The following is a 57,671-nucleotide window of genomic DNA, read 5'->3' as shown; positions in this document are numbered from 1 at the left end:
CCGCTGCCCCTGGTCTCCGCGGGCGGTTCCGCGCTGATCATGACCATGGCCGCGCTCGGCGTGGTCATCGCGTTCGCGCGTGACGAACCGGGGGCGGCCGACGCCCTCGCGGCGCGTGCGGGCGTCGTGCGGCGCTCGCTCGCCGTCGTCGGTCTCGGCCGCGTGGCCACCGCCCGCAGCTCGCGCAGCGCACGTGACGCTGCTCCACGGTCCTCGAGAGGTGGTGGCCGTGCCTGACGCACGCCCCGTGTCGGTCCTCCTGGCGGGCGGCGGCACCGCCGGCCACGTCAACCCCCTGCTCGCGGTCGCTGACGAGCTGCGCCGGCGGTACCCGGACGCGACGCTCACGGTGCTCGGCACGGCCGAGGGGCTCGAGGCGCGGCTCGTCCCGCTCGCGGGGCTGCCGCTCGCGGTCGTGCCGCGCGTCCCGCTGCCGCGCCGCCCCTCGCTCGACCTGCTGCGCCTGCCCGCCCGTCTGCGTGCGGCGGTCACGGCAGCGGGTCGCGCGATCGACGAGAGCGACGCCCAGGTCGTCGTCGGGTTCGGCGGCTACGTCGCGACGCCCGCGTACCTCGCCGCGCGCCGGCGTGGCGTCCCGGTCGTGATCCACGAGCAGAACGCCCGGCCCGGCCTGGCCAACCGCCTCGGTGCGCGGTGGGCGCGTGCTGTCGCGGTGACGTTCCCCGCGACGAACCTGCGTGGCGCGGTCGTCACCGGGTTGCCGTTGCGGGCCCCCGTCGCGGCGCTCGTCGCGCACCGGGCGAAGGACGCCGCCGGGACCCGTGCGCGAGCGGCCGAGGCGCTCGGGCTCGACCCCGCGCTGCCGACCCTGCTCGTGACCGGCGGCTCGCTGGGTGCCGCGAGCATCAACGCGGCGCTCGCGGGTGCCGCGGGCGACCTGCTCGCGGCCGGGGTGCAGGTGCTGCACCTGACGGGTCGCGACAAGTCCGGGCCCGTCGTGGCCGCACGCGACGCGCTCGAGCTCGACCGCGAGGTGGTCTCGCGCTACCACGTGCGCGAGTACCTCGACGAGATGCACCTCGGCCTCGCGTGCGCCGACCTCGTGCTGGGCCGTGCCGGCGCGGGCACGGTCTGCGAGGTCGCTGCGCTCGGCCTGCCGGCCGTCTACGTCCCGCTGCCCATCGGCAACGGCGAGCAGCGGCGCAACGCCGAGCCCGTCGTGGCCGCGGGCGGAGCGCTGCTCGTCGACGACGCCGACCTGGACGCCGCGTGGGTCGCGGCGCACCTGCCCGCGCTGCTCGTCGGGTCGCAGTCGGCGCAGGCGCGTGCCCGGATGGCCGCCGCGGCGGCGTCCGTGGGTGTGCCTGACGCGTCCGGGCGCGTGGTGCGTCTCATCGAGGCCCAGCTGCCGCAGCGTGAGCCCGCTGCGCCGGCCACGCACGCTGCACCCGCCCCGGCCAGCACGTCCGCCGTGTCCCCGAGGCCCGCCGTGTCCCCGAGCCCCGTCGAGCCCGTGGAGCCCGCCGAGCAGCCGGCCGTCGCCGGCCCGGTGCCCGTGACCGAGCTCGGTCGCGTGCACCTCGTGGGCGTGGGCGGCGCGGGCATGTCCGCGGTCGCGCTCCTGCTGGCGGCGCGCGGTCTCGTCGTGAGCGGTTCGGACGCGTCCGACGGTCCCGCGCTGCCCGGGCTGCGGGATGCGGGTGTGACCGTCTCGGTCGGCCACGACGCCGCGCTCGTCGACGGCGTCGACACGCTCGTCGTCTCGTCCGCGGTGCGCGAGTCGAACCCGGAGCTGGCCGCCGCGCGGGCCGCCGGTCTGCGCGTGCTGCACCGGTCCGAGGCGCTCGCGTCCCTGATGGCCGACCGTGAGGGTGTCGCCGTCGCCGGTGCGCACGGCAAGACGACGACGTCGGCGATGATCGCGACCGGGCTCCTGGCCGCAGGCGCGGACCCGTCGTTCGCGATCGGTGGCACGGTCCTGACGGCGGACGGGCCCGTGGGTGGCGGCCGCCAGGGTGACGGCCCGGCGTTCGTCGCGGAGGCCGACGAGTCGGACGGCTCGTTCCTCGCCTACGGCCCGCTCGTGTCCGTCGTGACCAACGTCGAGCCCGACCACCTGGACCACTACGGCACGCGCGAGGCGTTCGAGGCGGCGTTCGTCGAGTTCGCCGGTCGCATCCGCACCGGCGGCCTGCTCGTCGCGTGCGTCGACGACGACGGTGCACGACGCCTCGTCGAGCGCGTGCGTGCCGGCCTCGAGGCGCGCGGCGTGGAGGTGCGCACCTACGGCCGGTCGGCGCAGGCCGACGTGCGCGTGGGGGAGAGCGCGCCGCGGGACGGTGGCTGGGCCTTCGACCTCACCGCGCTGGGCGCTGCCGAGACGCCGGACGGCGCCGCCGCACAGGTCGGGACGACGACGATCACGTTGGCCCTGCCCGGTGCGCACAACGCGCTCAACGCCGCGGCGGCGTGGGCGGTGCTCGTCCGGCTGGGCGTGCCCGGACCCGAGGCCGCCGCCGCGCTCGGGCACTTCCGCGGTACCGGGCGCCGGTTCGAGGAGCGCGGCACGGCCGGCGGCGTGCGCGTGGTCGACGACTACGCGCACCACCCGACCGAGGTGGCCGCCCTGCTGCGCGCGGCGCGCAGCGTCGCGGGCGAGGGTCGCGTCCTCGCGCTGTTCCAGCCGCACCTGTTCTCGCGGACCCGCACCTTCGCGGACGAGTTCGGCGCGGCGTTCGACCTCGCCGACGTCGTCGTCGTGACCGACGTGTACGCCGCGCGCGAGGACCCGGACCCGGCGGTCACCGGTGCGCTCGTCGTGGACCGCGTGCCGACGCCGGGCCGTGCGACGTTCGTGCCCGACCGCATCGACGCGGCGCGCGCGATCGCCGACGCGGCGCGTCCGGGCGACCTGCTGCTCACGATCGGAGCGGGCGACGTGACGGCGCTCGCTCCGACGATCCTCGAGCGGCTCGCCTCGCGCGCCGACGACGGGGGCGTCTCGTCGTGAGCCCGTCGCGCCCGCCGCGTCCGCCGGCTCCGCGCCCCGCGCCGCGTCCGCGCTCGGCCGCGCGCGGAGGTGGTGCGCGCCCCGTGCCGACCCCCGAGCCGGGGAAGGACGTGCGGCAGAGCGAGACGCCCGCACAGCGCGAGGCCCGCACTCCTCGCACGGTGTCGTCTCGTCCCGTCGAGACGAGCGCGGACGAGCCCGCCACCGGCCCGACGCAGCGCGCCGTCGCGCGGGTCGACCCGGACGCGCTGCGGCCGGTCCCGCCGCCCCCCGCGGTGTCGATCCGGGTGCCGCCGGTGGTCTCGACCACGTCGGCAGCACGCTTCGCCGAGCGGGCCAAGGTCCGCCGGACGATCGCGCGCCGGCAGGCGATCGGGATCCTCGGCGCCTGCGTCGCGCTGGCCGCGCTCGCGTGGCTGCTGCTGTGGTCGCCCGTGCTCGCGCTCGACACGAGCGAGCTCGTGGTCGACATCGAGGGCGCCGGGTCGGTGGTCGCGAGCGACAAGGTCAGCGACGTCGTCGCCGCGCACGCGGGAACGCCGCTGCCGCGCCTGGACACCGGCGCGATCCGGCAGGACGTGCTCGACGTGCCGGGTGTGCGCGAGGCGTCGGTGTCGCGCGACTGGCCGCACGGGCTGACGGTCACGATCGTCGCGCGCGAGCCCGTCGCGGCCGTGCCGGCGCAGGGCCGCTCGGGGTTCACGCTGCTCGACGAGGAGGGCGTGCAGGTCGGCCACGTGCGCAAGGCACCCGCCGAGCTGCCGGTCGTGGACGTGCCCGCGGGCGACAAGCGGACGCTTCGGGCCGTGCTCGACGTGGTCCACGAGCTGCCCGTCGAGCTGTCGCCGCAGGTCGGGTCGATCTCGGCGCGCACGCAGGACACGGTCTCGATGGAGCTGCGCGGGGGGCTGCGCGTGGACTGGGGGAGCTCGGCGGACACGACGCTCAAGATCGCGGTGCTGACGACCCTGCTCGGCTCCGACGCGGTGAAGTCGGCCACGGTCGTCGACGTCTCGGCCCCTCGCATGCCGATCATCAAGTGAGCCGTCCGCACCCCGGCGCGGGGGCCACCGGGTGAGGTCGCCATGGTGTGGGGAATCCGTCGGCCGACACGCGCGCGCGGTCGTTGATCCACGACTGGACCCGACCTACCGTCACGCCCTGACAGCACACCTGACATAACTATAACCCTCAAGTAGAGGGTGAAGGTTTGAGCTCGTCCTCGCGGCGTGTCGCGGGGCGGACGTCGGACCGCAGGGGCCGGAGCGCGACCGACCGGACCCACCGCAGCACGACACACGCCGGGCCCGCGCCCGACAGGCTCGCACGATCGGCACGAACGAGAGGCACCCACCGTGGCAGCTCCGCAGAACTACCTGGCGGTCATCAAGGTCGTCGGCATCGGCGGCGGCGGCGTGAACGCCGTGAACCGCATGATCGAGGTCGGCCTCAAGGGTGTCGAGTTCATCGCGGTCAACACCGACGCGCAGGCCCTGCTCATGTCCGACGCCGACGTCAAGCTCGACGTCGGCCGTGAGCTCACGCGTGGGCTCGGCGCGGGCGCCGACCCCGAGGTCGGCAAGAAGGCCGCCGAGGACCACGCGGAGGAGATCGAGGACGTCCTGCGGGGTGCGGACATGGTCTTCGTCACCGCGGGCGAGGGCGGCGGCACGGGCACGGGTGGCGCTCCGGTCGTCGCGCGCATCGCGCGCTCGCTCGGTGCGCTGACGATCGGTGTCGTCACGCGCCCGTTCACGTTCGAGGGCCGCCGCCGTTCGGTGCAGGCGGACGCGGGCATCGACGCGCTGCGTGCCGAGGTCGACACGCTCATCGTCATCCCCAACGACCGCCTGCTGCAGATCTCGGACCGCTCGGTCTCCGTGCTGGACGCGTTCCACTCGGCCGACCAGGTGCTGCTGTCCGGTGTCCAGGGCATCACCGACCTGATCACGACGCCCGGCCTGATCAACCTCGACTTCGCTGACGTGAAGTCCGTCATGCAGGGCGCCGGCTCGGCGCTCATGGGCATCGGCTTCGCGCGGGGCGACGACCGCGCCGTGCAGGCCGCGGAGATGGCGATCAGCTCGCCGCTCCTCGAGGCCAGCATCGACGGCGCGCACGGCGTGCTGCTGTCGATCCAGGGTGGATCCGACCTCGGCCTGTTCGAGATCAACGAGGCGGCCCGGCTGGTCCAGGAGGCCGCGCACCCCGAGGCGAACATCATCTTCGGTGCGGTCATCGACGACGCGCTGGGCGACGAGGTGCGCGTGACGGTCATCGCGGCCGGGTTCGACGGCGGCTCGCCGACCGTGCGACGCGACGCGCGTGCGCTCGGCCAGGTCAGCGGGCAGGCGCCGCGCCAGGTGCCGCACGTCCCCGCGCCGCGGCCCAACGCGTCCGAGCCCGTCCCCGCGTTCACGCCCGCACCGGCCACGACTGCGGCGGTCCCGGAGGTCCCGGCGTTCCTGTCCACGCAGGCCGAGCCCACGCCCATCACGGGTGCGCTCGAGGTCCCGCGGATCTTCTCGGAGGGTGAGCCGCGTCGCGAGCGCGAGCGCGAGGAGCTCGACGTCCCCGACTTCCTCAAGTGACGTCCCGCGCCGGGGCCGAGATCCACCTCGACGAGGTCGATCTCGGCCCCGGCGTCGTCGCGGGATTCACCGACCGCCGCGGCGGGGTGAGCCGGGCTCCGTTCGAGAGCCTCGACCTCGGCGCGCACGTGGGCGACGATCCGCGCGCAGTCGCGGCGAACCGGGAACGGCTCGCCGCGCGCCTGGGCTGCCGCGTCGCGTTCGTCGACCAGGTGCACGGCGCGGACGTCGTCGAGGTCAGCGGCGCGCACGCGCTGCCCGACGACGTGCTCGCGCCTGTCGGCACGGCGGACGCGCTCGTGACGCGCGCGGACGACGTCGCGCTGGCCGTGCTCGTCGCCGACTGCGTCCCCGTGCTCCTCGCGGACCCGGTCGCGCGGGTCGTCGCCGCCGCGCACGCGGGACGGCGCGGTCTGCTCGACGGCGTGGTCCAGGCGGCGCTCGACGCGCTCGTGGCCCGTGGCGGCGACATCACCCGGGTCCGTGCCGCGATCGGGCCGTCGGTCGCCGGCTCGTCGTACGAGGTCCCCGCCGAGCTGCGCGACGAGGTCGCGGCGGTGCTCCCGCCGACCGCGGCGACCACGGCCTGGGGGACGCCCGCGCTCGACCTGCCTGCGGGCGTCGAGGCGGTCCTGCGCGCGGCCGGCGTGCCGCACGTGAGCCGGTCGGCGCGCGACACGTGGGGCGACGCGGAGCTGTTCTCCTACCGCCGGTCGGGGCGCACCGGTCGGTTCGCGGGCGTGGTCCGCCTCGTCTGACACCGGATCGCCCTGCCGCCTGTGCACATCTGCTCTTGACACGGAGGCATGTCGGCGTGTCGCGCCGGGAGGCACAGGGACGGCGTTGCTAGCGTGACCAGCGGAGAAGACGGGCCTGCGACACGCGGCCGCAGTGACGGGCTGCGGCGTCGAGGGTCCGACGAGCTGGTCCGGACGATGTCCGGGGGAGGAGCGGGGCCATGGCCGGAGCGCTGCGCAAGACGATGCTGTACCTGGGCCTGGCCGACGACCACGCCGAGAACGGTGAGTACCTCGACGAGTACGAGGGGACGGACGCGCCCATGGAGCACGAGGAGCACGAGGCCCAGGTCACGCCGTTCCGCCCGACCCGCGTCGCGGCCGTCGAGCACGCGGCCCCGGCGGCCGAGCTGCGTCGCATCACGACGATCCACCCGCGGTCCTACAACGACGCGCGCAAGATCGGCGAGGCGTTCCGCGAGGGCACCCCGGTGATCATGAACCTCACCGACATGGACGACGCGGACGCCAAGCGGCTCGTCGACTTCTCGGCCGGCCTCATCTTCGGGCTGCACGGAGCGATCGAGCGCGTGACCAACAAGGTCTTCCTGCTCTCGCCGGCGCACGTCGAGGTCTCGGGCGGCGAGGCGCCCGCGACCGGCAACGGTCGTCCGGGCTTCTACAACCAGAGCTGACGCGTGGCCCTCGTCCTGCAGCTGCTGACGTTCGTCGTCTTCGTCTTCTTCCTGTTCCTGCTCGTCCGGCTGATCCTGGACTGGGTCATGTTCTTCGCGCGCGAGTGGCGGCCCCGTGGGGCGGTGCTGGTGATCGCGGAGGCCACCTACACGGTGACGGATCCGCCGCTGCGTGCGCTGCGGCGGATCCTGCCGCCCGTGACCATCGGTCCGGTCCGCCTCGACCTGGCGTTCCTGGTGCTGTTCATCGGCTGCAGCTTCCTGCTGTCGCTGCTGCCCAGCATCGCCGCGCAGCTCTAGGTTCCCGCCAGACGCGTGACGTCTACCGTCGACGTCGGGCGTTGTCCGCTACGGTGGCCGAGGTGGGCGAGTGAGCGCCGACCGCAGCTATACCTACCCCGCACTACCCGAACGAGGTGACGACGATGGCACTGCTGACCGCAGACGACGTCCTGAACAAGAAGTTCCAGGCGACGAAGTTCCGTGAGGGATACGACCAGGACGAGGTCGACGACTTCCTCGACGAGGTGGTCAACACCCTGCGTGACCTCCAGGGCGAGAACGAGGACCTCAAGACCAAGCTCGCGGCGGCCGAGCGCCGCATCGCCGAGCTGAGCCGCGCCGGCGCCCAGCAGTCGGTGGCCGCGCCCGTCGCGCCGCCGAAGCCCGAGCCCGCTCCCGAGCCCGCCCCTGTCGTGGCGGCGCCCGCGCCCGTCCCCGCCGCCGTCTCGGCCGGCCCGGTGCGCACGAGCGAGCCCGAGTCCGCGACCGGCATGCTCCAGCTCGCGCAGAAGCTGCACGACGACTACGTCCGCAGCGGCCAGGAGGAGTCCGAGCGCCTCGTCGGCGAGGCGAAGAGCCAGGCGAACCGGATCGTCCGCGAGGCGGAGGAGACGTCGCAGCGCACGCTCGGCCAGCTCGAGCAGGAGCGGTCGCTCCTCGAGCGCAAGATCGACGAGCTGCGCGTGTTCGAGCGCGACTACCGGACGCGCCTCAAGAGCTACCTCGAGAACCTGCTCGGTGACCTCGACAACCGCGGCAACGCGCTCCCGCCGCGCTCGTCGGCGGCCCAGCCGGTCGGCGAGGGCCACAACCTGTAGTCCATCGTTCGCACTCGCCCGCACGAGCGGGCGACTCGCTGGCACGCGGACGGCAGCCGGGGTACTGCCGTCGTTCGCGCTGGTCAGCGCCACGACACGCCGGGTCTTCACCCGGCGTGTCGTGTTGTGCGGCGCCGTATGCACGTCTACAGTCACGTGACTTCACTGACAGGGGGCCCAGCCGTGGCGAACGACTCGCTCAGCACCGTCGTCGTTCCGGACGACGCCAAGGAGCTCGCGCGTCTCGCGAAGCTCTTCCCCGTCCGCGAGGGCGAGAAGCCGTGGACCGCGCGCGAGGTGCGCGACGTCGCCGACGAGCTCGCGTCCGACGTGGACCGGCTCTCGAGCGAGCTCGCGTCCGCGGACGCCGAGCTCTCGGACCTGCTGCGCAACTCGGGCGACGGCGCGGGCGACGACCAGGCCGACTCCGGCTCGTCGGCGCTCGAGCGCGAGCAGGAGCTCACGCTCGTGAACAACACGCGCGACATGCTCAGCCAGACGCAGCACGCGCTGGCCCGGATCAGCGCCGGCACGTTCGCGACCTGCGAGTCGTGCGGCAAGGCGATCGGCAAGGCACGCCTGCAGGCGTTCCCGCGCGCGACCCTGTGCGTCGAGTGCAAGCAGCGCGAAGAGCGTCGCTGACGGACCTCGGCGTCCCGCCGCGTGCCGCGACCGTAGACTCCTGCGGTGCCTTCCACCCTCCCCGACGGGGACGAGACGACCGACGTCGCCCCGGCGACGCCGACCGAGCCCACGACCGACCGGGCGGTGCCGACGAGCGACCCGCTGGACGCTGACGTGGCGGGCGACGCGGACGTCGCCGACGACGCCGGCGCCGAGCGCGCGGCGCACGGACGTCCCGCCGACGAGCGTCGCCGTCGGCGCCTGGTCGCGCTGCTCGTGTCCATCGCCGGGGGTGTCCTCGTCCTCGACCAGCTCAGCAAGGCCTGGGCGATCGCGACGCTCGACGGCGAGCGGCGCGAGCTGATCGGGGACCTGCTCGGTCTCCAGCTCGTGTTCAACCCCGGTGCGGCGCTCTCGATCGCGACCGGGATGACCTGGGTCCTCACGCTCGTCGCCGTGGCGGTCGTCGTGGTGCTCGTGCGGGTCGCTCGCCGGCTCGGGTCCACGACCTGGGCGGTCGCGCTCGGCCTGCTGCTCGGCGGCGCGCTCGGCAACCTCGTCGACCGGCTCGTGCGTGAGCCCGGGTTCGCGCGCGGGCACGTGATCGACTTCATCGCGTACGTGGACTGGTTCGTGGGCAACGTCGCGGACATCGCGATCGTCGTGGCCGCGGGTCTCGTCGTGCTGCTCGTCGCGCGCGGCGTGGGTGTCGACGGGACGCGCGACCACGATCTCGCGGACGATGCGGACGGCGAGTCCGACGGCGAGCCCGGTGCCGGGCACGCCGACGACGCGGACGCGGACGGCAGCGCTCGTGGCTGACGTGCGCAGCCTCCCGGTGCCGGACGGCCTCGCGGGAGAGCGGGTCGACGCGGGTCTGTCCCGACTGCTGGGCGTGTCCCGCACCCGCGCGGCCGAGATCGCCGAGGCGGGCGGCGTGCTGCTCGATGGCAAGCCCGTGGGCAAGTCGGACCGGCTGCCGGCCGGTGCGTGGCTCCAGGTCGAGATCCCGTCGGTGGCGTCGCCTGCGGTCGAGGTCGTGGCTGAGCCGGTGCCGGGCATGGGGATCGTGTACGACGACGACGACGTCGTGGTGATCGACAAGCCGGTGGGCGTGGCCGCCCACCCGTCACCGGGCTGGACGGGGCCGACCGTCGTCGGCGCGCTGGCCGCGGCGGGCTACCGGATCTCGACGTCGGGCGCCGCCGAGCGGCAGGGCGTCGTGCACCGGCTGGACGTCGGCACGAGCGGTCTCATGGTCGTCGCGAAGAGCGAGCACGCGTACACCGTGCTCAAGCGCGCGTTCAAGGAGCGCACGGTCGAGAAGGTCTACCACGCGCTCGTGCAGGGCCACCCCGAGCCGACGACGGGCACGATCGACGCGCCCATCGGGCGGCACCCCAGCCAGGACTGGAAGTTCGCCGTCACGGCGAGCGGCAAGCCGTCGGTCACGCACTACGAGCTGCTCGAGGCGTTCCCGGCGGCGTCGCTCGTCGAGGTGCACCTCGAGACGGGCCGCACGCACCAGATCCGCGTGCACTTCTCGGCGCTGCGGCACCCGTGCGTGGGCGATCTCACGTACGGCGCCGACCCGGCGCTCGCGCAGCGCGCGGGGCTCGAGCGGCAATGGCTGCACGCCGTCCGCCTGGGGTTCGAGCACCCCGGCACCGGGGAGTGGCTCGAGGTCGAGAGCGGGTACCCGCAGGACCTGCAGCACGCGCTCGACGTGATCTCCGCCGGCTACCGCTGAGCCTGGGCGGGACTGTCCCCGGGGCGACCTAGACTCGCTGCGTGGCAGCCGGATCAGCAGTGCAGGACTCGTCGTTCGTCCACCTCCACGTGCACACCGAGTACTCGATGCTCGACGGTGCCGCTCGGCTGTCGCCGCTGTTCGCCGAGGTCGGACGCCTCGGCCAGACCGCGATCGCCACCACGGACCACGGGTACCTGTTCGGGGCGTTCGACTTCTGGTCGAAGGCCACGTCCGCCGGCATCAAGCCGATCATCGGCATCGAGGCGTACGTCACCCCCGGCACGAGCCGGTTCGACCAGACGCGCGTGCGGTTCGGTCAGCAGGGCCAGGAGAGCGACGACGTCTCGGCCCGCGGCTCGTACACGCACATGACGCTGCTGGCCCGGAACAACGAGGGTCTGCTGAACCTGTTCCGGGCAAGCTCGCTCGCGTCGCTCGACGGCCAGATGGGCAAGTGGCCCCGCATGGACCGCGACCTGCTGCAGACGTACGGCAAGGGGCTGATCGCGACCACGGGGTGCCCGTCGGGCGAGGTGCAGACGCGTCTGCGCCTCGGGCAGTGGGACGAGGCGGTGCAGGCCGCGGGCGAGCTGCAGGACATCTTCGGCAAGGAGTACTTCTACGTCGAGCTGATGGACCACGGTCTCGACATCGAGACCCGCGTCTTCAAGGACCTGCTGCGGCTGGCCGAGACGATCGGCGCGCCGCTCGTGGCGACCAACGACCTGCACTACGTGCGGGAGGAGGACGCGTCCTCGCAGGAGGCGCTCCTGGCGATCAACTCGGGCTCGGCGCTCACCGAGCCCACCTACGAGCAGGGCGGCAACCGGTTCGCCTTCGAGGGTTCCGGCTACTACGTGAAGTCGGCGCAGGAGATGCGCCGCATCTGGGCCGAGCTGCCGGAGGCGTGCGACAACACGCTGCGCATCGCCGAGCAGTGCGAGGTGTCGTTCAACACCAAGGCCAACTACATGCCGAACTACCCCTGCCCGCCGGGGGAGGACGAGACGAGCTGGTTCGTCAAGGAGGTCGAGACCGGGCTGCACGAGCGGTACCCGGGCGGCATCCCCGACGACGTGCGCAAGCAGGCGGACTACGAGACCGGCGTCATCACGCAGATGGGCTTCCCGGGGTACTTCCTCGTGGTCGCCGACTTCATCAACTGGGCCAAGAACAACGGGATCCGCGTCGGCCCGGGCCGTGGCTCGGGCGCCGGGTCGATGGCCGCGTACGCGATGCGGATCACCGACCTCGACCCGCTGCGGCACGGACTGATCTTCGAGCGGTTCCTCAACCCGGACCGCGTCTCGATGCCCGACTTCGACGTCGACTTCGACGAGCGTCGGCGTGGCGAGGTCATCCGGTACGTGACCGAGAAGTACGGCGAGGACCGCGTCGCGCAGATCGTCACCTACGGCACCATCAAGGCCAAGCAGGCGCTCAAGGACTCCTCGCGGCTCCTGGGCTTCCCGTTCGCGATGGGGGAGAAGCTCACCAAGGCGATGCCGCCCGCGATCATGGGCAAGGACATCAGCCTCACGGGCATCTTCGATCCGGCCGACCCGCGGTACAACGAAGCCGAGGAGTTCCGCCAGGTCCACGCGGCGGACCCCGACGCGCAGCGCGTCGTCGAGCTCGCCAAGGGCATCGAGGGCCTGAAGCGGCAGTGGGGCGTGCACGCCGCCGGCGTGATCATGTCGAGCGACCCGCTCATCGACATCATCCCGATCATGCGCCGCCCGCAGGACGGCGCGGTCATCACGCAGTTCGACTACCCCACCTGTGAGGGCCTCGGCCTGATCAAGATGGACTTCCTCGGGCTGCGGAACCTGACGATCCTCGACGACGCGCTCGAGAACATCGAGATGAACGGCAAGGACCCGCTGGTCCTCGAGGAGCTCGAGCTCGACGACCCCGAGAGCTACCAGCTCCTGTCGCGCGGCGACACGCTCGGGGTGTTCCAGCTCGACGGCGGCCCGATGCGCTCGCTCCTGCGCCTGATGAAGCCGGACAACTTCGAGGACATCTCCGCGGTCCTGGCGCTGTACCGCCCCGGCCCGATGGGCGTGAACTCGCACACGAACTACGCGCTGCGCAAGAACGGGCAGCAGGAGATCACGCCGATCCATCCCGAGCTCGAGGAGCCGCTCTCGGAGATCCTGGGCTCGACGTACGGCCTGATCGTGTACCAGGAGCAGGTCATGGCCACGGCCCAGAAGGTCGCCGGCTTCACGCTCGGCCAGGCCGACGTGCTGCGGCGCGCCATGGGCAAGAAGAAGAAGTCGGAGCTCGACAAGCAGCAGGCCGACTTCTTCGGCGGGATGACCGAGCGCGGGTTCTCGAAGGCCGCGCAGCAGGCGTTGTGGAACGTCCTCGAGTCGTTCGCCGACTACGCGTTCAACAAGGCCCACACCGCGGCGTACGGCCTCGTCTCGTACTGGACGGCCTTCCTCAAGGCCCACTACCCGGGCGAGTACATGGCCGCGCTGCTCACGAGCGTGCGCGACGACAAGGACAAGTCGGCGCTGTACCTGGGCGAGTGCCGCCGCATGGGCATCACCGTGCTGCCGCCCGACGTGAACTCGTCGGCGGCGAACTTCACCGCGGTCGGGGTCGACATCCGGTTCGGCCTCACGGCGATCCGCAACGTCGGCGCGAACGTGGTCGACGCGATCGTGCGCACGCGTGAGGAGAAGGGCCCGTACGCGTCGTTCACCGACTTCCTGGACAAGGTGCCGGCGGTCGTGTGCAACAAGCGGACGATCGAGTCGCTCATCAAGGCCGGCGCGTTCGACTCGCTGGGCCACCCGCGCAAGGCGCTGCTGCTGATCCACGAGCAGGCCGTGGACGCGGTCATCGGCGTCAAGCGCAAGGAAGCCGAGGGCCAGTTCGACCTGTTCGCCGACGTGTTCGGCGGGGACGACGACCCCGGGTTCCAGATCGCGATCCCCGACCTGCCGGACTGGGACAAGAAGCAGCGCCTCGCGTTCGAGCGCGAGATGCTCGGCCTGTACGTCTCGGACCACCCGTTGTCCGGCCTCGAGCACGTGCTCGCGCAGGCGGCGGACGTCTCGATCGCGACGCTCAACGCCGACGAGCTGCGCCCCGACGGCTCGACGGTCGTGGTCGCCGGCCTCATCACGAGCCTGCAGCGCAAGATGTCCAAGCAGGGCAACGCGTGGGCCGCGGTCACGCTCGAGGACATGGAGGGCTCGGTCGAGGTCATGTTCTTCGGCGAGACCTACGTCGCCTACTCGACCGTGCTCGCCGAGGACGCGGTCGTCGTGCTCAAGGGCCGCGTGCGGCGCCGCGACGAGACCATGCAGCTGCAGGCCATGGAGGTCACGCTGCCGGACGTCAACGTCGCGGCCGACGCGCCCGTGGTCGTGACGCTGCCCGTCGCGCGGTGCACCGTGCCGGTGGTGGAGCGCCTCAAGGAGGTGCTCGGGACCCACCCCGGGGTCACCGAGGTGCACCTGAGGCTCACGCAGCCGGGGCGCGCCACGGTGATGCGTCTCGACGACGGCCTGCGCGTCACGCGCAACCCCTCGCTGTTCGGTGACCTCAAGGCGCTGCTCGGTCCCGGCTGCCTGAACGGCTGACCGCGCGCCGTCGTCGAGCGGTGCCTCAGCCGACGACGGCGCTCTCGACGCCCTGGGGGAGCGAGACCGCCACGACGTCGCCCCGCACGAGCTGGCGGCCACGACGGTCCTCGGGCTCGCCGTTGACGGTCACGGCGCCGTCGTCGAGCAGCGCGCGGGCGTCGGCGCCGGAGTCGGCGATCCCGGCGAGCTTGAGGAACTGACCCAGGCGGATCACGTCGTCGCGGATCGGGACCTCGGGCGCGGAGGGCGTGGGCATGTGCCCAGTGTCCCGCATGGCGGTAAAGGTCGGGGGCGACGCCCGGGCCGAGACCTAGACTCGGACCATGATCTCCCGCATCGACCTGCGTGGTCGCACGCTGTCCCGTCGTGAGCTCCTCGCCGAGCTGCCTCGCGCCGAGGTCGACGTGGAGCACGCGGGCGCGACGGTCGCCCCGATCCTCGAAGCGGTGCGCGAGCACGGTGCGGCGGCGCTGCGTGACCTCGCGGAGAAGTTCGACGGAGTGCGCCCCGAGCACCTGCGGGTGCCGGCCGAGGCGCTGCAGCGGGCCGTCTCGACGCTCGACCCCGCCGTGCGGGCCGCGCTCGAGGAGACGATCGCGCGCGTCCGCCGGGTGCACGCGGCGCAGCGCCCCGCCGACTTCACGGTCGAGCTCGCGCCCGGCGCGCAGGTGCGCCAGCGCTGGATCCCGGTGCGGCGCGTGGGGCTCTACGTCCCGGGCGGCCTGGCGGTGTACCCGTCGTCGGTGATCATGAACGTCGTCGCCGCCCAGGAGGCCGGAGTCGGGGCGCTCGCGGTCGCGAGCCCGCCCCAGAAGGACCGTGACGGGCTGCCCGACGCCACGGTGATGGCCACGTGCGCGCTGCTCGGGGTCGACGAGGTCTATGCGGTCGGCGGAGCCCAGGCCGTCGGGATGTTCGCCTACGGCGCGGCGGGTCAGACGGACGCGGACGGCGAGACGCTGTGCGAGCCGGTCGACGTCGTGACGGGCCCGGGCAACGTGTACGTCGCGGCGGCCAAGAGGCTCGTGCGCGGCGTCGTCGGGATCGACGCCGAGGCCGGGCCGACCGAGATCGCGATCCTCGCGGACGGCACCGCGGACCCCGTGCACGTCGCCGCCGACCTCATCAGCCAGGCCGAGCACGACCCGCTGGCCGCCTCGGTCCTGGTGACGCCGAGCGTCGAGCTCGCGGGCGCGGTCGAGGCCAAGCTCGTCGACCTGGTCGACTCGACGTTCCACCGGTCGCGCGTCGCGACGTCGCTGTCGGGGTCGCAGTCGGCGATCGTGCTGGTCGACGACCTCGACGCCGGCCTCGAGGTCGTCAACGCCTACGGCGCCGAGCACCTCGAGATCCAGACGGTCGACGCCGCCGCGCTCGCGCAGCGCGTCACGAGCGCCGGGGCGATCTTCGTCGGGGCGTTCTCCCCGGTGTCGCTCGGCGACTACATGGCGGGCTCGAACCACGTCCTGCCGACGGGCGGCTGCGCGCACTTCACGAGCGGACTGGGCGTGCACTCGTTCGTGCGCGCGGTGCAGGTGATCGAGTACGACGCCGACGCGCTCGCGACGGTCGCGGACCGGATCGTCGCGTTCGCGGACGCCGAGGGTCTGCCCGCGCACGGTGACGCCGTGCGGGCCCGGTTCTGAGCGCGTGGCCGTGGACGAGGGGGACGCCCGCGCGGGCGGGCTCCCTACAATCGCCGGCGTGACCGCCGACCTCGACACCACCCCGGAGGCGACCGTGACCGGCCCGACGAGCCTGCCCGTCCGGCCGGAGCTCGCGGGCCTCGAGCCGTACGGCGCCCCCCAGATCGACGTGCCCGTGGCGCTCAACGTCAACGAGAACCCGTATGCACCCTCGGAGCAGGTCGTCGCGGACGTCGCGGCCGCCGTGGCGGACGCCGCGCGTGGTCTGAACCGGTACCCGGACCGCGACTTCGAGGCGCTGCGTGCCGACCTGGCGGCGTACCTGCTGGCCGAGTCGGGCGTCGGGCTCGGGGCGGAGCAGCTCTGGGCCGCGAACGGCTCGAACGAGGTCATGCTGCACCTGCTGCAGGCGTTCGGCGGCCCGGGTCGCACCGCGCTGTCGTTCGCGCCGACGTACTCGATGTATCCCGAGTACGCGCGTGACACGAGCACCGCGTGGGTGGCGGGCAGGCGCGAGGAGGACTTCAGCCTCGACCCCGACGTCGCGCGCGCGACGATCGCGGAGCACGCGCCCTCGGTGGTGCTGCTCGCGAGCCCCAACAACCCGACGGGCACGGCTCTGCCGACCGCGACGATCCTCGCGGTGCTCGACGCGGCCGCGCAGGTCCCGGGCGGGTGCGTCGTGGTCGTCGACGAGGCGTACGGCGAGTTCCGGCGTCGCGGCACGCCGAGCGCGCTCGAGCTGCTGGCCGACCACCCGCACCTCGCGGTGAGCCGGACGATGTCCAAGGCGTTCGGCCTCGCGGGTGCGCGGGTCGGCTACCTCGCCGCGTCGCGCGAGCTCGTCGACACCCTGCGCGTCGTGCGCCTGCCGTACCACCTGTCGGCGGTCACGCAGGCGGTGGCCCGCGCCGCGCTCGCGCACTCCGCCGAGCTCATGGCGCAGGTCGGCGCGCTGCGCGACGAGCGGGACGCGCTCGTCGTCTGGCTGCGCGCGCGGGGCCTGCAGGTCGCGGACTCCGACGCGAACTTCGTGCTGTTCGGCCTCTTCGAGGACCGGCATGCGGTGTGGCAGGGTCTGCTGGACCGTGGCGTGCTCATCCGCGAGGTGGGTCCGCCCGGATGGCTGCGGGTGTCGGTCGGCACCCCGCGCGAGACGGAGGCGTTCAAGGACGCCCTGGTGGAGGTGGCAGGACTGTGAGCCGATCGACGAACGCGGCGCCGGGGGCGCGCACGGCGCGCATCGAGCGCACGACGAGCGAGTCGAGCGTCGTGGTCGAGGTGGACCTGGACGGCACCGGGAAGACGGACATCTCGACGACCGTCCCGTTCTACGACCACATGCTCACGGCCCTCGGCAAGCACTCGCTGATCGACCTGACGGTCAAGGCCACGGGTGACACGCACATCGACGCGCACCACACGGTCGAGGACGTCGCGATCTGCCTCGGTGAGGCGCTCAAGGAGGCCCTCGGCGACAAGCGGGGGATCTCGCGGTACGGCGACGCGCTCGTCCCGCTCGACGAGGCGCTCGCGCAGGCCGTGGTCGACGTGTCCGGCCGCCCGTACCTCGTGCACACGGGGGAGCCCGCCGGGCAGGAGTACCACCTCATCGGCGGGCACTTCACGGGTTCGCTGACCCGGCACGTGCTCGAGTCGATCGCGCACCACGCCGCGTTCTCGATCCACGTGCGCGTGCTCGAGGGCCGCGACCCGCACCACATCGTCGAGGCGCAGTTCAAGGCGCTGGCCCGGGCGCTGCGGTTCGCGGTCGAGCTCGACCCGCGCGTGGAGGGCATCCCGTCGACCAAGGGCGCGCTGTGAGCACCCCCGACGGCACGACCCCGGAGCGCCACGACGACGACCGCGACCTCACCGTCCCGGACGACCTCAGCGCCCTGACGGAGGCGGACGGGGCGGGCGACGTCGTCGTCCCCGACGACCTGTCCGGCCTGCTCGACGGCGCGGCCGAGACCCCGAGCATCGCGCTCGTCGTCACGCAGGTCGCCGCGCCCGAGCCGCTCGCGGCGGCCTGCGCGATCGCGAACGTCGAGGTCGACGCCGTGCCGACGTCTGTCGGCGCCGTCGCCGTCCTGCGCGACCCGGCGGCCGCGGAGGCGGGAGCCGCCGCGATCTCGCAGCTCCTGCGCCAGCTCCCGGTCGTCCTGCTGACCCGGCGCGAGGGGCAGATCGCCGCGGTCCGCTGGGTCAACGGCCGGCACGACGACGACCTGCCCGCGGGCCTCGTGCTCGCGGACGCTCCCGCCGTGCTCGAGGACCTGCTCCTGGGGTCGGCGGACGTCGCGGACGTGCCGGGCGTCGTCACGAGCGTGGGCATGTCCCGCTGGCAGGCGATGCGCGCGCTCGCGCGCGGCCGCAAGCGCTGACGGAGCACCTCGAGCGTCGTCGTCCCCTGCGCCTCGACCGAGGCCGGGCAGGACGCGGGAGCTAATCGATTCCGCGCACGCGCGCCTGACGTGGCGGTGCTTGTCTCGACTGGCTCGAGGTTCGAGCCGTCCGCCGCGCCCGACGACGTCGTCGGGCGCCGGAACCCCCGGGGCGGACGTCGACACGTCAGGGAGCGTCATGAGTCGCCATCACCGTCTCTGGGCCTTGCCGTTCGCGCTGAGCCTGCTGCTCGGCCTGGTCGCCATCGCCACCGCGCAGTCCGCAGCCGCGGACACCGAGATCTGCGCCCAGTACGGCAGCACGACGATCGCCGGCGGCCGCTACGTCGTCGCGAACAACCGCTGGGGCACGTCCGAGACGCAGTGCATCTCGGTGAACGACAGGGGCTTTCGCGTGACCCGCGCCGACGGCCAGAGCTCGACGAGTGGGGCGCCGAAGTCCTACCCGTCGGTCTACGCGGGCTGCCACTACGGGAACTGCTCGAGCAGCGACGTGATCGGCCCGAACGGCGTGCAGGTCTCCGACCCGCGGTTCGCCACCATCCAGACGAGCGTCTCGATGACGTACCCGTCGAGCGGGACGTACGACGCGGCGTACGACATCTGGTTCCACAAGTCACGGCCGAGCGCCACGACGCAGCAGAACGACGGCGCGGAGCTGATGATCTGGCTCAACCGGGCCGGCCCGATCCAGCCGATCGGCTCGCGGGTCGCCACCGTCAACCTCGCGGGCAGCACCTGGGACGTCTGGTTCGGCAACACCGGCTGGAACGTCGTGTCCTACGTCCGCACGTCGGCCACGGGGTCGCTGAGCTTCGCGGTCAAGGCCTTCTTCGACGACATGGTCGCGCGCGGCTACGGGTCCACGTCCTGGTACCTCACGAGCGTGCAGGCGGGCTTCGAGCCGTGGATCGGTGGTACGGGCCTCGCCGTGACCGACTTCTCGGTGACGGCCGGGTCGCAGCCGACTCAGCAGCCCACGAGCCAGCCGACCCAGCAGCCCACGCAGCAGCCGACGACGAACCCGTCGGGCACGTGCTCGGCCACGTACCGGCTCACGGGCTCGTGGGCCGGCGGCTTCCAGGCGGACGTGACGGTGAAGGCCGGTTCGCGGGCGCTCAACGGGTGGGTCGTGCGCGGCACGCTGCCGTCAGGCGTCTCGCTCTCGAACGTGTGGAACGGCCGCTCGACCACGTCGGGCACGAGCCTCGTCGTCGCGAACGAGGCGTACAACGGGTCGCTCGGTGCGGGCGCCTCGACGAGCTTCGGCTTCGTCGGGACCGGCAGCGCGCCGAGCTCGCTCGCGCTGAGCTGCGGCTGACGACGACCCCGACCGAGGGTGCGCCCGGGCACTGCGGCCGCACCCTCGGCCGGGCGTCCGGGGTGTCTCGCGCAGTGGTGACCGCGTCGGACGAGTCCTGCCGCCCGGGTAGCCTGGCGCGGTGTCCACCCCCCGTGTCGTCGTCCTCGACTACGGCTTCGGCAACGTCCGATCCGCGGTCCGGGCGCTCGAGCGCGTCGGTGCGCAGGTCGAGCTCACCGCGGACAAGACCGCCGCGGCGCAGGCCGACGGCCTCGTCGTCCCGGGCGTCGGAGCCTTCGCCGCGGTCATGGCCGGCCTGCGCGGCGTCGGCGGCGACCAGGTGGTCGACCGGCGGCTGGCCGGCGGCCGCCCCGTGCTCGGCATCTGCGTCGGCATGCAGGTCATGTTCGCCGAGGGGGTCGAGCACGGTCAGCAGACCGAGGGGCTGGGGGAGTGGCCCGGCGTCGTCGACCGGCTCGAGGCGGACGTCGTGCCGCACATGGGCTGGGCGACCGTCGAGGCGCCCCCGGAGTCCGTGCTGTTCGCCGGCCTGCACGACGAGCGCTTCTACTTCGTGCACTCGTACGCCGCCCGCTCGTTCCCGCTGCACGACTCGCCGGCCGAGCACCTGACGCCGCCGCTCGTGACCTGGGCCGAGCACGGGGACCGGTTCGTCGCCGCGGTCGAGAACGGCCCGCTGTGCGCGACCCAGTTCCACCCCGAGAAGTCCGGCGACGCCGGTGCGCAGCTGTTGCGCAACTGGCTCGACTCGCTGCGCTGAACCCCGCGATCCTGGAGGACCGAGAAGCATGACCGACCCCCGCCTCGAGCTGCTGCCTGCCGTCGACGTGGCGGACGGCCAGGCCGTCCGACTCGTGCAGGGGGAGGCCGGATCGGAGACCTCCTACGGAGACCCGTTGGCGGCCGCGCTCGACTGGCACGCCGGCGGCGCCGAGTGGATCCACCTGGTCGACCTCGACGCGGCCTTCGGTCGCGGCTCGAACGCACCGCTGCTCGCCGAGGTCACGGCCGAGCTCGCGGGCAAGGGCGTGAAGGTCGAGCTCTCGGGCGGGATCCGCGACGACGAGTCGCTCGAGCGGGCGCTCGCGACGGGCGCCACGCGCGTCAACCTCGGGACCGCCGCGCTCGAGGACCCGCAGTGGACCGCCCGGGTGATCGGCTCGCACGGCGCGCAGATCGCGGTGGGCCTGGACGTGCGCGGCACGACGCTCGCGGCACGCGGCTGGACGCAGGAGGGTGGCGACCTCTGGGAGGTCCTCGCACGGCTCGAGGACGCGGGCTGCGCGCGGTACGTGGTGACCGACGTGACCAAGGACGGCACGCTGCGCGGCCCGAACGTCCAGCTGCTGCGCGACGTGTGCGCCCGGACCGACGCGCCCGTGGTCGCGTCGGGGGGCATCTCGAGCCTCGACGACCTGCGGGTGCTGCGCACGCTCGTCGGCGACGGCGTCGAGGGTGCGATCGTCGGCAAGGCGCTGTACGCCGGGGCGTTCACGCTCCCCGAGGCGCTCGACGTCGCGGGTCGCCCCGCGCAGGCCTGAGGCGTGGCCGGGCGCGAGCTGCCGCCGTCGTCGCCGTTCGCGGCCGACGACGGCTCGGCCGACCCCGCCGTGAGCGCGGCCCTCGCCGCGTTCGGGCGCGGAGAGGGCTCGCTCGCCGGTGTCGTGGACGCGCTCGCGGGGACGAGGGTGCTCGTGCCGGTGCTCGCCGAGCTCGAGGTCGCGGGTGAGGTGGTGCACGACGGGCACACCCACACCGTGGACAAGGAGGCCTCGGCGGGGATCGTCGCGCTGCAGGCGCCCGACGGCCGCCGGGCGCTCCCGGTGTTCTCCTCGGTCGCGACGATGACGGCCTGGCGCCGCGACGCGCGTCCCGTGCCGACCGACGTCGCGCGCGCCGCACTGTCCGCGGTCCAGGAAGGCTGGGAGGTCGTCGTCGTCGACGCGGGCGGACCGGTCACCGCGCTGCTGCCCCGACCCGCGGTGTGGTCGCTCGCGAAGCAGGAGACGTGGACGCCCGCGGTGCGCGACGGCGCGGTCGAGCCCGCCGTCGCGGCCGCGGTCGCGAGCGCGCTCGCTCCTGTGAGTGCCGTGGTGCGGGTGGACGTCGAGCCCGGGCGCCGCGCCGAGCTCGCCGTGGTCGTGACGCTCGTCGACGGGCTGGACCGCGGGAGGCTCGACGGGGCCGTGGCGCACATCAACGCGGCACTCGCCGCTGACGACGTGGTCGCCGAGCGCGTCGACTCGCTCGAGCTCCGCCTGCGCCGCGCGTCCTGATCACCGCGGCCGCCGGGCGCGGGTGTGCCGGTGGGTGCGTGCTGGCCGGTCTGGTCGCTGATCGGCGTGTGCTGGGCGGTGGTCAGCGCTCGGCGAACGCGATCGCGGCCTTCGCCAGCGCGCCCGCGACGGCCTTGACGGCGAGCGCCGCGCCGAGCGAGGCGACCGCGGTCACCGCCACGAGCTGCCCGCCGAGGATCACGCGGTTGAGGTCGAGCGCGGGCCGCCAGTGCACGCCGTCGGCGTCGATGACGTAGACACCCACGGCCTTGACCCGCGCGCCGTACCCGCCCCCGCCGCCGTGCCCGCCTCCGTACCCGCCGTGACCCACCGACGTCGACCCCGCTGTGGACGTGCCGTGCTCGGCGTCGGTGGGGTCCGTGTCGCCGGGGGCCGTGTCGGCCGAGCCGGAGTCGGCCGCCGTGGGCGCCGGCTCGACGTCCTCCTCGTCGTCCCACGTCCGCTCGCCCGACGCGCGCGACCACACGGCGCGCGCGTGACGCGCCCACGCCGCGGCGGTCGGGCCGGCCTGCGGCAGGCTGCCGCCGCCCTCGCCGTCGCCCACGCCCAGGCCCGTCGCGGCCCAGATCCGGGCGACGGGGATCACGGTCACTCCGTCGCGCTCGTACGCCTCGCCGAACACGCGCCGCACGCTGAACGTCTCGTTCGCGGCCGAGCTCATCGAGGCCGGGTCGAAGCGGGGAACACGGGTCATGGCAGCCTCCTGGTCGGTCGTCCTTCGATCATGGACGCCGCGGGCCGTGCGGTCCAGGGGTGTCCCGGAGGGCTCGGCCGCTCAGCCGGAGCACGTCGGGGCGGCGGAGACCTGCGTCTCGTCGTCGAGCATCGCGCGCAACGTGCTCACGGGCACGACGAAGCTCGCCCCGTCCTTGCCCTTGGCGTACACGACCCCCACCACCCGCCCGTCGGCGTCGAGCACCGGCGAGCCCGACGAGCCGAGGTCGACCTGCGCGTCGGTGACGAGCACCTCGCCGAGGTTCTCGTGCAGCGGGTCGGTGGTCGCACCGATCACGGTCCCCGAGGTCATCGCCAGCCGGCTGCCTCGGGGGTACCCGACGACCGTCACCGACGAGCCGGGCATCGGGTCGAGCGGCGCCAGCCCCGCGTACGCCGGGAGGGCCTCGACGGTCCGGACGAACGCGAGGTCGGCGAGCGCCGCGGTGCTCGCGGCCCGCGCGCGCACGTCCCTGCCGTCGTACGTGCTGATCTCGAGTGCCGCGGAGTCGGCCACGACGTGGCGGTTCGTGACCAGGGTGTGGTCGTCGATCGCGAAGCCCGACCCGGTCGACAGCGACCCGCACCCGACGTTCCGGATCCGCACCGCCATGCGCTGCGCGGCGTCGAATCCGTCGGGGGACAGCGCGCCGGCCGAGGACGCGACGTCGTCGCGTGACGAGGCGACGTCGAGCGACGTAGGTACAGGCTCCGGCCGCGGCGGGAGGCTGCCGCACCCGGCCAGGGCGACCACGCACAGGCCGGTCGCGAGACCGACGAGCAGGTGTGTGCCCCGGCGGGCGTTCACTGGTCGAGCTCGCGCTGCAGCTGCTCGTTCGCCTCGGTGGCCTGACCGCACAGCGCGTCGACGTCGTCGCGGAACTTCACGAGCTCCTCCGGCGCGTAGGAGTCCGCGTCGTCCATGTAGCCGATCAGCTGGCCCTGGGCTGCGATGCACGTCGCGAGCGCGGTGGCGACCTTGCCCGCGGCCTGCGAGACGCGTGCCTGGTAGTCGACGAGCTGCTGCTGCGCCGCCGAGTCGTCGCCGAGCTGGGCCTTCTCGTCGGCGAGCTCGGTGATCCGCTCCTGCGCGGTGGCGAGCTGGGCGCGTGTGTCGTCGAGGGTGCGTTGCGCGTCGGCCAGGTCCCCGCGGGTGCGGTCGAGCTCGACCGCGGTGCCGCGCGCGAGGTCCTCCCAGTCTGCGCTGGACGCACGCCACTCGTCGGTCGTGCGCCACAGGTACGCGATCAGCGGACCGGCGATGACGAGCGAGACGACGAGCAGCACCGCCAGCACGGGCACCGTGCGCGACCGTCGGCGCGGAGGTTCGCCGGGGGACAGAGCAGGTCCCTCGGTCCGGGACTGCTCGGTCCCGGACTGCTCGGTCCCTGACTGGTCGAGGCCAGCGGGCTCGTCGGACCCGGGAAGGTCGTCCTGTCCGGGACGCTGGCCGGAACCGGCGTGCTCGCCGGCCCCGGTGCGCTCGTCGCGCGCCACCCGCTCCTGCGACCCTGCGCGGGCGTCCGACGCCGCACGGTCGTCCAACGCTGCTCGTTCGTCCGACGCTGCTCGTGCGTCCGACCCTGCGTGCGGGTCCGAGGCGGCGAGCTCGTCGGTGCCCGCGACGTCGTCGTGGAGGGGGTCGAGGTGCGGCGCGTGATCCGCGCGCGCCGCCCAGCCCGGGGTGCCCTTCGGGCGACCACCAGGGGCGGGGGTGTCCAGCGGCGGCACCCGCACAGGATAGGCGGGCGGGTCAAGGTATGCGCGCGAGCGGGAGACAATGGTGGGATGACTCGCTCGTCCTACGCGGCACTGCTGCACCTGCCGTCGGTCGCGCGGCTCTACGTGGTCGCCTTCGTGTGCCGGATCCCCGCCGCGATGATCGGCGTCGTCCTGACGCTGCACGTGGTGACGGAGCTCGACCGTGGGTACGCGCAGGCGGGCGTGGTCGCGGGCGCCTCGACCATCGGCGTGGCGATCGGTGCTCCGTGGCGCGGTCGGCTCGTCGACCGGTTCGGGCTGCGACGCGCCATCGCGCCGTCGATCGTGGTCGAGTCGGTCGTGTGGGTGCTCGCGCCCCACCTCGACTACCACGCGCTCGTGGTCGCGGCCTTCGTCGCAGGGCTCTTCCTGGTGCCCGTGTTCTCGGTCGCGCGCCAGTCGCTGTCGGTGATGGTGCCGCTCGCGCAGCAGCGCACCGCGTTCGCGCTCGACTCCGTGCTCGTCGAGCTCACGTTCATGCTCGCGCCCGTGGTCGGCGTCCTGCTGGCGACACAGGTCTCCACGACGGCGGCGCTCACCGTCGTCGGGTGCGCGACCGTCGGCGGCGGCGCCCTCCTGATGTGGGCGAACCCTCCGACGCGCTCGCACCGCCCGCACGGCGCGGCGCAGTCGCCCGACGGTCGACCGGTCCGCAAGCAGCGCGTCTTCGGGGCAGACCTCGTCGTGCTGCTCATCGCGGCCGCCGCGGCGTCGTTCGTGCTCATCGGGACCGACGTGTCGCTCGTCGCGTCGCTGAACGACGCGGGCCGGCCCGGGGACGTCGGCTGGATGATCGCGCTCTGGGCGGGCGGCTCGGTCGTCGGCGGCCTGGTGCACGGTGCGCGGACCAGCTCGCCGCCGCCGCTCGTGCTCGCGGGCGTGCTCGGCCTCGCGGTCGTGCCCGCCGCGTTCGCCCCCATGCCCGTGTGGCTCGCGCTCGCGGTGTTCGTCTCGGGGCTCCCGTGCGCGCCGACGCTCGCCTCGATCAACGCGACGCTCGTCCGGCTCGCGCCCGAGGAGCGCCGCGGTGAGGTGATGGGGTGGTCGGGCACGATGTCGACCGTCGGCACGGCCCTGGGCGCGCCGCTGTGCGGGTGGGTCATCGACCGCACGAGCCCCGGCGCCGGCTTCCTGACCGCCGGGCTGGTGGGCGGTGGGGTCGCGGTCGTCGGGCTCGTCGTCCAGCGCGCCGTGCGACGACGTCGTGCCGTCGCGGGTTCGGCCGCCGTGCAGGACGCGCCGACGGGCGACGTGCTCGTCGACGCGGAGGTCAGCTCACCGGGCCGGTGAACTTCTCGCCCGGGCCCTCGCCGGGGGCGTCCGGGTACGGGGAGGCCTCGCGGAACGCGAGCTGCAGCGACCGCAACCCGTCGCGCAGGGAGCGCGCGTGCTGGTTCCCGATCTCGGGGGCGGCGGCGGTCACGAGCGCGGCGAGCGCGGTGATGAGCTTGCGGGCCTCGTCGAGGTCCAGGTACTGCTCGCCGTCCTCCTCGGAGAGCCCGCACTTGACGGCCGCGGCGCTCATGAGGTGCACGGCCGCGGTCACGATCACCTCGACGGCGGCCACGTCCGCGATGTCCCGCGTGGCGTCGCGGGTCGCGTCGTGCTGCCGGTCGGCCTGGTCGAGGGGCTGGTCGCTCATGCGCCCATCCTTCCATCGAGCGCCGGGCGGGCCGAACCTCGCACGGTGGTGTCGCTCTCGTCGTGCCGCACCGACCGCAAGGACCCGACGACGGAAGGGACGCGACGACCCTCGCACCCGCGTGGGCGCGAGGGTCGTCGAGCAGTCCGGTGCGACGCGTGAGGCTCAGGCCACCGGGAGGGCGGAGGTCGCCGGGGTGCCGGTCTCCACGGGCGCACCGACGAGGTTGGCGCGCAGCGCCGCGCCGAGCCCGGCGTCGACGTTCGCCCAGTACTGGACGGCCCGCTCGCGGATCGCGTCGCTCTTCACACCGCCGACGTGCCCGGTGATCGTCTCGAGGAAGCGCGCACGTGCCGCGTCGTCGAACACCTCCCGGTAGAGCGTGCCGGCCTGGCCCCAGTCGTCGTCCTGTGCGTGCAGCGCGGCCGCCGTGCGGGTCAGCTCGCCGTCGGACTCCCAGCTGCCGTCCGTCGCGCGGGCCGGGTCCGCGGCGGGGCCGCCGACCGAGTTCGGGGCGTAGACGGGCGTCTGCGCGGACGCGAAGGCATACCGCGCCGCGCCGTCCTTCGAGTACGAGTGCACGGGCGACGTCGGCGCGTTGACCGGGAGCTGCGCGTGGTTGGTCCCGACGCGGTACCGGTGGGCGTCCGCGTAGGAGAAGATCCGCGCGAGCAGCATCTTGTCGGGGCTCGCCGCGATGCCGGGCACGAAGTTGCTCGGCGCGAACGTCGCCTGCTCGATCTGCGCGAAGTAGTTGTTCGGGTTGCGGTTGAGCTCCATCTCGCCGACCTCGATGAGCGGGTAGTCCGAGTGCGGCCACACCTTCGTGAGGTCGAACGGGTTGAAGCGGTACGTCTTCGCGTCCTCGTACGGCATCACCTGGACCGACAGCGTCCAGCGCGGGAAGTCGCCGGCCTCGATGTGCTCGTACAGGTCGCGGATGTGGACGTCCGCGTCCGAGCCCGCGAGCTGCGAGGCCTCGTCGGCCGTGAGGTTGTCGATGCCCTGCTGCGTCTTGAAGTGGTACTTGACCCAGAACCGCTCACCCGCGGCGTTGATCCACTGGTACGTGTGCGAGCCGAAGCCGTCCATGTGCCGCCACGACGACGGCAGGCCACGGTCGCCCATGAGCCACGTGACCTGGTGCGCGCTCTCGGGGGACAGCGACCAGAAGTCCCACTGCATGTCGTTGTCGCGCAGGTGCGAGCCGGGCAGGCGCTTCTGCGAGTGGATGAAGTCGGGGAACTTGATCCCGTCACGGATGAAGAACACCGGGGTGTTGTTGCCGACGAGGTCGTAGTTGCCCTCGGACGTGTAGAACTTCAGCGCGAACCCGCGCGGGTCGCGCCACGTGTCGGGGGAGCCGAGCTCGCCCGCGACCGACGAGAAGCGCGCGAGCAGATCGGTCTGCGCACCCGGCTGGAACAGCGCGGCCCGCGTGTACGCGGACACGTCGTGCGTGACCCGCAGCGTGCCGAACGCGCCGCCACCCTTGGCGTGCACGACGCGCTCGGGGACCCGCTCGCGGTTGAACTGCGCGAGCTTCTCGACGAGGTAGTGGTCGTGCAGGACGATCGGGCCGTCGGAGCCGACCGACAGCGCGTGCGCGTCGGAGGCGACCGGCGCGCCGGAGTTCGTCGTGGTGGCGGGCACGTGAGACATGGATGTCCTCTCGAAGGGCGGGTGTGACAGATCGGCACGCCGGCGTCGCCGGCGTGAGCAGGGGGTGCGCAGGGCATGCGCAGCGTGAGGAGCGGCCTAGGGCACGGGCTGCGCGGCGTCCTCGGCGGGTGCGTCGGTCGAGGCGCTGCACGCGGGGCACAGTCCCCAGAACGTGACCTCGGCGGTCTCGACGGCGAAGCCCGAGGACGTGCTGGGCTCGAGGCACGGCGCGTGCCCGACGGTGCAGTCCACGTCCTCGACCGCGCCGCACGAGCGGCACACCACGTGGTGGTGGTTGTCGCCGACCCGGCGCTCGTAGCGCGCGGGGTGGCCGGCAGGCTCGATCCGACGCAGGATCCCGGCCTGCGTGAGCGCGGCGAGCACGTCGTAGATCGCCTGCACGGAGACCGACGGCATCCGCATGCGGACGCCGCGCAGGACCGCGTCGGCGTCGGCGTGCGGGGAGGCGGTCAGGGCCGCGAGCACCGCCAGCCGGGGGGCGGTCACTCGCAGGCCGCGACTGCGCAGCAGCTCGTCGTCGTCCATGGCCTCAGCCCATCACAAAAACTGGAACCATTCAAGAATTGGAACGACTCGGGTGTGTCCGGCGGGCGTGTCGGGCGGACCGAGGGACCCGGGCGGTCGGGTGGCCCGGCCCGGGTCTGGTAGTCTCGTGCACCGACTGACCTGTGCTGTGCCCGTGCGAGCGAGACTCGAACGGTCGTGGTGCGGGTGCACAAGTGGAGAACTCTCCCACCTGGGTCCCGACCGACCGGCTTGCCGGCGACGGGGACCGGGTCTCGGTCTGTACGGCGGTGGCTGTCGTCGTGCGTGGCTCCTCGCCGCGCATCGCAGCGTGCCGTCGGCGCACGCGCGTCGTGCGACGGACCGTGTGAGGCCTCCTCCTGTGCCCAGGGACGGAGGCCTTCTTCGTTCCCGGAGGTCCGTCACGACGAACCCAGAGGAGCACCCATCAGCGAGCCCCGCATCAACGATCGGATCCGCGTCGCCGAGGTCCGCCTGGTCGGCCCTGCCGGCGAGCAGGTCGGCATCGTCCGCGTGGAAGACGCACTGCGCCTGGCCCAGGACGCTGACCTCGACCTGGTCGAGGTCGCCCCCGAGGCGCGCCCGCCCGTGGTCAAGATCATGGACTACGGGAAGTACAAGTACGAAGCGGACATGAAGGCGCGTGAGGCCCGGCGCAACCAGGCCAACACCGTGCTCAAGGAGATCCGGTTCCGGCTCAAGATCGACCCGCACGACTACGCCACCAAGAAGGGCCACGTCGAGCGGTTCCTCAAGGCCGGCGACAAGGTCAAGGTCATGATCATGTTCCGCGGTCGTGAGCAGTCGCGCCCCGAGATGGGCTTCCGCCTGCTGCAGCGCCTGGCCGCCGACGTGGCCGAGCTCGGCTTCGTCGAGAGCTCGCCCAAGCAGGACGGGCGCAACATGATCATGGTGATCGGCCCGAACAAGAAGAAGGCCGAGCAGCGCCAGGAGCAGCGTCGTCAGGCGCAGGCCGCCGCGGCGCGCGAGGCCAACGCGAAGGCCGCCGACGAGCAGCGCGCTGCCGCGGCTGAGCCGGTCGCGGCCGAGCCGGTCGCCGAGACCGCTGCGGTCGAGATGCCCGAGACTGCTGCGACCGAGGCCGCTGCGACCGAGACTGCTGCGACCGAGGCTGCTGTGGCCGAGACTGCTGCGACCGAGGCTGCTGTGGCCGAGACGGCTGTGGCAGAGACGGTCGCCGAGCCCGCGGTCGAGGAGCCGGTCGCCGAGGCCCCCACCGCGGCGGTCAAGCCTGCGGCCGCGCCTCGTCCGGCGGCTGCGCCGAAGGCCGCGGCACCGCGACCCTCGGCTGCCAAGGCTGCAGCGGCCAAGCCCGAGGCAGCGGCCAAGCCCGTGGCGGCACCCAAGCCGGTGTCCGCCCCGAAGCCGGTCGCGACGCCCAAGCCGAGCGCTGCGGCGGCCAAGCCCGCCGCGCCGCGCCCGGCCCCCCGGCCCAAGCCGCGCACCACCGACTGACATCACGACGGCCGGGACGCCCGACGGTCCGGCCGACACGACGAGTCGCACGAACCCGTGCGATGCGAACGACAAGGAGACACGGCAGCCATGCCGAAGAACAAGACGCACTCCGGTGCCAAGAAGCGCTTCCGCGTGACGGGGACGGGCAAGCTCATGCGCGAGCAGGCCAACGGTCGCCACCTGCTGGAGCACAAGTCGAGCCGCCGCACCCGCCGCATCGCCGGTGACGTGGTCGTCTCCGCTGCCGACACCCCCAAGATCAAGAAGCTGCTCGGCAAGTGACTCGCCCGGGCGCCACCGGCGCCCGGGGTCACTACCGGCCCTGACCAAGCAAGGAGCATCACGTGGCACGCGTGAAGCGGGCAGTCAACGCCCAGAAGAAGCGTCGTTCGACCCTCGAGCGGGCCAGCGGTTACCGCGGCCAGCGCTCGCGCCTGTACCGCAAGGCGAAGGAGCAGGTCACCCACTCCCTCGTCTACTCGTACCGCGACCGCAAGGCGCGCAAGTCCGACTTCCGCAAGCTGTGGATCCAGCGCATCAACGCTGCGGCCCGCGCGGAGGGCATCACCTACAACCGCCTCATCCAGGGCCTCAAGCTCGCGGGCATCGAGGTGGACCGTCGCGTCCTCGCGGACCTCGCGGTCAACGACGTGGCGGCGTTCAACACGCTCGTCAAGGCGGCCAAGGACGCGCTCCCGGCCGACGTCAACGCCCCCAAGGCGGCCTGACGCAGCACCTCCTGCAACGCCCCCGCGGACCCTGGTCCGACGGGGGCGTTGCTGCCTCCACTGCGCGCCGACATGCCGACGGGCGCGAGGCGCAGTCCGGCTCGCCGCCCGCCGGCTCGACGAACCGAGGGCCGGTACCCGCGATGATGGGTCCGTGACGGCAACGGATGTCCTGACCAACCCGCGCAGCGAGCGCGTGAAGGCCGTGCGCGCCCTCGCGGGGCGCGCCGTGCGCGAACGCCAGGGGCGGTTCGTCGTGGAAGGCCCCCAGTCGGTGCGGGAGGCCGTGGCGGGCTCCCGCACGCGCGTGCGGGACCTCTACCTGACGGCGGCAGCGGCGGCACGCTACGACGAGATCGTTGTGGCGGCCGCCGCGCACGGCGTGCGCACGACGATCGGCGACGACGACGTGCTCGCGGCCATGAGCCCGGACGCGCAGGGCGTCGTCGCGGTGGCGGACCTGCTCGGCGGTGGGCTGCAGGGCGTGCTCGACGAGCGCCCGCGCCTCGTGAGCGTGCTGGCGCGCGTGCGCGACCCCGGGAACGCGGGGACGGTGATCCGCGCGTCGGACGCCGCGGGGGCGGGCGGGGTCGTGCTGACGACCGAGAGCGTCGACGTGCACAACCCCAAGGTCGTGCGGTCGACCGCCGGCTCGCTGTTCCACCTGCCCGTGGCATACGACGTCGCACTGGCGACCGCCGTGCAGGCGATGCGGGCCGCAGGGATGACCGTGCTCGCCGCCGACGGCACGGGCGAGCACGACATCGACGACCTGCTCGACGTCGCGGGTCACGCACCCGCCGGCGTGCCGGACCTGGCCGCCCCGACCGCCTGGGTGTTCGGCAACGAGGCCTGGGGCCTGCCGGACGCGGACCGCGCGCTGGCCGACGCGGTCGTGCGGGTGCCGTTGCACGGGCGAGCGGAGTCGCTCAACCTCGCGACCGCCGCGACCGTCTGCCTGTACGCGAGCGCTCGGGCGCAGCGCTCGCCGAGGGGGTGACCGTGCGGCTGTTCACGGCGGTCTGGCCGAGCGAGCAGGTCCTCGACCACCTCGATCTGACGCTCGCGAGCGTGCGCGGCGGCCCGGCCGGTCGGTCGGCGGACGTGCGCTGGTCGGCGCGCGAGACGTGGCACCTGACCACCGCGTTCTACGGCGAGGTGGCCGACGGCGTGGTGCCGACGCTCGTGGAGACGCTCGCCGAGGCGGGTGCGGACCTCCCGCCGTACGACCTCGCGCTGCGCGGCGCGGGCGTGTTCGCGCACCGCACGCTGTGGGTCGGGGCGACTGGAGGGCTCGCCGAGCACCGTGCGGTGACGCGCGAGTGCCGCGACGCGGCGACCGACCTGGGCGTGCACGACGACGGACGTGCGCGCGAGCGGCCCCACCTGACGATCGGGCGGTCGCGCCCCGGCAGCGGGCCACCACGTCGTCGCTCGTCGCGTCCCCGGGACTCCAGTCGCCTGGACGACGACCCCCTGGCGGGCCTCGTGCGCGCCCTCGCGGTCTACGAGGGGCCGACCTGGACGGTCGAGGAGGTGCTGCTCGTCGAGTCGACCCCGGGCGCGGGGCGGGGCGGTGGCCCGCTGTACCGCACCGTCGAGCGGTTCGCGCTCGAGGGCTGAGCGAACCGTCCGCGCGGGTCCGGGACGTCCGACGCGCTGGTCGGGGTCGCGCCGGGCGTGCGATGCTGTGCGCGTGAGCTCTCGACGCGCGGCGGCTGGTCGCCGATTTCCGCGGCCCGTTCCCGGGCCGCGCTGACGCGCACGTGAGCTGAGCCGCGCAGGCTCGTCGTCCTCGGCACGCCGTGGGCGCCCCGCGTGGTGGACCTCCCGGACGGACCCGGAACGGGCGCCCTAGACTTGCCCGCTGGTCGGCGCGCTCGTGCGTGACGGCCGACAGTCCACCCCCGGAAGGTTCGGATGCCCGAGAACCCTGCCACCGACAGCGCCGCTGCCGGTGCCCCGTTGTCCCCGCTCGACGAGGTCGGCGTCGCCGCCGCCGTCGACGCGGCTCTCGTCGCGATCACCGCCGCCGGTGACCTCGACGACCTCAAGTCCGTGCGGCTGGCCCACACGGGCGACCGCAGCCCGCTGGCGCTCGCCAACCGTGCGATCGGCGGCCTCGCGCCCGCCGACAAGGGTGCGGCCGGCAGGCTCGTCGGCCAGGCTCGTGGCCGGGTCAACGCCGCGGTCGCGCAGCGGCAGACCGAGCTCGAGGCGGAGCGCGACGCGCGCGTCCTCGTCGAGGAGACCGTCGACGTGACGCTGCCCGTCGACCGCCACCCGCGCGGCGCACGGCACCCGCTGGAGACCCTGCAGCAGCGCGTCGCCGACGTGTTCGTCGCGATGGGCTGGGAGATCGCCGAGGGCCCCGAGCTCGAGGCCGAGTGGTTCAACTTCGACGCCTTGAACTTCGGCGTCGACCACCCTGCGCGCCAGATGCAGGACACGTTCTACGTCGCCGCCCCCGACGGGTCCGACGAGCCGTCGAACCTCGTGCTGCGCACGCACACGAGCCCCGTGCAGGCTCGCTCGCTCCTGAGCCGCGGGGTGCCCGTCTACGTCGCGTGCCCGGGCAAGGTGTTCCGCACGGACGAGCTCGACGCGACGCACACGCCCGTCTTCCACCAGGTCGAGGGCCTGGCGATCGACAAGGGCCTGACGATGGCGCACCTCAAGGGCACGCTCGACCACTTCGCGAAGGCGATGTTCGGGTCCGAGGCGCGTATGCGGCTGCGTCCGTCGTACTTCCCGTTCACCGAGCCGTCCGCCGAGATGGACCTGTGGTTCCCGCAGAAGAAGGGCGGCCCCGGCTGGATCGAGTGGGGCGGCTGCGGGATGGTCAACCCGAACGTGCTGCGCGCGTGCGGCGTCGACCCTGACGTGTACTCGGGCTTCGCGTTCGGCATGGGCATCGAGCGCACCCTCATGCTGCGGCACGCCATCGGCCTGATGCACGACATGGTCGAGGGCGACGTCCGCTTCTCCACCCAGTTCCAGGCGGTGATCTGATGCCTCGCGTTCCCCTGTCCTGGCTCGGCGAGCACGTCGAGCTCCCGGTGGGCCTCACCGCCGAGCAGCTCGCGGTCGACCTCGTGCGGGTCGGTCTCGAGGAGGAGGCTGTGCACGCCGCGGCCGTGACGGGTCCGCTCGTCGTCGGCCGCGTCGTCGAGCGCACCCCCGAGCCGCAGAAGAACGGCAAGACGATCAACTGGTGCCGCGTGGACGTCGGCCCGGAGCACAACGAGCCCGGCGGCACGCCCCGCGGGATCGTGTGCGGCGCGCACAACTTCGACGTGGGTGACCACGTGGTCGTGGCGCTGCCCGGTGCCGTGCTCCCGGGCCCCTTCGCGATCGCGTCGCGCAAGACCTACGGGCACGTGTCCGACGGCATGATCTGCTCGGCCCGCGAGCTCGGGCTGGGGGAGGATCACGCCGGGATCATCGTGCTGAGCGAGATCGGCGTCGACGCGCCCGTCGGGACCGACGCACGTGAGCTGCTCGGCCTCGGCGAGGAGGTCCTCGAGATCAACGTGACCCCGGACCGGGGCTACTGCTTCTCGATGCGGGGCGTCGCGCGCGAGTACGCGCACTCCACGGGTGCCGTGTTCACCGACCCCGCCCTGCCCGAGCCGACCGACGAGCGCCCGGCGGGCTTCGAGGTCGAGATCGACGACGACTCGCCGATCCACGGCGTGCCCGGCGCCGACCGGTTCGTCGCGCAGGTCGTGCGCGGGGTTCGCGCGAACGACCCGTCGCCCGCGTGGATGCAGCGCCGCCTGCAGCAGGCGGGCATGCGCCCGATCTCGCTCGCGGTCGACGTGACCAACTACGTGATGCTCGACCTGGGCCAGCCGCTGCACGCCTACGACCTGGCGACGTTGCACGCACCGATCGTCGTGCGCCGCGCACGTGCGGGTGAGAAGCTCCGCACGCTCGACGACCAGGTCCGCGCGCTCGACCCGCAGGACCTGCTCATCACCGACAGCCCGGAGGGCCGCGGCTCGCGGCCGATCGGCCTGGCGGCCGTGATGGGCGGCGGCGACACGGAGGTGAGCGACGCCACGACCGACCTGCTGATCGAGGCCGCGCACTTCGACCCGGTGACGGTCGCGCGCAGCGCGCGTCGGCACAAGCTGCCGAGCGAGGCGAGCAAGCGGTTCGAGCGGGGCGTGGACCCGCGGCTGCCGCGCGTCGCGGTCGCGCGGGTGGCCGAGCTGCTCGTCGAGCACGGGGGAGGGACGGTCGACGCGGAGCTGACGGACGTGGACCGCACGACCCCGCCCGCAGCGGTCGAGCTCGACCTGGACCACCCCGCCCGGCTCGTCGGCGTGCCCTACACGCACGACGAGGTCCGCGGCGTGCTGACCGAGATCGGCGCGAGCGTGCAGGACGTCCGCCCGGGAGTCGTCGCGGTGACGCCGCCGACCTGGCGGCCCGACCTGACCGTCCCGGTCGAGCTGGTCGAGGAGGTCGCGCGCCTGCGCGGCTACGACGCGATCCCGTCGGTCGTCCCCCCGGCTCCCGCCGGGCTCGGGCTCACGTGGTCGCAGCGCGCGCGCCGCGGCATCGCGGACTCGCTGGCCGAGTCGGGGCTGGTGGAGGTGCTCAGCTACCCGTTCGTCGGGCAGGAGCAGCTCGACGCCCTGGGTCTGGCGGACGACGACGAGCGACGTCGGGCGGTCCGCCTGGTCAACCCGCTCTCCGAGGCCCAGCCCTTCATGCGCACCAACCTGCTCGTGACGGTCCTCGACACCGCGCGGCGCAACGTCGCGCGCGGGAGCACGGACGTGGCCGTGTACGAGGTCGGCCTCGTGACGCTGCCTCGCACGGGGTCGGGTCCGGCGCCCGCGCTGCCGGGCGGTGTGCGCCCGTCTGACGACGAGCTCGCGGCCATCGACGCGGCGGTGCCCGCGCAGCCGCGCCACGCCGCGGGTGTGCTCGCGGGCCGGCTCGAGCCGGCGGGTGTGTGGGGACCCGGGCGTCGCGCCGACCACACCGACGCGATCGCCGCCGTGCAGCGCGCCGCCCAGGTGGCGGGCGTGCCCGTCCGGCTCGTCGCTGACGCAGGTCGCGCGCCGTGGCACCCCGGGCGGTGCGCGCGGGTCGAGACCGTCACGGGCGTGGTGCTCGGGTGGGCCGGCGAGCTGCACCCGAACGTCGTGGCGGCGCACGACCTGCCGGCGCGGACGGCGGCGTTCGAGATCGACCTGGACTCGCTCGTCGCGGCCGCGCCCACCGAGCCCCTCGTCGCGCGGCCGGTCTCGACCTTCCCCGTCGCGAAGGAGGACGTCGCGCTCGTCGTGCCGTCGCAGGTCCCGGCGGCGGACGTGCTCGCCGCGGTGCGCACGGGTGCGGCGTCGAGCCCCGCGGGCGACGTGGTCGAGGACGTGCGGCTGTTCGACGTCTACGAGGGCGACCAGGTGGCGCCCGGGCACCGGTCGCTCGCGTTCGCGCTTCGCCTGCGTGCGGGCGACCGCACGCTGACGGCGGCGGAGACGGCGGCCGTGCGTGACGCGGTGGTCGCCGAGGCGGCCGCGAGGTTCGGGGCGTCGCTGCGCGCCTGACCCGACCGACGTGACCCGAGACCCCCGGGACCGACCTGCTGCTCCACGCAGGCAGGCCCGGGGGTCTCTCGCGTCCCGGGTACGCCGGTCGAGTGCGGCGGGTCGTGCGCGGGGGACGTCGCCGGCGAGACGTCCGATGAGTTCACCGCATCGTTACTGCCCAGTAGTTGCGACAATTCGGACCGGGCGGGAAGGTGAGCGATGGTCGCCCACCAGCGGCCCTCTGTGTTCCCCGATGAAGGAGAGCCGCTGTGCGTCCTGGCAACCGATCGCTCACCGGGGGCCTCGCGGCCCTCGCCGTCGTGCTCGCGGGCTCGGTGGTCGCCGCCGCTCCCGCGACCGCCGCCGTCTCGCCGGCGGCCCCCGTCGTGATCCACGAGGTGTACGGCGGTGGTGGCAACAGCGGGGCCCCGATCCTGCGGGACTTCGTCGAGCTCTACAACGTGAGCGACCAGGCCGTCGACCTCACCGGGTGGTCGGTCCAGTACGGCTCGTCCACCGGCACGGTCGGGGGCAGCGGCCTGGTGACGGTGCTGTCGGGCACGATCCAGCCGCACGACTACTTCCTCGTCGGGCAGGCGACCGGCGCCGGGAGCCAGGACGACATCGAGACGGACCTCAACGGGACGATCGCGATGGGCGGGACCGCGGGCAAGGTCGCGCTGTCGTCGTCGAGCACGGGGCTGGGCTGCACGAGCGCGACGCGCTGCGCGAGCGTCGCGTCGGTGGTCGACTTCGTCGGGTACGGCACCGCGACCAACGACTTCGCCGGGACGGCGCCGACGGGGAACCTCTCGGCCACGACGTCGGCGTCGCGCTCCGCCGAGCACGCCAACACCGCGGACAACGCGGCGGACTTCACGGTCGGCGCGCCGACGCCACGCAAGTCGGGTGCGGACCCCGACCCCGACCCGACCGACCCACCCGAGCTCACGATCGCGGCGATCCAGGGCACGGGTGCGGCGTCGTCGTACGTCGGGCAGACCGTGACGACGCAGGGCGTCGTGACGGCCGCCTACCCGACGGGCGGGCGCAACGGCTACGTCATCCAGACGGCCGGGACGGGCGGGCCGCTCGGGGAGCGCACCGCGTCGGACGGCCTGTTCGTCTTCTCGTCGAGCACCGACGACCTCGTGACCATCGGGGACGAGGTCCAGGTCACGGGCGCGATCAGCGAGTTCAACGGGTTGACGGAGATCACGGTCACGAGCGCGGCGGACCTGACGGTCCTCGACTCCGACGCCACCGTGACGCCCCTGACCGGCGCCTGGCCCGCGACGGCCGCCGCGCGCGAGGCCGTGGAGTCGATGCTGTTCCAGCCGACCGGTGACCTGACGGTCTCGAACACGTTCTCGACGAACCAGTACGGCGAGGTGGGCCTCGCGACCGGGACGACGCCGCTCCTGCAGTGGACCGAGGTCGCCGACCCGCAGGACACCGCGGCGATCCAGGCGGTCAAGGACGACAACGCCGCGCGCGGGGTCGTGCTCGACGACGGCGCGACGACGAACTTCCTGGGCTCGGCGACGAACCAGGCGCTCGTCCCGCCCTACCTGTCGCTGACGAACCCGGTGCGTGTCGGCGCCGCGGTGACGTTCGACGAGCCCGTGGTCGTGACCTACGTGAACAACGCGTGGAAGCTCGACCCGACCCGGCCGCTCGTCGGCCCCACCGACGGGCCCGTGACGTTCGAGAACACCCGCACCGCAGCTCCGCGCGCGGTCGGCGGCGACGTGAGCGTCGCATCCTTCAACGTCCTGAACTACTTCACGACGCTCGGTGCGGGGACGTCGGGCTGCGTGCCGTTCAACGACCGCAGCGGTGACCCCGTCACGGTCAGCACGGGCTGCGACCCGCGCGGTGCGTGGGACCCGGCCGACCTGGCACGGCAGCAGGACAAGATCGTCACGGCGATCAACGACCTCGACGCCGACGTCGTCGGGCTCCTCGAGATCGAGAACTCGCTCGTGGTCGACGGGGTGGCCGACGAGGCGCTGGGCACGCTGGTCGACGCGCTGAACGCCGCGGCCGGCACCGACAAGTGGGCGTTCGTGCCCTCCTCGACCGAGCTGCCCCCGGCCGCCACGATGGACGTGATCTCCAACGCGATCATCTACCAGCCCGCCGCGGTGACGCGGGTCGGGCAGTCGCGCGCGCTGGGCACGCTGTCGGACTCCGGCGAGGCGTTCGACAACGCGCGCGAGCCGCTCGCGCAGGCCTTCGAACCTGCCGCCGGGGGCGAGCCGTTCCTGGTCGCGGTCAACCACTTCAAGTCCAAGGGCTCGGCCGGGCCGCTCCCGGGCGACGCCGACCAGGGTGACGGGCAGGGCGCGTCGAACGCGTCGCGCGTCGCGCAGGCCACGGCCCTGCGCGACTGGGTCGCCGACATCCGGGGCGACGTGGAGGCTGTCGCGCTCGTCGGCGACTTCAACGCGTACACGCTCGAGGACCCGCTCGAGGTGCTCTACGACGCCGGCTACACCGACGCGGCGTCGCAGCTCGCGCCGGGGGAGTACTCGTACTCGTTCAGCGGGCTGTCGGGGTCGCTCGACCACGTGCTGCTCAACGAGGCGGCGCTCGAGCGCGCGACGGGCGCGGACATCTGGGAGATCAACGCCGAGGAGTCCATCGCGCTCGAGTACAGCCGGTACAACTACCACGGCCAGCTGTTCTACGCGCCCGACGAGTACCGCTCGTCGGACCACGACCCGGTCGTCGTCGGGCTCAGCGCGGGCGAGCAGAACGCCGGACCGCTCGACCTGACGTTCCTCAACATCAACGACTTCCACGGTCGCATCGAGTCGGTGACGACCGCGGGGGTCACGTCGTCCAACACGGTGAAGTTCGCCGGGACGGTCGAGAAGCTGCGGGCGGAGGCCGACGGACCCGTGGCCTTCCTGTCGGCGGGTGACAACATCGGGGCGTCGCTGTTCGCGTCCGCGGTGCAGAAGGACCAGCCGACGATCGACGTGCTCGACGCGCTCGAGCTGCGCGCCTCGGCGGTCGGCAACCACGAGTTCGACCAGGGCTTCACCGACCTGACCGACAGGGTCATCGGGCCGGACGGCGACCGGAACGCGCAGTGGGACTACCTCGGCGCGAACGTCTACCTCGACGGGACGACGACGCCGGCGCTCGACGAGTACACGACGTTCGACATGGACGGCGTGACCGTCGGCGTGATCGGCGCGGTCACCGAGGAGACCCCCTCCCTGGTGACCCCGGCAGGCATCGCGACGCTCGACTTCGGCGACCCCGTCGAGGCCGTGAACCGTGTCGCGGCCCAGCTCACGGACGGTGACGAGAGCAACGGCGAGGCCGACGTGATCGTGGCCGAGTACCACGAGGGCGCAGGTGCGGGGACGCCGGACGGCGCGACCCTCGAGGAGGAGCTCGCCGAGGGCGGTGCCTTCGCCGAGATCGTGACGCAGACGTCTGCCGCGGTGGACGTCATCTTCACCGGGCACACCCACAAGCAGTACGCGTGGGACGCGGCCGTTCCGGGGGTCGCGGGCAAGACGCGCCCGGTCGTGCAGACCGGCTCGTACGGCGAGTTCCTCGGCAAGGTCGTGCTGACCTACGACCCGGAGAGCGACGAGGTGCTCGCGCACACGCAGGAGAACGTCGCACGCGTCACCACGGCGGACGCGACGCTCGTCGCCACCTACCCGCGCGTGGCGCAGGTCAAGCAGATCGTCGACGCGGCGATCGCGTACTCGGACGTGGTCGGCCGCGAGCCCGTGGGCTCGATCACGGCCGACATCACGACCGCCTTCACGGGCGGCTCGTACGTCGACGGCGAGTACGTCGGGCCGGGCCCGCTGCCGACGACCGGACGTGACGACCGTGCGAGCGAGTCGACGCTCGGCAACCTCGTCGCGAACTCCCTGCGGGACACGCTCGCCGACGACCGGCTCGGGGGCGCCCAGATCGGCGTCGTGAACCCGGGCGGTCTGCGCTCCGACCTGCTCTACGCGAGGTCGGGGGCGGAGGCGACCGACGGCGTCGTCACGTACGCCGAGGCCAACGCCGTGCTGCCGTTCGCGAACAACCTGTGGACGACGACGCTGACCGGCGCGCAGCTCCTGACGCTGCTCAACCAGCAGTGGCAGCGGGACAGCAACGGCAACGTGCCGTCACGTGCCTACCTGCAGCTGGGGCTGTCCGACAACGTGTCGTACACGTACGACGCGACCCTGCCGGAGGGCAGCCGCATCACGTCCGTGACGATCGACGGCGAGCCGCTCGACCTCGCGGCGGGCTACCGCGTCGGGACGTTCTCGTTCCTCGCCACGGGCGGCGACAACTTCCGGGTGTTCACCCAGGGTTCGGACACGCGCGACTCGGGTCTGCTCGACCGCGACGCGTGGATCGCCTACCTCGAGGCGCACCCGGGGCTGTCTCCCGACTTCGCGCGGCACGCGGTCGCGACGACGCCCCTGCCGAGCGAGGTGTTCGCGGGCGACGCCGTCCAGTTCGGTGTCTCCAGGCTCGACCTGACGAGCCTCGGCTCGCCGCTGAACACGAGCCTGGACATCCGCCTCGACGGCGAGTCGATCGGCGGCGCCACGGTCACCGGGGGCGCGGCGACGGTCGCCGTGCAGATCCCGGCCGGGACGACGCCCGGCGCGCACGAGCTCACGCTCGTCGCCGCACCGAGCGGCACCACGGTGCACGTGCCGTTGACGGTCAAGGCGGCCACCCCGACCACGACCGTGCTCACGATGACCGGGAACCCGGTCGTCGGCGAGACCCAGACCCTGCGCGCGGCGGTGTCGCCGGAGGGCGTCGCCGGGACCGTCACGTTCGTCGACGGCAGGATCTGGCTCGGCACGGTCGCGGTACGTGGCGGCGAGGCGGCGCTCGACGTCCAGCTGGGCGCGGGCGCGCACGAGCTGAGCGCGGTGTTCACACCGACCGACGGACGGTACGCCGCCTCGACGGGGACGCTCACGGCCATGATCGGGGGGTCGCGGAGCACCACGACGCTCGACGTGCAGCCCCGCTCGGTCGCGTTCGGGGGCCAGCTCACGGCGCGCGTCACCGTGACGGCCTCCGGGGTCACGCCCCAGGGCGTCGTCCAGATCCGCGAGGGTCAGACCGTGCTGGCCGCGGCGACCCTCCCGGTGGCCGGCACGGGCACGGGTGCGAGCAAGGGCGCGGCCACGGGCAAGCCGAAGCCCGGTCCGTCGCAGTCCGTGACCGTGACGATCCTGCTGCCGCGCACCCTGGCGGTGGGCAAGCACGCGCTGACGGCGGTGTACGGCGGTGGCGGGGGCCTGCAGGCGTCGACGTCCGCTCCCGTCAAGGTGACCGTCACGAAGGCGCGTCCGACGATCGCCGTGTCGACGCCGAGCTGGACGGTGAAGAAGGGCAGCTCGCCGGTCGTCACGGTGACGGTCGCCGGAGCTCCGGGCGCCCCGGTGCCGGGAGGCACGGTGACGCTCCAGGTCGGGCGCTCGACGTACGTCGGGACGCTGAGCGACGGGGCGGCGACGTTCACGATCCGTGGCGTCACGTCGAGCGTCGTGCTGCGCGCCTCGTACCTCGGCGACGCGGGGTACACGCCCGCCTCGACGAGCAAGCAGCTGACCGTCGACACCAAGCCGGGTGGCCCTCACCCGCCGAAGCGGTGACGCGGGGCTGAGCACGCACGAGGGCGCCCGGTCGGTCGAGCCGACCGGGCGCCCTCGTCGCGTCAGAGGAAGTCGTGGTAGGCGGGAAGGTCCAGCACGCCGTTGCCGGACAGCCCGATCACGATCGTCTGGTCGGTCGTCGCCGCTCGCGCGTGGGCGATCGCACCCGCCACGGCGTGCGTCGACTCGGGCGCGGGGATGATCCCCTCCGCGCGCGCGAACTCCAGGCCCGCGGCGAACGCGACGTCCTGCTCGACGGCGATCGCCTCGAGCAGCCCCAGCTCGAGCGCGTGCGACACCATCGGTGCCATGCCGTGGTAGCGCAGGCCCCCGGCGTGGATGGGCGGCGGCACGAAGTCCTTGCCGAGCGTGTGCATCTTCAGCAACGGGGTCAGCCCGGCCACGTCGCCGAAGTCGTACCGGTACTCGCCCTGCGTGAGCGACGGGCACGCCGCGGGCTCGCAGGCGACGACCCTCGTCGTCGTGCCGTCGCGCAGGTTGCGCCCGATGAACGGGAAGCTGAGCCCCCCGAGGTTCGACCCGCCGCCTGCGCAGCCGAACACGACGTCGGCCGTCTCGCCGATCGCGTCGAGCTGCTCGAGCGCCTCGATCCCGATGACGGACTGGTGCAGCAGCACGTGGTTGAGGACCGAGCCGAGCGCGTAGTGCGCCTTCGGGTCCTGGGCCGCGACCTCGACCGCCTCGGAGATCGCCATGCCGAGCGAGCCGGTGGTGTCCGGGTCCGCGGCGAGCATCGCGCGGCCGGCCTCGGTCAGGTCGGAGGGCGACGGGTGGCAGATCCCGCCATACGTCTCCATCTGCATGCGCCGGTACGGCTTGGCGTCGTACGACGCGCGCACCTGCCAGACCTCGCACTCGATCCCGACGAGCGCGCACGCCATGGACAACGACGCGCCCCACTGGCCCGCACCGGTCTCGGTCGTCAGCTTCGTGATGCCCTCGACCGCGTTGTAGTACGCCTGCGCGACCGCCGTGTTCGGCTTGTGCGACCCGGCCGGCGAGACTCCCTCGTACTTGTAGTAGATCTTCGCGGGCGTGCCGAGCGCGCGCTCGAGCCGCAGCGCCCGGACCAGCGGCGACGGCCGCCACAGCGCGTACATCTCGCGCACGGTCTGCGGGATCTCGACGTAGCGCTCGGTGCTGACCTCCTGGGCGATGAGCGCCATCGGGAACAGCGGGGCGAGGTCCTGCGGCCCGAGCGGCTCACGCGTGCCCGGGTGCAGCGCGGGAGGAGCAGGCTCAGGGAGGTCCGCGGCGAGGTTGTACCAGTGCGTCGGGACCGTCGACGGCACGAAGGTGCCGACCGGGTCGGTGAGCGGCGCGGATGCCGGACGGACGTCGGGGGAAGTCGTCATGCGGTGCCTCCTGGGCGCATCGTGGTGCGGAGCGGGCCCGCACGCGCCAGACCACCACGCCGTGGGTCCGCTGGGCGCAGCCTAGGGCACCGTCCCGCGTCGGTGACCTGGGCCGTCGCGGTGCGAGACGTCAACCGCCGAGCGCCACCGCCCGGCTCAGGAGCTCGACGCGCACCGCGCCGCCCTTGGTGTCGAGCACCCCGACGCGCCGGAAGCCCAGCCGGGCGTGGAACGCCGACGAGGCCGGGTTCGGCGGGTCGAGGTTGACCTCGCACGTGAGCGCCGACAGCCCCAGCCGACGCGCGTGCTGCTCGGCCGCGGCGTACAGGGCGCGCCCCGCGCCGCGCCCGTGCGCGTGCGGCGCGACCACGATCCGGTCCACGTACAGCGAGCCCGGCGCGTGCTCGGCGAACCAGCGGTAGTTCTCGCTCGCGTAGTCGGCCCCGGGGGCGAGGGCCAGGAGGAAGCCGAGCGGCGGGCCGCCCGGCGCGCCGGCGTCGTGGACGACGAGCGCGGCCGCGCAGGTCGGGACGTGCGCGGCGAGCCCGGCCGGGCCCAGCGCGTTCACGGCGGGCACCGCCGCGTCGTTGAGCGCAGCGAGCACCGCGAGGTCGCCGTCGTGCAGGTCCCTGACGGCGAGCCCCGCGGCATGATCGGGCGTTGCGGGCGTTGCGGGCGTTGCGGGCGTGCGGGTGCCGGGGGACACCGCTCCGCCCGGCTCCCCGCTGCCCGGCGTGCTCAGATCGCGCACGAGTCGTCGACGCACGCGTGCGCCGACGGGTCGCCCGCGATCGTCTGCAGCGGGTTCGCCTCGCGCCACCCGGCCTCGAGCAGCTGGGTGAACACCTCGGCGGGTTGCGCGCCCGAGACCGCGTACCGGCGGTCGACGACGAAGAACGGCACGCCGGACACGCCCAGCTCGCGGGCCGCGGCGATGTCGGCCTCGACCGCGTCGGACTGCTCGTCGCCCGCGAGGAACAGCGCGACCGCCTCGTCGTCGTACCCGGCCGCGGCGAACCCGGCCTCGCGCGCGACGGCGACGAGCGAGGAGTCCACGCCGAGGTCCTCGCCGCGCTCGAAGTGCGCCGAGAACAGGACCTCGACGGTGCGCTCGGCCAGCGCCGGGCCGCCGACCGCACGCGCGAGGTGCGTGAGCCGGTGCGCGTCGTAGGAGTTGAACGCCAGGACGGTGTCGAAGTCGTAGCGCAGGCCCACCTCGGCGGCCACAGCCGTGACGTGCGCGAACATCTGCTGCACGCGCTCGGTGGACAGCCCCTTCATCTCCGCCAGGGCCTCGACCTCGGGGCGGCCCGGTCCGCGCGGCGTGTCGGGGGACAGCTGGTACGAGCGCCACACCACCTCGACGTGCTCGCGGTGCGGGAAGGCGGCCAGCGCGTCGGCGAAGCGCCGCTTGCCGATGAAGCACCACGGGCAGGCGATGTCGGACCACACCTCCACCGCGACGGTACGGACGGCGTTCAGGGTGGGGATGCTCACGGCAGCAGCAGGACCTTTCCGGTGGTGGCGCGCGACTCGAGCGCGCGGTGGGCGTCGGCAGCGGCCGACAAGGGGAAGCGGGCTCCGACGCGGACGTCGAGACGGCCGTCGGCGACGGCCCCGAACAGCTCGTTGGCGCGCCACTCGAGCTCGGAGCGGTCGGCCACGTAGTGACCGAGCGTCGGGCGGGTGAGGAACACCGAGCCCGCGGCGTTGAGCCGCTGCGGGTCGACGGGTGGCACGGGGCCGGACGACGCCCCGAAGAGGACGAGCATCCCGCGCCGCGCGAGGGACGCGAGCGACGCGTCGAACGTGTCGCGGCCGACCCCGTCGTACACCGCGTCGACCCCGCGCCCGTCGGTCAGCTCGCGGACGGCCGCGGGCAGCTCGGTGGTCACGTCGTGGAGCTCGCGGTAGCGGATGACCTCGGCGGCGCCCGCGGCGCGCGCGAGCGCCTCCTTCTCGACGCTGCCCACCGTCGCGATCACGCGGCCACCGCGCTGGGTCGCGAGCTGCGTGAGGAGCAGGCCGACGCCGCCGGCCGCGGCGTGCACGAGCACGGTCGTGCCGGGCTCGACGGGGAACGTGGAGCTGACGAGGTAGTGGGCGGTCATGCCCTGCAGCGGGAGCGCTGCGGCGATCTCGTCGTCGACGCCGTCAGGCACCGCGAGAAGCTCGCTCTCGGGGACGGCGGCGAGCTCGGCGTACGAACCGGGGCCCGCCGACCACGCGACCCGGTCACCGGGCGCGAACCGCGTGACGCGCTCACCGACCGCGACCACGGTGCCGGCCCCCTCCGACCCCGGCACGTGCGGGAACGGGACGGGGTACACCCCGGCGCGGCGGTAGGTGTCGATGAAGTTGACCCCGGCGGCGGCGACGCGCACGAGCGCGTCGTGCGGCCCGGGCGTGGGGTCGGGTCGGGTCACGACGGACAGGACCTCGGGTCCACCGGCCTGGGTGGCGACGACTGCATGCACGTCGTGGCGAACGTCGGGGCGGTCGAGTTTCATCCCGCTTCGAGCGACGACCACGGCCGCGCCCCGCGAATGTGTGTGCATTGATTCGCGCTGGCGTGTATGTTCATGCGCATGTCGTTCACAGTCGCGGTGGCGGGGGCCAGCGGGTACGCCGGAGGCGAGATGCTCCGGCTGCTGCTCGGCCACCCCGAGGCCGTCATCGGCGAGGTCACCGCGCACTCCAACGCGGGCAGCGCTCTCGGCGAGCACCAGCCGCACCTGCGACGGCTCGCGGACCGCATGCTGGCCCCGACGACCCCCGACGCGCTCGCGGGCCACGACGTCGTCGTGCTCGCACTGCCGCACGGAGCGAGCGGTGCCGTCGCGGCCGAGCTCGCCCGGCGTGACCCCGGCACGGTCGTCGTGGACCTGGGGGCCGACCACCGACTCGTGGACGCGGCCGACTGGGCCACCTACTACGGCAGCGAGCACGCCGGGACCTGGCCCTACGGACTGCCCGAGCTCCTGCACGAGGGCGAGACGGCAGCCGTCGGCCAGCGCGCACAGCTCGCGGGCGCCACGCGGATCGCCGTCCCCGGCTGCAACGTGACCGCCGTGACCCTCGGCCTGCAGCCGGGCGTCGCCGCGGGCGTCATCGAGCCGATCGACGTCGTGGCGGTCCTCGCGAACGGCTACTCGGGTGCCGGCAAGAGCCTCAAGCCGCACCTGCTCGCCTCTGAGGGCCTCGGCATGGCGCAGCCGTACGCGGTCGGCGGCACGCACCGGCACATCCCCGAGATCGCCCAGAACCTGCGCGCCGCGGGCGCCCCCGACGTGACGATCTCGTTCACGCCCACGCTCGTGCCGATGTCGCGCGGCATCCTCGCGACCGCGACCGCGCGCCTCGTGCCCGGCACCGACCCCGCCGCGGTGCGCGCGGCCTGGGAGGGGGCGTACGCCGACGAGCCGTTCGTCCACCTCCTGCCCGCGGGCCAGTGGCCGACGACCGCCGCGACGCTCGGTGCGAACACGGCTCTCGTGCAGGTCGCGGTCGACGAGCGTGCGGGCCGCGTGGTGACGGTCACCGCGATCGACAACCTCGTCAAGGGCACCGCCGGCGGTGCGCTGCAGTCGCTCAACCTCGCGCTCGGGCTGCCCGAGACACTCGGCCTTCCCATGGACGGAGTCGCACCGTGACGCTCACCTCCCAGGACGCCGCCGAGCTCTCGCCCGGTGTCACGTTCCCCGCCGGGTTCCGCGCGAGCGGCACGACCGCGGGCCTCAAGGCGTCCGGGCGGCCCGACCTCGCGCTCGTCGTGAACGACGGCCCGCTGCAGGTCGGCGCGGCCGTGTTCACCTCGAACCGGGTCGTGGGCCACCCGGTCACCTGGTCGCGGCAGGCCGTCTCCGACGGCGTCGTGAGCGCGGTCGTCCTCAACTCCGGCGGCGCGAACGTGTGCACCGGCCCGGACGGCTTCCTCGACGTGCACCGCACGGCCGAGACGGTCGGTGCGGCGCTCGGGGTCTCGCCCGGCGACGTCGTCGTGTGCTCCACGGGCCTGATCGGGGAGCGCCTGCCGATCGACACGCTCCTGGCCGGCATCGGCCCGGCCCGCGACGCGCTGTCGAGCACGGGCGGGCCCGCGGCCGCGACCGCGATCATGACGACCGACACGGTCGCCAAGACCGCGGACATGACGATCGACGGCGACCTCGGCACCTGGCGCGTGGGCGGCATGGCCAAGGGTGCGGGCATGCTCGCCCCCGGCCTGGCCACGATGCTGTGCGTGATCACGACCGACGCGGTCGTGGACGCCGCCCTCGCGGATGCCGCGCTGCGCGCCGCGACGCGCGACACGTTCGACCGCGTCGACTCCGACGGCTGCATGTCGACGTCCGACACGGTGACGCTGCTGGCCTCGGGCGCCTCGGGAGTGACGCCCGACCCCGCTGGCTTCACCGCGGCGGTGACCGCGGTCGCGGCCCAGCTCGCGCGCCAGCTCGTCGCGGACGCCGAGGGTGCGACGCACGACATCGCGATCACCGTCACCGGGGCGTCGTCGCAGTCCGCCGGGCTCGCGGTCGCCCGCGCGGTCTCGCGCTCGAACCTGTTCAAGGCCGCCGTCTACGGCAACGACCCGAACTGGGGGCGCATCCTGGCGTCGGTCGGCACGGTTCCCGCCGAGGTCGCGCCGTTCGACCCGGACCAGCTGGACGTCACGATCAACGGCGTGATGATCTGTCGCGCGGGCGGCGCGCACGAGCCCCGCTCGAGCGTGGACCTGGCCGCGTCGCGCGACGTGCACGTCCTCATCGACCTGCACGCGGGCGAGGAGGTCGTGACGCTCTGGACCAACGACCTCACGCACGCCTACGTCTCCGAGAACAGCGAGTACTCGACGTGACCCAGCCCGACCCCACGCCCGCGGTCCCGGACGACTTCCACTTCGACACCCGTACGGACCTGCGCCCCGACCAGAAGGCCGAGGTCCTCATCCAGGCGCTGCCGTGGCTGCAGAAGTTCGCCGGGGCGCTCGTCGTCGTCAAGTACGGCGGCAACGCCATGATCGACGACGAGCTCAAGCGTGCGTTCGCGCAGGACATGGTGTTCCTGCGCCAGGTCGGCCTCAAGCCGGTCGTCGTGCACGGCGGTGGCCCGCAGATCAGCTCGATGCTGGACCGTCTGGGCATCGAGTCGGAGTTCCGCGGCGGCCTGCGCGTCACCACGCCCGAGGCGATGGACGTCGTGCGCATGGTCCTCACGGGCCAGGTGTCGCGCGAGCTCGTCGGGCTCCTCAACGCGCACGGCCCGCACGCCGTGGGCCTGTCCGGCGAGGACGGCGGTCTGTTCCAGGCCCGCCGTCGGCACGCGTTCGTCGACGGCGAGCCGGTCGACGTCGGCCTCGTCGGGGACGTCGTGAAGGTCAACCCGAGCGCCGTGCAGGACCTGCTCGACGCGGGCCGGATCCCCGTGGTCAGCACGGTCGCGCCCGACATCGACGACCCGACGCAGGTGCTCAACGTCAACGCCGACACGGCGGCGGCGGCGCTCGCGGTCGCGCTCGGTGCGCGCAAGCTCATCGTCCTGACCGACGTCGAGGGCCTCTACCTGAACTGGCCGGACCGCAGCTCGCTCGTGCGGCGCCTCAGCGCGAGCGACCTCGCGGAGGTCCTGCCGTCGCTCGACTCCGGCATGCGGCCGAAGATGGAGGCCTGCTGGCGCGCCGTGACGGGCGGGGTCGGTCGCGCGCACGTCATCGACGGTCGTGCGCCGCACTCGATCCTCGTCGAGGTGTTCACGTCCGACGGCATCGGCACGATGGTGCTGCCCGACGAGGAGCCCGCCGACGCCCCCTTCACGGCCCCGATCCCCGTCATCCACCCGGAGGTGTCCGCGTGAGCGAGCCGACGACCACGCCGGCCGCCGCGCCGGTGACCACCGCTGATCCCGCCGCGGCCCCGGCAGGGCCGACGACGCGGCGTGCGCTGCGACAGGCCGCGTCGACCGTCGACGGCATCCCGGTCGCCGTCGCCGAGGGCTCGGTCGCGCAGTGGACCGAGCGCTACACGCACGCGGTCATGGACACGTTCGGACCGCCGCAGCGCGTGCTCGTCCGCGGTGAGGGGCCGTACGTGTGGGACGCCGACGGCAACCGCTACCTCGACCTGCTCGGGGGGATCGCGGTCAACAGCCTCGGCCACGCGCACCCGACCCTGACGGCCGCGATCAGCGCGCAGCTGGGCACGCTCGGTCACGTCTCGAACTTCTTCGGCAGCCCCACGCAGATCGCGTTCGCCGAGCGCCTCATCGAGCTCGCGCAGGCGCCCGAGGGCTCGCGCGTCTTCCTCACCAACTCCGGCACGGAGGCCAACGAGGCGGCGTTCAAGCTCGCGCGCCGCACGGGCCGCACGCGGATCATCGCGCTCGAGGGCGCGTTCCACGGGCGCACGATGGGCGCGCTCGCGCTGACGCACAAGGCCGCGTACCGCGAGCCGTTCGAGCCGCTGCCGCCGGGCGTCGAGTGGGTGCCGTTCGGCGACTCCCTCGCGCTCGAGGCCGCGCTCGCGCCGGGCGACGTGGCTGCGGTGTTCGTCGAGCCGCTGCAGGGGGAGGCGGGCGTGCTGCCGCTGCCCCCGGGCTACCTCGCGCGAGCCCGTGAGCTCACGGCGCGGCACGGGACGCTCCTGATCCTCGACGAGGTGCAGACCGGCATGGGACGCACGGGCGAGTGGTTCGCGCACCAGCTGCCGCACATCGGTGGGGGAGTCGTGCCGGACGCGGTGACGGTCGCCAAGGGGCTCGGCGGCGGTTTCCCGGTCGGCGCTCTCATCGCGTTCGGCGACACGGCCGCGACGCTGATCGGCCGCGGCCAGCACGGCACGACGTTCGGCGGGAACCCCGTGGCGTCGGCCGCGGGCCTCGCCACGATCGGCGTGATCGAGCGCGACGGCCTGCTGGCCCACGTGCGCGACGTCGGTGCGCGGCTGCGCGAGCGCGTCGCGGAGCTCGACAACCCGCTCGTCGACTCCGTGCGCGGCGAGGGCCTCCTCGTGGGCATCGGTCTGAGCTCGGCCGTGGCGCCCGCGGTCGCGTCGCGGGCGCTCGCCGCCGGCTTCGTCGTGAACCCCGTCAACCCGACGACGATCCGGCTCGCGCCGCCGTTCGTCGTGACGCACGAGCAGCTCGGCACGTTCGTCGACTTCCTCGCCGAGCTCGACCCTGCCGAGGTTGCCGCGTGACCCGCCACTTCCTGCGCGACGACGACCTGACGCCCGACGAGCAGGCGCAGGTCCTCGAGCTCGCGCTCGCGTTCTGCGACGACCGCTACATCCGCAAGCCGCTCGCCGGCCCGCGCGCGGTCGCGGTCATCTTCGACAAGCCGACGCTGCGCACCCAGGTGTCGTTCAGCACGGGGATCGCCGAGCTGGGCGGGTTCCCGCTCGTCGTCGACGGCAAGCTCGCCCAGATCGGCACGCGTGAGTCGATCGCGGACACCGCCCACGTGCTCGGCCGCCAGGTCGCGGCGATCGTGTGGCGCACGCACGAGCAGTCGCGCATCGAGGAGATGGCCGCGGTCGCGGGCGTCCCCGTGGTCAACGCGCTCACGGACGACTTCCACCCGTGCCAGATCCTGGCGGACCTCGCGACCGTGGCGCAGCATCGCGGCGGGGTCGCGGCGCTGCCGGGCCTGACGCTCGCGTTCGTCGGCGACGGCGCGAACAACATGGCGCACTCGTACCTGCTGGGCGGCGCGACCGCGGGCATGCACGTGCGGATCGGCTCGCCCGAGGGCTTCCGCCCGGACCCGGCCGTGGTGGCCGACGCCGAGCGGATCGCGGCGGCCACGGGCGGCTCGGTCGCCGTCGTGGGCTCGCTGGCCGAGGCCGTCTCGGGTGCGGACGTCGTCGCGACCGACACGTGGGTCTCGATGGGCCAGGAGTCCGACTCGCTGGACCGTGAGACGCCGTTCGTGCCGTTCCGGGTCGACGCGGCGGCGCTCGCGCTCGCGGCGCCCGGTGCGCACGTCCTGCACTGCCTGCCGGCGTACCGCGGCAAGGAGATCACCGCCGAGGTGATCGACGGCCCGCAGTCGATCGTGTGGGACGAGGCCGAGTTCCGGCTGCACGCCCAGAAGGCGCTCCTGACGTTCCTCCTCGAGGCCAGGTGAGCGTGATGACCCTCCCGGGCACGACGAACGGCGCGCCGCGCGCGACCGCGCCGCAGACCAAGGCGGCGCGGCAGTCGCTGGTCGCCGCGCTGCTCACGCGCGAGGCGGTGCACTCGCAGCAGCAGCTCGCCGAGCTGCTCGGCGACGCGGGCGTCACGGTCACGCAGGCGACCCTCTCGCGCGACCTCGTCGAGCTCCAGGCGGTCAAGGTGCGTACCCCGTCGGGTGCGCTCGTGTACGCCGTGCCCGGGGAGGGCTCGGTGCGCACCCTGCCGACCGCGCCCGCGGCCGACGCCGAGCACCTCGCCGCGCGGCTCGAGCGGTTGTGCACCGAGCTGCTGCTGACCGCGGAGTCGTCGGGCAACCTCGTCGTGCTGCGCACCCCTCCGGGCGGCGCGCAGTACCTGGCCTCGGCGATCGACCACTCCGTCCTCCCCGCCGTGCTCGGCACGATCGCGGGGGACGACACGATCCTCGTCGTGTCGCGCGACCCCGACGGCGCCGCACTGGCGTCGCGGTTCCTCACCCTCGCGACCGGGACCTCGTAGGCCCGGCACGACCGCTCGACCCTCGTCCTCTCGCACCACCCGAACCCAGCTCGTAGAAAGTGACATCTCATGACTGAGCGCGTCGTCCTCGCGTACTCCGGCGGTCTGGACACCTCCGTCGGCATCGGCTGGATCGCCGAGGCCACCGGCGCCGAGGTCATCGCCGTGGCGGTCGACGTCGGCCAGGGCGGTGAGGACCTCAACGTCATCCGCCAGCGGGCGCTCGACTGCGGCGCGGTCGAGGCCTACGTGGCCGACGCCCGCGACGAGTTCGCCGAGGAGTACTGCATGCCGGCGCTGCAGGCCAACGGCCTGTACCTCGACCGCTACCCGCTGGTCTCGGCGCTGTCCCGTCCGGTGATCGTCAAGCACCTCGTGCGCGCCGCGCGCCAGTTCGGCGCGACGACCGTCGCGCACGGCTGCACGGGCAAGGGCAACGACCAGGTGCGCTTCGAGGTCGGCATCACCTCGCTCGCCCCTGACCTGACCTGCCTCGCCCCGGTGCGCGACCTCGCGCTCACGCGCGACAAGGCGATCGAGTTCGCCGAGAAGCACAAGCTCCCGATCGCGACCACCAAGCACAACCCGTTCTCGATCGACCAGAACGTGTGGGGTCGCGCGGTCGAGACCGGATTCCTCGAGGACATCTGGAACGGCCCGACGAAGGACGTCTACACCTACACCGACGACCCGACGTTCCCGCCGGTCGCCGACGAGGTCGTCATCACGTTCGAGCAGGGCGTCCCGGTCGCGCTCGACGGCGTGCCGGTCACGCCGCTGCAGGCGATCCAGGAGATGAACCGCCGCGCAGGCGCCCAGGGCGTCGGTCGGATCGACATCGTCGAGGACCGCCTGGTCGGCATCAAGTCGCGCGAGGTCTACGAGGCGCCGGGCGCGATCGCGCTCATCGCCGCGCACCAGGAGCTCGAGAACGTGACGATCGAGCGCGAGCAGGCGCGCTTCAAGCGCCAGGTCGAGCAGCGCTGGACCGAGCTGGTGTACGACGGCCAGTGGTTCAGCCCGCTCAAGCGCTCGCTCGACACGTTCATCGCGGACACGCAGCGCTACGTCTCGGGCGACATCCGGCTCGTGCTGCACGGCGGGCGCGCCACGGTCAGCGGCCGCCGCTCGGACTCGTCGCTGTACGACTTCAACCTCGCCACGTACGACACGGGCGACACGTTCGACCAGGCGTCGGCGAAGGGCTTCATCGAGATCTACGGCCTGTCGAGCAAGCTCGCCGCCGCGCGCGACGTGCGGTTCGGCAACGGCGTGGACCTCGGCACGCAGGGCGGTATCGATGCCTGAGTCGCCAGCGGCCGGTCAGCCGGTCGCGCCGCTCGCCCTGTGGGGCGGCCGGTTCGCGTCCGGCCCGGCCGCGGCCCTGGCCGAGCTGTCGCGCTCGACCCAGTTCGACTGGCGCCTCGCGGACGTCGACATCTCGGGCTCGGTCGCGCACGCGCACGTCCTGCACGGGGCGGGTCTGCTGTCCGACGACGAGGTCGCCGGCATGGTCGACGCGCTCGAGCGGCTGCGGACCGACGTGGCGTCGGGTGCGTTCGGCCCCACGCCGGACGACGAGGACGTGCACACCGCGCTCGAGCGCGGTCTGATCGAGCGGGCCGGCGCGGACCTGGGCGGCAAGCTGCGCGCGGGCCGCTCGCGCAACGACCAGATCGCGACGCTCGTGCGCATGTACCTGCGCCGCGAGGCACGCGCGATCGCCGGGCTGGTGCTCGACGTGGTCGACGCGCTCACCGCGCAGGCGACCGCCGCGGGGGACGCGCCCATGCCGGGCCGCACCCACCTGCAGCACGCCCAGCCGGTGCTGCTCGCGCACAGCCTGCTCGCGCACGCATGGCCGCTGCTGCGCGACGTCGAGCGCTACGTCGACTGGGACCGGCGCGCCGCGGTCTCGCCGTACGGCTCGGGTGCGCTCGCCGGCTCGTCGCTGGGCCTGGACCCGGCGGCGGTCGCCGCCGAGCTCGGCTTCGACGCGCCGGTCGAGAACTCGATCGACGGCACGGCCTCGCGTGACGTGGTCGCCGAGTTCGCGTTCGTCTCGGCGATGCTCGCGGTCGACCTGTCGCGGCTCGCGGAGGAGATCATCCTCTGGGCCACCAAGGAGTTCGGCTTCGTGCGGCTGCACGACTCGTTCTCGACCGGGTCGAGCATCATGCCGCAGAAGAAGAACCCGGACATCGCCGAGCTCGCGCGCGGCAAGGCGGGCCGGCTCGTCGGTGACCTCACGGGCCTGCTGACGACGCTCAAGGGGCTGCCGCTCGCCTACAACCGCGACCTGCAGGAGGACAAGGAGCCGGTCTTCGACCAGGTCGACCAGCTCACGGTCCTGCTGCCGGCGTTCGCCGGCATGGTCGCGACGCTCACGTTCGACACGGACCGCCTCGCCTCACTGGCGCCGCAGGGCTTCTCGCTCGCGACGGACATCGCCGAGTGGCTGGTGCGCGAGGGCGTCCCGTTCCGGGTCGCGCACGAGGTCGCGGGGGAGTGCGTGCGCGCGTGCGAGGCGCACGAGCCCGCGATCGAGCTGTGGGAGCTGACCGACGACGAGCTCGCCGCGATCTCGCCGCACCTGACGCCCGCGGTGCGCGAGGTGCTCTCGGTCGAGGGGTCGCTCGCGTCGCGCTCCGCGTACGGCGGGACCGCCCCGGTGCGGGTCGCCGAGCAGCTCGGGCGCGCGCAGGGTCGCGCGGCGGAGCTGCGCGGCTGGGCGTCCTGACGGCCCGCATGTCCGCTCCGTCCGACGAGGGCGCGCTCACGACGATCGTCGAGCGCGCCCTCGCGGCGTCCCCACGGCTCGGTCCCGTGCGCGCCGTCTGCCTCGACGGCCCCGCCGGCTCGGGCAAGACGACGGCCGCAGCGGGTGTGCTCGAGGCGGCCTCCGCACGCGGGACGCGCGCGGTCGTCGTGCACCTCGACGACCTGTACGAGGGCTGGTCCGGGCTCGAGGGCTCGTTGTGGCCGCGCCTGTCCGCGCAGGTGCTCGAGCCCCTGCGCCGCGGTCTGCCCGGCAGGTTCCAGCGCTACGACTGGGCCACGGGCGCCTTCGCGGACTGGATCGACGTGCCCGTCCCTGAGCTGCTCGTGCTCGAGGGCTGCGGCTCGGCGCGCCGCGAGTGCGACGCGTGGGCGGTCGTGCGCGTCTGGGTCGAGGCTCCCGACGAGCTGCGTCTCGCCCGTGGTCTGGCACGGGACGGCGTGGCCGCGCGCGAGCAGTGGCTGCGGTGGATGGACGACGAGCGCGCGCACTTCGCGCGGGAGAGCAGTCGTGAACGGGCCGACATCCGCCTGGACGAGTTTGGCAGGATGACCCCGTGACGCCCTTCGCCGACGCCCCGAGCGCTCCCGAGCCCGCGGGCTCGTCGGCGCCCGGCGCGCTGCCGGGGTCCGGGTCCCGGGTCGACGTCCCGGGCAACCCCACCGAGGGCGCTCGGACGGGGACCACCGCCGATGGACGAGCGGACGGACGCGATGCGCCCCGACCCCCGCACGTCGCGGACCCGCGCCGGTTCGTCGCGGTCCCGGCCCGCAGCTGGTACGCGCGGGACGTGCACGCGGTCGCCAAGGACCTGCTCGGCGCGTTCGTCACGACGAGCACGCCGGACGGCACCGTCACGATCCGCCTCACGGAGGTCGAGGCCTACGCGGGTGCGCTGGACCCGGGCTCGCACGCGTTCCGCGGGCGCACCGCACGCAACGCGGTGATGTTCGCCGAGCCGGGCCGTCTGTACGTGTACCGCCACCTCGGTCTGCACCACTGCGTGAACGTCGTCGCCGAGCCCACCGGTCAGCCCGCGGCGGTCCTGCTGCGCGCCGGCGAGGTCGTCGACGGGGCCGAGCTGGCCTGGCGTCGCCGCGAGGCGGTCGGGGTCGTCGACTCCGAGCGGCAGCTCGCGCGCGGCCCGGCCCGGCTCGCCGTGTGCCTGGGCATCGACCGCGCGTGGAACGGCGCGGACCTCACCGAGGCGGGCGGACGCGTGGTGGTGCACCGACGCGAGGCGCCCACGCACACGACGCACGCGAGCGGTCCGCGCGTCGGCGTCTCGGGCCCCGGCGGCGACTCGACGCGCCACCCGTGGCGCTACTGGATCACCGGTGAGCGCACCGTGTCCGCCTACCGTCCCGCCTACCGGTCGGCCACTCGGGCCGCGGCCTCGTCGGACGGCTATCGGACGCCGGCGTCGGAAGACGCCCCGTGACGGGGCGACGGCGTCGGCCGCACGCGCCTCGACCTGACGGGTCCCGACCACACGCAGAACCGCGCTGACCTCACGCCGTGCCTCGAGCGCGGCCCTTCGACCGGAGACCGAACGTGACGCACATCCTCGACGAGCTCGCCTGGCGCGGGCTCATCGCCCACACCACCGACACCGACGCGCTGCGCGACGCGCTGTCCGCAGGGCCGGTGACGCTGTACTGCGGCTTCGACCCCACGGCACCGAGCCTGCACATCGGCAACCTCGTCCAGATCCTCACGGTCCGCAGGCTGCAGGACGCCGGCCACCGCCCGATCGCGCTCGTCGGCGGCGCCACGGGCCTGATCGGCGACCCGAAGATGACGGGGGAGCGCACCCTGAACTCGCGCGACGTCGTCGCCGGCTGGGTCGAGCGGATCCGGGGTCAGATCGCTCCGCTCCTGCGGTTCGACGGTGAGAACGCCGCGACGATGGTGAACAACCTCGACTGGACGGCACCGATGTCCGCGATCGACTTCCTGCGCGACGTCGGTCAGCACTTCCGGCTCGGCACGATGATCGCGAAGGACACCGTCGCGCGCCGCCTGGCCAGCGACCAGGGGATCTCGTTCACGGAGTTCAGCTACCAGGTGCTCCAGGGGATGGACTACCTCGAGCTCTTCCGCAGGCACGGCGTCACGCTGCAGACGGGCGGCTCCGACCAGTGGGGCAACCTGCTGTCGGGCGTCGAGCTGATCCGCAAGGTCGAGGGCACCGGTGTCCACGCGCTGACGACGCCGCTGATCACCAAGGCCGACGGCACGAAGTTCGGCAAGACCGAGTCCGGGACCGTCTGGCTCGACCCGCAGATGACGACGCCGTACGCCTTCTACCAGTTCTGGCTCAACGCGGACGACGCCGACGTGCTTGGCTACCTCAAGGTCTTCACGTTCCGCTCGCGTGAGCAGATCGAGGAGCTGGCGGATGCCGTGGCGACGCGGCCGGCCGCGCGTGAGGCGCAGCGCACCCTCGCGTACGACGTGACCGCCCTGGTGCACGGGGTGCAGGCGGCGGACGCGGTGGTCGCCGCCTCCCGGGCGCTGTTCGGCCGCGGCGCGCTGGGCGATCTCGATCAGGCGACGCTCGGCGCGGCTGTCGCCGAGCTCCCGACCGCGGGCGGCGCCCCGGGCGACCTCGTCGTCGACCTGCTCGCCGCGACCGGTGTCGTCAAGAGCAAGTCCGAGGCCCGCCGCGCGATCGCCGAGGGCGGCGCCTCGATCAACAACGTCCGCGTCCCCGACGAGGACGCAACCCTTGCGCCCGAGGACCTGCTGCACGGTCGGTGGGCCGTGCTCCGCCGCGGCAAGCGCACGCTCGCGGTGGTCGACACCCATCGCTGACCGACCCGCTGGCCTGACGGCCACTGCTCGCGCGACGCCCACCCGGCCGCGCCGCACCCCGACGGGGCTCGCGGCGCGGCCGTCGTCGTACCCCTCCGGCCCGTGGACGCAGCGAACCGGGACGAAACGGCGGATGCCGTGGGCACAGCGGCCGGGGCCGGCCCTTCCAGACGGCATCTGCGCAGGTCAGCGCGCCGAACGGGCCAGGTGAGCGGCGTCACCACGTCGCGGATTTGCCCTCGGCGCCACGGGCTGCGTAATGTTCTCGATGTCGCCCGGCAGGGAGGAACGGACACGGAGCCGGATCCGCGAGGATCCAGGCGATGGACGGTCCCGCAGGCGGCCAACCCCGATCAGATCGCAGGTGCTTCGTGCGCCTCTGGTACGGTCGGGCGCCCAGGATCCTGGAGGAAGAGCCGCTCGCAAGGGTGGTTCCGAAGAGCCGGGGGATCGGGTACAGTAGACAGGCCCCAAGCGCCGAGGCGCGAAGGGAAAGCGAACAAGCCTCTTGCTCAGGATCGGAAGATCCTGCGGGGATGC

51 protein-coding genes (1 of these 51 running past the window's edge) are annotated in these 57,671 nt (G+C 73.6%); 40 read left to right on the top strand and 11 right to left on the bottom strand.

Going from position 1 to position 57,671, the window contains the following annotated elements:
* From ftsW to dnaE, 12 genes are all read left to right on the top strand, one after another.
* On the top strand, positions 1–237 hold the 3' end of the coding sequence (ftsW, locus tag CGE01nite_RS06050; RefSeq protein ID WP_141369680.1) for a putative lipid II flippase FtsW. The gene continues 1,083 nt to the left of window position 1, outside the view; only the last 237 of its 1,320 coding nucleotides appear in the window; its start codon lies beyond the left edge, outside the window; it ends in the stop codon at positions 235–237.
* Positions 230–2,971, top strand: a complete 2,742-nt coding sequence (gene murC / locus CGE01nite_RS17495) for a UDP-N-acetylmuramate--L-alanine ligase (protein WP_141369607.1) — start codon at positions 230–232, stop codon at positions 2,969–2,971. The genes ftsW and murC overlap by 8 nt, the downstream gene beginning before the upstream one ends.
* Before the next feature lie 161 nt (positions 2,972–3,132).
* On the top strand, positions 3,133–4,014 hold the full coding sequence (locus tag CGE01nite_RS06040; protein ID WP_229747436.1) for a cell division protein FtsQ/DivIB: 882 nt from the start codon (positions 3,133–3,135) through the stop codon (positions 4,012–4,014).
* A 312-nt stretch (positions 4,015–4,326) separates the two neighbouring features.
* On the top strand, positions 4,327–5,562 hold the full coding sequence (gene ftsZ, locus CGE01nite_RS06035; RefSeq protein WP_048342862.1) for a cell division protein FtsZ: 1,236 nt from the start codon (positions 4,327–4,329) through the stop codon (positions 5,560–5,562).
* On the top strand, positions 5,559–6,320 hold the full coding sequence (gene pgeF / locus CGE01nite_RS06030) for a peptidoglycan editing factor PgeF (RefSeq protein ID WP_229747435.1): 762 nt from the start codon (positions 5,559–5,561) through the stop codon (positions 6,318–6,320). Before ftsZ ends, pgeF begins: the two co-directional genes overlap by 4 nt.
* A 200-nt stretch (positions 6,321–6,520) precedes the next feature.
* Positions 6,521–6,994 (top strand): cell division protein SepF, encoded by a 474-nt coding sequence (locus CGE01nite_RS06025; protein ID WP_048342863.1) that lies wholly within the window; start codon positions 6,521–6,523, stop codon positions 6,992–6,994.
* Positions 6,995–6,997: 3 nt separating this feature from the next.
* Positions 6,998–7,294: a YggT family protein gene (locus CGE01nite_RS06020; protein WP_048342864.1), complete on the top strand. Its 297-nt coding sequence runs from the start codon at positions 6,998–7,000 to the stop codon at positions 7,292–7,294.
* 125 nt (positions 7,295–7,419) lie between these two features.
* Positions 7,420–8,094 carry a DivIVA domain-containing protein gene (locus CGE01nite_RS06015; RefSeq protein ID WP_048342886.1) on the top strand — a complete coding sequence of 225 codons (675 nt, stop codon included), beginning with the start codon at positions 7,420–7,422 and terminating at the stop codon, positions 8,092–8,094.
* Positions 8,095–8,277: 183 nt separating this feature from the next.
* On the top strand, positions 8,278–8,736 hold the full coding sequence (locus CGE01nite_RS06010) for a TraR/DksA family transcriptional regulator (protein ID WP_048342865.1): 459 nt from the start codon (positions 8,278–8,280) through the stop codon (positions 8,734–8,736).
* A gap of 45 nt (positions 8,737–8,781) precedes the next feature.
* Positions 8,782–9,540: a signal peptidase II gene (locus CGE01nite_RS06005; RefSeq protein ID WP_371857571.1), complete on the top strand. Its 759-nt coding sequence runs from the start codon at positions 8,782–8,784 to the stop codon at positions 9,538–9,540.
* Positions 9,533–10,468 carry an RluA family pseudouridine synthase gene (locus CGE01nite_RS06000; RefSeq protein ID WP_048342888.1) on the top strand — a complete coding sequence of 312 codons (936 nt, stop codon included), beginning with the start codon at positions 9,533–9,535 and terminating at the stop codon, positions 10,466–10,468. Before CGE01nite_RS06005 ends, CGE01nite_RS06000 begins: the two co-directional genes overlap by 8 nt.
* Before the next feature lie 41 nt (positions 10,469–10,509).
* Positions 10,510–14,073 (top strand): DNA polymerase III subunit alpha, encoded by a 3,564-nt coding sequence (gene dnaE, locus CGE01nite_RS05995; RefSeq protein ID WP_141369602.1) that lies wholly within the window; start codon positions 10,510–10,512, stop codon positions 14,071–14,073.
* Positions 14,074–14,098: 25 nt separating this feature from the next.
* Here the strand turns inward: dnaE and CGE01nite_RS05990 are convergent, their stop codons facing one another.
* Positions 14,099–14,332: an RNA-binding S4 domain-containing protein gene (locus CGE01nite_RS05990; protein WP_048342867.1), complete on the bottom strand. Its 234-nt coding sequence runs from the start codon at positions 14,330–14,332 to the stop codon at positions 14,099–14,101.
* 67 nt (positions 14,333–14,399) lie between these two features.
* Here CGE01nite_RS05990 and hisD point away from each other — a divergent pair, with 67 nt between their 5' ends.
* The 8 genes from hisD to CGE01nite_RS05950 all read left to right on the top strand — a co-directional run bounded on the left by hisD (position 14,400) and on the right by CGE01nite_RS05950 (position 21,730).
* Positions 14,400–15,722 carry a histidinol dehydrogenase gene (gene hisD / locus CGE01nite_RS05985; protein ID WP_048342868.1) on the top strand — a complete coding sequence of 441 codons (1,323 nt, stop codon included), beginning with the start codon at positions 14,400–14,402 and terminating at the stop codon, positions 15,720–15,722.
* 58 nt (positions 15,723–15,780) lie between these two features.
* The gene (locus CGE01nite_RS05980) at positions 15,781–16,923 is read left to right on the top strand and encodes a histidinol-phosphate transaminase (protein ID WP_229747434.1); all 1,143 of its coding nucleotides are present in this window, start codon (positions 15,781–15,783) and stop codon (positions 16,921–16,923) included.
* Complete coding sequence (gene hisB, locus CGE01nite_RS05975) at positions 16,920–17,546, top strand: imidazoleglycerol-phosphate dehydratase HisB (protein ID WP_048342869.1); 627 nt, start codon at positions 16,920–16,922, stop codon at positions 17,544–17,546. The genes CGE01nite_RS05980 and hisB overlap by 4 nt, the downstream gene beginning before the upstream one ends.
* Positions 17,543–18,109 carry a hypothetical protein gene (locus CGE01nite_RS05970; protein WP_229747433.1) on the top strand — a complete coding sequence of 189 codons (567 nt, stop codon included), beginning with the start codon at positions 17,543–17,545 and terminating at the stop codon, positions 18,107–18,109. Before hisB ends, CGE01nite_RS05970 begins: the two co-directional genes overlap by 4 nt.
* A 199-nt stretch (positions 18,110–18,308) precedes the next feature.
* On the top strand, positions 18,309–19,451 hold the full coding sequence (locus tag CGE01nite_RS17275; RefSeq protein WP_141369598.1) for a GH12 family glycosyl hydrolase domain-containing protein: 1,143 nt from the start codon (positions 18,309–18,311) through the stop codon (positions 19,449–19,451).
* 121 nt (positions 19,452–19,572) lie between these two features.
* The gene (gene hisH, locus CGE01nite_RS05960; RefSeq protein ID WP_048342871.1) at positions 19,573–20,214 is read left to right on the top strand and encodes an imidazole glycerol phosphate synthase subunit HisH; all 642 of its coding nucleotides are present in this window, start codon (positions 19,573–19,575) and stop codon (positions 20,212–20,214) included.
* A 28-nt stretch (positions 20,215–20,242) separates the two neighbouring features.
* Positions 20,243–20,995, top strand: a complete 753-nt coding sequence (priA, locus tag CGE01nite_RS05955; RefSeq protein WP_048342872.1) for a bifunctional 1-(5-phosphoribosyl)-5-((5-phosphoribosylamino)methylideneamino)imidazole-4-carboxamide isomerase/phosphoribosylanthranilate isomerase PriA — start codon at positions 20,243–20,245, stop codon at positions 20,993–20,995.
* Between the two features lie 3 nt (positions 20,996–20,998).
* Positions 20,999–21,730, top strand: coding sequence for an SseB family protein (locus tag CGE01nite_RS05950; RefSeq protein ID WP_048342873.1), 732 nt, complete (start codon positions 20,999–21,001; stop codon positions 21,728–21,730).
* A gap of 82 nt (positions 21,731–21,812) precedes the next feature.
* On the opposite strand, the gene CGE01nite_RS17270 is transcribed toward CGE01nite_RS05950, so the two are convergent.
* From CGE01nite_RS17270 to CGE01nite_RS17265, 3 genes are all read right to left on the bottom strand, one after another.
* Positions 21,813–22,445: a hypothetical protein gene (locus CGE01nite_RS17270; protein WP_229747432.1), complete on the bottom strand. Its 633-nt coding sequence runs from the start codon at positions 22,443–22,445 to the stop codon at positions 21,813–21,815.
* An 81-nt stretch (positions 22,446–22,526) separates the two neighbouring features.
* Positions 22,527–23,273, bottom strand: a complete 747-nt coding sequence (locus CGE01nite_RS05940; RefSeq protein ID WP_082156331.1) for a S1 family peptidase — start codon at positions 23,271–23,273, stop codon at positions 22,527–22,529.
* The gene (locus tag CGE01nite_RS17265) at positions 23,270–24,196 is read right to left on the bottom strand and encodes a hypothetical protein (RefSeq protein ID WP_229747431.1); all 927 of its coding nucleotides are present in this window, start codon (positions 24,194–24,196) and stop codon (positions 23,270–23,272) included. The genes CGE01nite_RS05940 and CGE01nite_RS17265 overlap by 4 nt, the downstream gene beginning before the upstream one ends.
* Positions 24,197–24,253: 57 nt before the next feature.
* Here CGE01nite_RS17265 and CGE01nite_RS05930 point away from each other — a divergent pair, with 57 nt between their 5' ends.
* Positions 24,254–25,516 carry an MFS transporter gene (locus CGE01nite_RS05930; RefSeq protein WP_141369596.1) on the top strand — a complete coding sequence of 421 codons (1,263 nt, stop codon included), beginning with the start codon at positions 24,254–24,256 and terminating at the stop codon, positions 25,514–25,516.
* On the opposite strand, the gene CGE01nite_RS05925 is transcribed toward CGE01nite_RS05930, so the two are convergent.
* The 3 genes from CGE01nite_RS05925 to CGE01nite_RS05915 form a co-directional block, all read right to left on the bottom strand.
* Complete coding sequence (locus CGE01nite_RS05925) at positions 25,497–25,868, bottom strand: DUF1844 domain-containing protein (RefSeq protein ID WP_141369594.1); 372 nt, start codon at positions 25,866–25,868, stop codon at positions 25,497–25,499. The two genes, CGE01nite_RS05930 and CGE01nite_RS05925, sit on opposite strands and share 20 nt — an antisense overlap.
* Positions 25,869–26,033: 165 nt before the next feature.
* Positions 26,034–27,530: a catalase gene (locus tag CGE01nite_RS05920; protein ID WP_141369592.1), complete on the bottom strand. Its 1,497-nt coding sequence runs from the start codon at positions 27,528–27,530 to the stop codon at positions 26,034–26,036.
* Positions 27,531–27,626: 96 nt separating this feature from the next.
* Complete coding sequence (locus tag CGE01nite_RS05915) at positions 27,627–28,076, bottom strand: Fur family transcriptional regulator (RefSeq protein WP_048342878.1); 450 nt, start codon at positions 28,074–28,076, stop codon at positions 27,627–27,629.
* Positions 28,077–28,502: 426 nt separating this feature from the next.
* Here CGE01nite_RS05915 and infC point away from each other — a divergent pair, with 426 nt between their 5' ends.
* The 8 genes from infC (at position 28,503) to CGE01nite_RS05875 (ending at position 41,486) form a co-directional block, all read left to right on the top strand.
* The gene (gene infC, locus CGE01nite_RS05910; protein ID WP_141369670.1) at positions 28,503–29,552 is read left to right on the top strand and encodes a translation initiation factor IF-3; all 1,050 of its coding nucleotides are present in this window, start codon (positions 28,503–28,505) and stop codon (positions 29,550–29,552) included.
* Positions 29,553–29,642: 90 nt separating this feature from the next.
* Positions 29,643–29,837 (top strand): 50S ribosomal protein L35, encoded by a 195-nt coding sequence (rpmI, locus tag CGE01nite_RS05905; protein ID WP_048342880.1) that lies wholly within the window; start codon positions 29,643–29,645, stop codon positions 29,835–29,837.
* A gap of 62 nt (positions 29,838–29,899) precedes the next feature.
* Positions 29,900–30,283 (top strand): 50S ribosomal protein L20, encoded by a 384-nt coding sequence (rplT, locus tag CGE01nite_RS05900; protein WP_048342881.1) that lies wholly within the window; start codon positions 29,900–29,902, stop codon positions 30,281–30,283.
* Between the two features lie 154 nt (positions 30,284–30,437).
* Positions 30,438–31,283 carry a TrmH family RNA methyltransferase gene (locus CGE01nite_RS05895; RefSeq protein WP_229747430.1) on the top strand — a complete coding sequence of 282 codons (846 nt, stop codon included), beginning with the start codon at positions 30,438–30,440 and terminating at the stop codon, positions 31,281–31,283.
* A 2-nt stretch (positions 31,284–31,285) separates the two neighbouring features.
* Positions 31,286–31,906: an RNA 2',3'-cyclic phosphodiesterase gene (gene thpR / locus CGE01nite_RS05890; protein ID WP_141369590.1), complete on the top strand. Its 621-nt coding sequence runs from the start codon at positions 31,286–31,288 to the stop codon at positions 31,904–31,906.
* Between the two features lie 297 nt (positions 31,907–32,203).
* Positions 32,204–33,295: a phenylalanine--tRNA ligase subunit alpha gene (gene pheS, locus CGE01nite_RS05885; protein WP_141369588.1), complete on the top strand. Its 1,092-nt coding sequence runs from the start codon at positions 32,204–32,206 to the stop codon at positions 33,293–33,295.
* Positions 33,295–35,850, top strand: coding sequence for a phenylalanine--tRNA ligase subunit beta (gene pheT / locus CGE01nite_RS05880; RefSeq protein WP_141369586.1), 2,556 nt, complete (start codon positions 33,295–33,297; stop codon positions 35,848–35,850). Before pheS ends, pheT begins: the two co-directional genes overlap by 1 nt.
* Positions 35,851–36,101: 251 nt before the next feature.
* Positions 36,102–41,486, top strand: coding sequence for an ExeM/NucH family extracellular endonuclease (locus tag CGE01nite_RS05875; RefSeq protein WP_141369584.1), 5,385 nt, complete (start codon positions 36,102–36,104; stop codon positions 41,484–41,486).
* Positions 41,487–41,548: 62 nt separating this feature from the next.
* Here CGE01nite_RS05875 and CGE01nite_RS05870 read toward each other — a convergent pair whose 3' ends face one another.
* From CGE01nite_RS05870 to CGE01nite_RS05855, 4 genes are all read right to left on the bottom strand, one after another.
* Positions 41,549–42,862, bottom strand: a complete 1,314-nt coding sequence (locus CGE01nite_RS05870; RefSeq protein WP_141369582.1) for a TrpB-like pyridoxal phosphate-dependent enzyme — start codon at positions 42,860–42,862, stop codon at positions 41,549–41,551.
* Between the two features lie 130 nt (positions 42,863–42,992).
* A complete protein-coding gene (locus tag CGE01nite_RS05865; protein ID WP_218022603.1) occupies positions 42,993–43,613 on the bottom strand; it encodes a GNAT family N-acetyltransferase in 621 nt (206 codons plus the stop codon).
* Positions 43,601–44,359: a DsbA family oxidoreductase gene (locus CGE01nite_RS05860; RefSeq protein ID WP_141369580.1), complete on the bottom strand. Its 759-nt coding sequence runs from the start codon at positions 44,357–44,359 to the stop codon at positions 43,601–43,603. The genes CGE01nite_RS05865 and CGE01nite_RS05860 overlap by 13 nt, the downstream gene beginning before the upstream one ends.
* Entirely contained in the window at positions 44,356–45,339 is a 984-nt protein-coding gene (locus CGE01nite_RS05855) for a quinone oxidoreductase family protein (protein ID WP_048341495.1), read from the bottom strand. The genes CGE01nite_RS05860 and CGE01nite_RS05855 overlap by 4 nt, the downstream gene beginning before the upstream one ends.
* Before the next feature lie 111 nt (positions 45,340–45,450).
* Between CGE01nite_RS05855 and argC the strand changes: the two genes are divergently transcribed.
* From argC to tyrS, 11 genes are all read left to right on the top strand, one after another.
* Positions 45,451–46,515 carry an N-acetyl-gamma-glutamyl-phosphate reductase gene (argC, locus tag CGE01nite_RS05850; protein ID WP_218022602.1) on the top strand — a complete coding sequence of 355 codons (1,065 nt, stop codon included), beginning with the start codon at positions 45,451–45,453 and terminating at the stop codon, positions 46,513–46,515.
* Positions 46,512–47,723: a bifunctional glutamate N-acetyltransferase/amino-acid acetyltransferase ArgJ gene (gene argJ / locus CGE01nite_RS05845; protein ID WP_048341485.1), complete on the top strand. Its 1,212-nt coding sequence runs from the start codon at positions 46,512–46,514 to the stop codon at positions 47,721–47,723. The genes argC and argJ overlap by 4 nt, the downstream gene beginning before the upstream one ends.
* Positions 47,720–48,718 (top strand): acetylglutamate kinase, encoded by a 999-nt coding sequence (gene argB / locus CGE01nite_RS05840; RefSeq protein ID WP_048341486.1) that lies wholly within the window; start codon positions 47,720–47,722, stop codon positions 48,716–48,718. Before argJ ends, argB begins: the two co-directional genes overlap by 4 nt.
* An 86-nt stretch (positions 48,719–48,804) precedes the next feature.
* Positions 48,805–50,058, top strand: a complete 1,254-nt coding sequence (locus CGE01nite_RS05835) for an acetylornithine transaminase (protein ID WP_048341496.1) — start codon at positions 48,805–48,807, stop codon at positions 50,056–50,058.
* Complete coding sequence (gene argF / locus CGE01nite_RS05830) at positions 50,055–50,987, top strand: ornithine carbamoyltransferase (protein WP_048341487.1); 933 nt, start codon at positions 50,055–50,057, stop codon at positions 50,985–50,987. Before CGE01nite_RS05835 ends, argF begins: the two co-directional genes overlap by 4 nt.
* A 5-nt stretch (positions 50,988–50,992) precedes the next feature.
* Positions 50,993–51,535, top strand: a complete 543-nt coding sequence (locus CGE01nite_RS05825) for an arginine repressor (RefSeq protein WP_048341497.1) — start codon at positions 50,993–50,995, stop codon at positions 51,533–51,535.
* A gap of 69 nt (positions 51,536–51,604) precedes the next feature.
* On the top strand, positions 51,605–52,843 hold the full coding sequence (locus CGE01nite_RS05820; RefSeq protein ID WP_048341488.1) for an argininosuccinate synthase: 1,239 nt from the start codon (positions 51,605–51,607) through the stop codon (positions 52,841–52,843).
* Positions 52,836–54,275 (top strand): argininosuccinate lyase, encoded by a 1,440-nt coding sequence (argH, locus tag CGE01nite_RS05815; RefSeq protein WP_141369576.1) that lies wholly within the window; start codon positions 52,836–52,838, stop codon positions 54,273–54,275. Before CGE01nite_RS05820 ends, argH begins: the two co-directional genes overlap by 8 nt.
* Before the next feature lie 8 nt (positions 54,276–54,283).
* On the top strand, positions 54,284–54,874 hold the full coding sequence (locus CGE01nite_RS05810) for a uridine kinase family protein (RefSeq protein WP_141369574.1): 591 nt from the start codon (positions 54,284–54,286) through the stop codon (positions 54,872–54,874).
* Entirely contained in the window at positions 54,871–55,755 is an 885-nt protein-coding gene (locus CGE01nite_RS05805; protein WP_255318480.1) for a DNA-3-methyladenine glycosylase, read from the top strand. The genes CGE01nite_RS05810 and CGE01nite_RS05805 overlap by 4 nt, the downstream gene beginning before the upstream one ends.
* A 113-nt stretch (positions 55,756–55,868) precedes the next feature.
* Complete coding sequence (gene tyrS / locus CGE01nite_RS05800) at positions 55,869–57,131, top strand: tyrosine--tRNA ligase (protein ID WP_141369572.1); 1,263 nt, start codon at positions 55,869–55,871, stop codon at positions 57,129–57,131.
* Positions 57,132–57,671 lie beyond the last annotated feature (540 nt).

Source organism: Cellulomonas gelida (genome assembly GCF_006538725.1).
Classification (GTDB): Bacteria; Actinomycetota; Actinomycetes; order Actinomycetales; family Cellulomonadaceae; genus Cellulomonas; species Cellulomonas gelida.
Note: the sequence above shows the minus strand (reverse complement) of the source record. Positions and strands in the feature narration are given on the sequence as shown.

Excerpts from the sequence above, each read along its gene's own strand:
- argH (WP_141369576.1), top strand. The coding sequence starts at position 52,836 with ATGCCTGAGTCGCCAGCGGCCGGTCAGCCGGTCGCGCCGCTCGCCCTG.
- pheT (WP_141369586.1), top strand. The coding sequence starts at position 33,295 with ATGCCTCGCGTTCCCCTGTCCTGGCTCGGCGAGCACGTCGAGCTCCCG.
- CGE01nite_RS05920 (WP_141369592.1), bottom strand. The coding sequence starts at position 27,530 with ATGTCTCACGTGCCCGCCACCACGACGAACTCCGGCGCGCCGGTCGCC.
- CGE01nite_RS05810 (WP_141369574.1), top strand. The coding sequence starts at position 54,284 with ATGTCCGCTCCGTCCGACGAGGGCGCGCTCACGACGATCGTCGAGCGC.
- priA (WP_048342872.1), top strand. The coding sequence starts at position 20,243 with ATGACCGACCCCCGCCTCGAGCTGCTGCCTGCCGTCGACGTGGCGGAC.
- CGE01nite_RS05915 (WP_048342878.1), bottom strand. The coding sequence starts at position 28,076 with ATGGACGACGACGAGCTGCTGCGCAGTCGCGGCCTGCGAGTGACCGCC.
- CGE01nite_RS05925 (WP_141369594.1), bottom strand. The coding sequence starts at position 25,868 with ATGAGCGACCAGCCCCTCGACCAGGCCGACCGGCAGCACGACGCGACC.
- hisD (WP_048342868.1), top strand. The coding sequence starts at position 14,400 with ATGATCTCCCGCATCGACCTGCGTGGTCGCACGCTGTCCCGTCGTGAG.
- pheS (WP_141369588.1), top strand. The coding sequence starts at position 32,204 with ATGCCCGAGAACCCTGCCACCGACAGCGCCGCTGCCGGTGCCCCGTTG.
- CGE01nite_RS06025 (WP_048342863.1), top strand. The coding sequence starts at position 6,521 with ATGGCCGGAGCGCTGCGCAAGACGATGCTGTACCTGGGCCTGGCCGAC.
- CGE01nite_RS05990 (WP_048342867.1), bottom strand. The coding sequence starts at position 14,332 with ATGCCCACGCCCTCCGCGCCCGAGGTCCCGATCCGCGACGACGTGATC.
- CGE01nite_RS06015 (WP_048342886.1), top strand. The coding sequence starts at position 7,420 with ATGGCACTGCTGACCGCAGACGACGTCCTGAACAAGAAGTTCCAGGCG.
- CGE01nite_RS17270 (WP_229747432.1), bottom strand. The coding sequence starts at position 22,445 with ATGACCCGTGTTCCCCGCTTCGACCCGGCCTCGATGAGCTCGGCCGCG.
- CGE01nite_RS05870 (WP_141369582.1), bottom strand. The coding sequence starts at position 42,862 with ATGACGACTTCCCCCGACGTCCGTCCGGCATCCGCGCCGCTCACCGAC.
- CGE01nite_RS05820 (WP_048341488.1), top strand. The coding sequence starts at position 51,605 with ATGACTGAGCGCGTCGTCCTCGCGTACTCCGGCGGTCTGGACACCTCC.
- CGE01nite_RS17275 (WP_141369598.1), top strand. The coding sequence starts at position 18,309 with ATGAGTCGCCATCACCGTCTCTGGGCCTTGCCGTTCGCGCTGAGCCTG.
- rpmI (WP_048342880.1), top strand. The coding sequence starts at position 29,643 with ATGCCGAAGAACAAGACGCACTCCGGTGCCAAGAAGCGCTTCCGCGTG.
- argC (WP_218022602.1), top strand. The coding sequence starts at position 45,451 with ATGTCGTTCACAGTCGCGGTGGCGGGGGCCAGCGGGTACGCCGGAGGC.
- CGE01nite_RS05825 (WP_048341497.1), top strand. The coding sequence starts at position 50,993 with ATGACCCTCCCGGGCACGACGAACGGCGCGCCGCGCGCGACCGCGCCG.
- CGE01nite_RS05930 (WP_141369596.1), top strand. The coding sequence starts at position 24,254 with ATGACTCGCTCGTCCTACGCGGCACTGCTGCACCTGCCGTCGGTCGCG.